This is a genomic window from Pseudomonas fluorescens, assembly GCF_041354075.1.
In the GTDB taxonomy this organism is placed as follows: domain Bacteria; phylum Pseudomonadota; class Gammaproteobacteria; order Pseudomonadales; family Pseudomonadaceae; genus Aquipseudomonas; species Aquipseudomonas fluorescens_CE.
Genome location: NZ_JARZGC010000002.1, coordinates 295,991 through 352,323 on the forward strand (window position 1 = coordinate 295,991; position 56,333 = coordinate 352,323).

The window sequence follows — 56,333 nt, forward strand, 5'->3', positions numbered from 1 at the left end:
CATGGTCCTGCAGGACGATGGCATGACCCTGTTTCTGCGTGACGGTGTTGGCTGGAAGCCTGGCACGGTCGGCCGGGTGCGGGTGCGCGCCGATGCGGGGAGCCCGGAACGCTTCTCGCTGGACACCGGCAACCCGGTGATCTCGACCGACCGAGCCACCGAAAGCCGCTTTCGCTACCACGACTTTCAAATCGACAATGGCGTGCAGGCCTTCGTCAACGTGCTGGTTCATGGCGCCAGCGAAGAGCAGCCGTTCGGCATCTTCGAGGTGGATAGCCGCACGCCTCGCGCGTTCACCGAAGACGACATCGATTTTCTGCGTGGCTACGCCAACCTGCTCGGCGCCGTTCTGCGCCGCTCCATGACCCACAGTGCGATGCGCCTGACCGAGCACAAGCTTCGTGAAAGCGAGCGCCATTACCGGATCGCCGCCGAACTGAATCCTCTTTGGCCCTGGACGGCCGATGATCATGGCGACCTCACGTCGATCGATCAGCGATGGTTTCACTACAGCGGCCTCACTGCGGAACAATCGTTGGGACGACAATGGATCGACGCCGTCCATCCCAGTGACCAGTCCGTGCTGACCACGCCCTGGACCGAGTCACTGCTGACCTTGCAGCCCTTCGACTCGCAGATACGCATCAAATCCCGATCCTCGGAATACCGTTGGTTCAGGGTCCGCGCGTTATGCAGCCTCGACGGCGACGGAAACTGCGAGCAATGGTACGGCACCATCGAAGACATCGACGACCGCGTGCACCTCGAGCGGGCGCTGCGCGACTGGAACGATTTGCTGGAGGATCGGATCGGTCAACGCACGCAGCAACTGGAAACCGAACAGCGCGAGCGCATGACGGCCGAGTCCAAGCTGCGACAGAGTCAGAAAATGGAAGCCGTGGGCCAACTGACCGGCGGGATTGCCCACGACTTCAACAACCTCCTGGCGGGCATCATCGGCAGCCTGGAGCTGATGCAGCGGCGCATGGACAAAGGGCGCTACAACGATCTGTCCCGCTACAACGCCACGGCCATGACTTCGGCGTCCCGCGCCGCCGCCCTGACCCAGCGGCTGCTGGCGTTTTCGCGACAACAGTCACTCAAACCCGAGGTGATCGAACCGCGGCAGGTTATCGCCAACCTGGAAGACATCATCCGCCGCTCGGTAGGCCCCAGCATCGTGGTCGAGTGCGCGTTCAACGCCAATGACCGCATCAAGTGCGACCTCAACCAGCTGGAAAATGCCGTGCTCAACCTGGCCGTCAACGCCCGGGACGCCATGCCCGATGGCGGCAGGCTCAGTCTCAAGGTCGACCGCCACGTCGAGGATGGAACCTCGACGGCGGAAAAGGCCATGCCGCCCGGGGCCTATGTGGCCATTTCGGTGGCTGACACCGGTACCGGGGTCAGCCCGGACATTCTCTCGCGCATCTTCGACCCCTTCTTCACCACCAAGAAAATCGGCGAAGGTACGGGCCTGGGCCTGTCGATGATTTATGGGTTTACCCAGCAGTCGGGCGGACAGGTCAAGGTCAGCAGCACGTTGGATGTCGGGACCACCTTGACCATGTTCTTCCCGATCGACGAATCGCAGCAAGGCGAACTCGACGTCGACGCTGAAGTGCCCGCGCACAACGCGCTGACAGGTCATGGCGAACGTATTCTGGTGGTGGACGATGAGGCGGCGGTCCGCCAGACGGTGTCCGAAGTCCTGGCCGAATCCGGTTACCACGTGACGGAGGCCATCGATTGTGTGTCGGCGCTGAAGCAGGCCGACAAGTTCGACCACCTTGATGTGCTGGTGACCGATATCGGTTTGCCGGGTTTGATGAATGGCATCGGCCTGGCCGTAGAGCTGCGCCGCAAGTACCCGTCGCTCAAGGTGCTGTTCATTACCGGTTTCGCCGGCGGGGCCAGCCTGGTTTCGGTCGACGCGACCACGCAACTGCTGACCAAGCCGTTCCAGATCAATGAACTGAGCGAGCAGGTTCACTCACTGGTACAGGCGAACCCGCCCGTGCTGCCCTGACGCGCCCGTCAGGTCGAATAGATCCCCACCGCCTGACGTGCCGGCGTCTTGAACCGATGCGGCTGCTGCCGCGCCAGTTGCATCTGGACGTCCGCCACGGCATCCAGCACCCGCTGCGCCCAGCGCTGATCATCCGGCTGCACGACCACGACGCGGAAACCGTGGTCGTGGCCTTCCTGGCCCACACCCTCGGAATCATCGACGTGCAGGTCGATATCGAACGCCCTTGGCAGTTTCGAAGGGGCATTGCGCAGACCGCGCTCGGCGATGACACGGTCGTGCCGGGCGCTGTTGACCACACCGTCGACATGGATGCCGTAGAGCATCAGCCAGCGACGGATGTAGGCCGGTGTGCGGCCGGACGAGGTATAGACCCAGACGCTGCAGTCCTGGCGGCGCAGTTCGCGGATCAATTCGCGGGTGCCGGCGCGCAGCGGTTCACCCAGCCAGCGGTGCAGGCAGTCGGGCAAGGTGTTCGGCTCGGCGGCGCTGTGGTGCGGCAGACAGGCCAGGGTGTCATCGATATCGAAGGAGATACGCACGCGCCGACACTCGACCAGCGGAATGAAGGCCTGGGTGGCTTGCCATGCACGATGGGCGCAGACCAGGCTTTTACTTAACAGCGCAGAGCAGCTCATTACGCGCCTCCGTGATGGACGGGCAATTTGGGTTCGTACAGAAAGTACTTGCCCGGGTCCGGTGACTGATCTTCGAGGAAAGCGGCATATTTTTTCTTGATCTTGGGCAATTCATAGAGCGACTTGACGCCATGTTTGGCCGAGTTGCGAATGACCGATGACGGGTTGAAGTAACCCTTGGCGTTGTGCAGGGTGAGCACGAACGGCGGCAACCCGGCGCGCATCAGCAGGTAGCTGACAATCAGCGAGCCGCTGCGGTGGTTGCCTTCGATGAACAGTTGCGGCTTGCTGAGGATGCGCACGTAGACACCGGCGGCACGTTTCCAGATCGACTCGCTGTGATACGCGCAGTACCAGTTGTACAAATCCTTGATGCCGCCTTCGAGGTTGTTGAAAAAGTGCGCTTCGGTGGCCGCCAGGTGCGGCGCGTATTCCAGCCGGCGCGCCGGGTCCTTGCCGCACAGGACGGTGGCGTTGATTTCCAGCATCAGGTTCAGGTTCTGCAGATGAAACAGGTCGACGTCGTTGGCCACGTAATCGTCGATCAGCGCGTAACCGTCCAGCACGTTTTGCAGCACTTCGTCGGTCAAGGGGTCACGCGGCTCGGTGAACTGCGCGCTGAGCTCGACAAAGCGGCTCTGCAACTCGCGCAGTGCACGCTCGATCGCGGGTAGGTCAAGGCGACGCTTGGCAAACATGGACATTCCTGGACGCATGGTGTTTGAGACGCAAAACGGCCGCGTGCCCACCAAAGCCTCTGGCGGCATGCGGCCCCGGCCGGACGCGCTCGATCAGCTGAACTTGCCGCTGATGTAGTCGCTGGTCATCTGTTCGCGCGGGTTATCGAAAATCTGCGTGGTCGGGCCCATCTCCACCAGGTAACCGGTGCGGGTGCCCTGGGAAATGTCCACCGAGAAAAACGCGGTGGTGTCCGCCACGCGGATCGCCTGCTGCATGTTGTGGGTCACCAGGGCGATGGTGTAGTCCTTCTTCAACTCGACCATCAGCTCTTCAACGCGGCGGGTGGCAATCGGGTCCAGCGCCGAGCAGGGTTCGTCGAGCAACAGCACTTCCGGCTCGGTGGCGATGGCGCGAGCAATGCACAGACGTTGCTGCTGGCCACCGGACAGCGACAGGCCACTGACCTTGAGCTTGTCCTTGACTTCATCCCACAGCGCGGCGCCCTGCAGGGCGTGCTTCACACGGTCACCGATGTCGCCTTTGTAGCGGTTCAGGCGCAGGCCGAAGGCGACGTTGTCGAAGATGCTCATCGAGAACGGGTTAGGCTGCTGGAACACCATGCCGATGTAGCGACGCACCACCACCGGGTCAACGCCCTTGCCGTACACGTCCTGGCCAAGGAAATGCACATGACCTTCGAAACGGAAGCCGCGCACCAGATCGTTCATGCGGTTGAGGCTGCGCAGCACGGTACTTTTGCCGCAGCCGGACGGACCGATGAAGCCGGTGATCTTGTTCTTTTCGATCGGCACGTGGCTGTCACGCACGGCCATGAAGTTGCCGTAGAAAATCTTGTCGAGCTTGCAGTCCATGACCACCGGGGCCTGGGTCTCGAACGGGGCAGCTACTTTGAGGGATGTGGCGGTCATAATGGTGGTGCTCCCGTTCTCAATACTTTGGCTTGCCGAAAATTCGGCTCACGACATTCACGACCAGCACGATCATCACCAACACCAGCGAGGCCGCCCAGGCGAGCTCGAGCTGGTTGTCGAACGGCATGCCGGAGAAGTTGTAGATCAATACGGCCAGCGATGCGGTCGGGTTCATCACCGCCAGGCTGCCGTCGTGGACGATCCAGTAGTTGCTGAACAGCGCGGTGAACAGCAGCGGTGCGGTTTCCCCGGCGGCACGGGCCACGGCCAGCATTACGCCGGTCAGGATCGCCGGCAGGCCGGTGGGCAGGATGATTTTCCAGATCACTTGCGAGCGGGTGCAGCCCATGCCGTAGGCGGCGTCCTTCATGATCTTGGGCACCATCTTCATCGACTCTTCAGCCGTGAGCACCACGATCGGCAACATCAGCACGGCCAGGGCGACGCCCCCCGCCGGTGCCGAGTAGGTACCGGTGGTCATCACCACAATGGCGTAGGCAAACACGCCGGCCAGGATCGAAGGCAGACCGGTGAGCATCTTGGCGGCGAAGCGCGCGGCATTGGCCAGCTTGCTGTCCGGGCCCAGTTCGGCCAGGAAGATCGCCGCCATGATGCCGACCGGGACCGCGATGGCGGCCGCGATGCCGACCATCAGGAAGGTACCGGCCATGGCGTTGCCGAAACCACCGCCGGTTTCGAAACCGGTGGGCGGCAGCTCGGTGAACACTTCCAGGCTCAGGCGTGCACCACCACGAGTGATCAGCATGTAGAGCACCGACAGCAGCGGCACGCTGGCAATCACCGCACCCAACCAGACCAGGGTGGTCAGGACCAGGCTGCGCAGGGCGCGACCTTCGAACCGGCGCTGCAGGCTGGGCAGAGCGTTTGTAGGGGTCGTCAGGCTAGTCATTATTTAGTACCACGCTGGGCGTAAACCATGATCATGGAACCGATGACGTTCACCACCAGGGTGATGAACATCAGCACCAGTGCCGCGTACATCAACACCTCGATCTCGGTCGGCCCCGCTTCGGGGAAGTTCAGCGCCAGCAAGGCCGCCAGGGTGTTGGCCGGGGCGAACAGGGACAGGGAAATGTTGTTGGCGTTGCCGACCAGCATCGCCAGGGCCATGGTTTCACCCAGTGCGCGGCCCAGGCCCAGCACCAGGGAACCGAAGATGCCGGTGGCGGCGGATGGCACCATCACCTTGAGAATCGCTTCCCAGTGAGTGGTGCCCATGCCGTAGGCCGCCTGCTTGGTTTTCATCGGAACGGCGGTCAGCGCGTCCTGGGAAACGGCGGCAATGGTCGGCAGAATCATGATGGCCAGTACCAGCGCCGCAGGCAGCAAGCCCGGGCCGCTCAGGGACGTGCCGAAAAAAGGAATCCAGCCAAGCTCGGTGTGCAACCAAGTCGTTAAAGGCCGGATCGCCGGAATCACTACGTAGATGCCCCACAGGCCGTAAACGACGCTGGGGATGGCGGCGAGCAATTCGACGATGGTGCGAAACACGGCGGCCAGCTGGGCGGGCAGAAAATCCTGGGTCAGGAAAATCGCCATGCTGACGCCGAAGAAGCCGGCAATGATCAAGGCAATCAGGGCGCTGTAGAGCGTGCCCCAGATCGCCGGCAAAATGCCGTATTTACCTTGGTTAACGTCCCAGACGCTACCGAACAGGACATCCAGTCCGTGTTTCTCCATACCTGGAAGCGCCTTGACGCCAACCTCGTATACCAGTGCAAACACCACGGCCAGAATCAGTACCACACCGATGCGAGCGAGCGCACGGAAGGTCCGATCAACCAGGAAGTCCTTCGTGGACGGTGGTTTGCAGGCAGAGTCCGGATTGACCGGTACGACAAAAGGTTTGTTCATGGGCTGAATCCGGAACGGTGGGGGAAACTCCCCCGGCGCGGCTGACAGCACACACCGGGAGAGGCCACGCGGGTGTTACTGGATGTTGGCGGAAGCCTTGCGAACTTGATCAACAACCGACTTCGGCAGCGGGATGTAGCCCATCGAGTCAGCGATTTCCTGGCCTTTGGTCAGGCTGTACTCGACCATTTCACGCATGGCCTTGGCCTTTTCCGGGCTGTCGTTCTTCTTGCGGAAGATCATCCAGGTGTAGGAAGTGATCGGGTAAGCCTTGGCGCCATCCGGATCAGGCAGCCAGGACACCAGGTTTTCCGGCATCTTCACCGCCGCCAGGGCTTCGGCACCGCTTTCTGCGTTAGGCACCACGTATTGGCCGGCCTTGTTCTGCAGAACAGCGAAGTCAACCTTGGCCAGTTTGGCGAAGCCGTATTCGATGTAACCGATGGCGCCCGGGGTCTGGCGAACGGTGGCGGTCACGCCATCGTTCTTCGGCGACTTGATGAATTTGTCGCTGGCAGGCCAGTTGACGGTGTTGCCTTCACCCAGATCGGATTTGAAGGTGGTGTTGATGGCCGACAGGTGCTTGGTGAACACAGCGGTGGTACCGCTGGAGTCGGCACGCACGACCACGGTGATCGGCATGTCAGGCAGTTTCAGGTCCGGGTTGGCAGCGGCGATCTGCTTGTCGTTCCAGTTCGTGATCTTGCCCAGGAAGATGTTGGAGTACACATCGCGTGGCAGTTTCAGGCCTTTAGGGCTGCCTGGCAGGTTGTAGGCCAGGACGATTTCACCGGCGGTCATCGGCAGCAGTTGCACGCCTTCGGCAACCTTGGCGATGTCTTCGTCTTTCATGGCCGAGTCACTGGCGGCGAAGTCGACGGTCTTGTTCAGGAAGTCCTGTACACCCGCCCCGCTCCCCTTGGACTGATAGTCCACGGTGACGCCCGCCGTGTTTTTGCTGAAGTCCTTGAACCAGGTAAGGTAGATCGGCGCCGGGAAGCTGGCACCCGAACCGGTCAGACGTACGCTTTCCGCAGCGAAGGACACCGAGGTGGCACACAGGGAAACTGTAACGGCCAGCGCAGCCGACTTAAACAAACTCTTCATCAAAAAAACTCCATGGGTTTGACGGGGCCATGGCACTTTGCACTTCAATTGTTAAAGGTTTATGACAAACGCAAGGCAGGCGATCAGTTGTACGACCTTTCTGTCATCTAACTGGAAAGATCAACGGTCGAGGGCAGTCATCCAATCGACACAAAGCCGCCCTAAGGTGGGGACAGGCGCCGTCCCACGGACGCGCGCTCCAGCCAAAGATCGACCCGGGACAGCGCATGAAGGCAATGGATACCGCTACGGCTAAAAGGAAGGGCATCAAGCTGCGTGCCACGGTGATCTACCGTCGCGATGGCGAAGTGCTGTTTGTGCGCAAGCGCCATTCCAAATGGAACCTGCCGGGTGGCACGGTGGAGCGCGACGAAACGCCCCTGCAGGCGGCTCGCCGGGAGATGGCGGAAGAGACCGGCCTGTCCTTCGAGGAATTGCATTACATCGCCGAATTCCGCGAGAACAAGGTCATCCATTACCTGTTCGAAGCCCGGACCACCGCCTCCAAACCCCGCCCCTGCAATGAAATCGACGCCTGCCGCTGGATCAAGCCCAAGCAAGTATCAAAACGCCGGGTACGGCGACCGATCAAGACCATTCTCAAGCGTTGCGCCTGACACCCAGCGGTGTTGCGAAGTCCATCGCGAGCATGCTCGCTCCTACAGTGGAGCGAGATCAACGGTTCAGGTTGGCCCGGGCGCTGTGCAGCTTTTTATAGCTGTCGATCAGGCGCAGATGGCGGTCGAGCCCTTCGAGCTTCATGCTGGTCGGTGTCAGGCCATGGAAGCGCACGCTGCCGTTCACCGAGCCGATCGCCGCGTCCGTGCGCTCGTCGCCGAACATGCGCCGGAAGTTGGCTTCGTAGTCCGCCAGTTCCAGGTCTTCGTCCAGCTCCATCTCCAGCACCACATTGACCGCCTGGTAGAACAACCCGCGTTCGACCGTGTTGTCGTTGTATTGCAGGAAGGCTTCCACCGCTTCCTTCGCTTCTTCATATTGCTGCAAGGCGAGGTAGATCAGCGCTTTCAGTTCGAGGATCGTCAACTGCCCCCAGGCGGTGTTGTCGTCGAACTCGATGCCGATCAGGGTGGTGATGTCGGTGTAGTCGTCCAGCTCGCTTTCCACCAGGCGCTCGACCAGGTCCTGCAACTGCGCTTCGTCCAGGCGATGCAGGTTGAGGATGTCCTCGCGGAAGAACAGCGCCTTGTTGGTGTTGTCCCAGATCAGGTCATCGACCGGGTAGATTTCCGAGTAATCCGGCACCAGGATGCGGCAGGCCGTGGCGCCGATGTGCTCGTACACCGCCATGTAGGATTGCTTGCCCATGCTCTCGAGAATACCGAACAGCGTCGCGGCCTCCTCGGCGTTGGAGTCTTCACCCTGACCCGAGAAGTCCCATTCCACGAACTCGTATTCCGGCTTGGCACTGAAGAAGCGCCACGACACCACGCCGCTGGAATCGATGAAGTGCTCGACGAAGTTGTTCGGCTCGGTCACCGCGTGGCCTTCGAAGGTCGGCTGCGGCAGGTCGTTGAGGCCTTCGAAGCTGCGGCCCTGCAGCAACTCGGTCAGGCTGCGTTCCAGCGCCACTTCCATGCTCGGGTGTGCGCCGAACGAGGCAAACACGCCGCCCGTGCGCGGGTTCATCAAGGTCACGCACATCACCGGGAATTCGCCGCCGAGCGACGCATCCTTCACCAGCACCGGGAAACCCTGGGCCTCCAGGCCCTGGATCCCCGCCAGAATCCCCGGGTACTTGGCCAGCACCTCGGCCGGCACATCCGGCAGGGCGAATTCGCCTTCGATGATTTCGCGCTTGACCGCGCGTTCGAAGATTTCCGACAGGCATTGCACCTGGGCTTCCGCCAGGGTATTGCCGGCGCTCATGCCGTTGCTCAGGTACAGGTTTTCGATCAGGTTGGACGGGAAGTACACCACCTCGCCGTCGGACTGACGCACGAACGGTAACGACACGATGCCGCGGGCTTCATTGCCGGAGTTGGTGTCGTACAGATGCGAGCCGCGCAGCTCGCCCTCGCGGTTGTAGATCTTCAGGCAATAGGCGTCGAGGATTTCCGCCGGCAGCTCGTCTTTGGGGCCCGGCTGGAACCAGCGCTCATCCGGGTAGTGCACGAACGGCGCGTTGGCGATCTCCTCGCCCCAGAACTGGTCGTTGTAGAAGAAGTTGCAGTTCAGGCGCTCGATGAACTCACCCAGCGCCGAGGCCAGTGCACTTTCCTTGGTCGCGCCCTTGCCGTTGGTAAAGCACATCGGCGACTGCGCATCGCGGATGTGAAGCGACCAGACGTTGGGCACGATATTGCGCCACGACGCAATCTCGATCTTCATGCCCAGGCCGGCGAGGATGCCCGACATGTTGGCGATGGTCTGCTCCAGCGGCAGGTCCTTGCCGGCAATGTAAGTGCTCGCGTCTGCCGCCGAACTCGGCATCAACAGTGCCTGGGCATCGGCGTCGAGGTTCTCGACCTCTTCGATCACGAACTCCGGCCCGGCCTGGACCACCTTCTTCACCGTGCAGCGGTCGATGGAACGCAGAATGCCGAGGCGGTCCTTCTCGGAGATGTCGGCCGGCAGTTCAACCTGGATCTTGAAGATCTGGTTGTAGCGGTTTTCCGGATCGACGATGTTGTTTTGCGACAGGCGAATGTTGTCGGTGGGGATATTGCGGGTCTCGCAGTACAACTTCACGAAGTAGGCCGCACACAACGCCGACGATGCCAGGAAGTAGTCGAACGGCCCCGGAGCCGAACCGTCGCCCTTGTAGCGAATCGGTTGATCGGCGATCACCGTGAAGTCGTCGAACTTGGCCTCAAGCCGGAGGTTGTCGAGAAAGTTGACCTTGATTTCCATAGGGGATTACCAGAATAACGAGCCAAAACGAATTGGCCGCCATTATCCGGCTTTTCCCGCAGAAGTCCTGCGCTTTCATCAGAGGCCGCCGACCGGTCCCGGATACCGCCCGCCGAAGGTTTGTGTATCGCAATGTATCTGGCCGCGTTCTGGATACATGAGTTTTCACCCGGCCGGCAATTGGACATAGCCCGGATACGTCACCGCGCTTCAATGCACCCAAGGTTTCAAGAGGCTCATCCCGACCTCCTGGCCAACGGCTCGCAACGGAGACATCAGCATGAAGATGGCACTGCACAACACCCCCGGCACCCACCGCCGCCGTCTGGTCGGTTCGTCGATCCTCGCCGTCGCCCTGTTCGGCGCGTTGGGCACAGCCCAGGCGCAAACGTCGACCCAGCCCGCCACGGCCCAGGCCAGCGTCAGCTACTCGGCGCCCTCGCCCTTCGGCCCGCTCAAGCACATCAAGGCCGGCCTGCTGGACGTGGCCTACGCCGAAACCGGACCGGCCAATGGCCCGGTGGTGATCCTGCTGCACGGCTGGCCGTATGACATTCACAGCTATGACGACGTCGCGCCGATCCTCGCTGCCAAGGGCTACCGCGTGTTGATGCCCTATGCCCGTGGTTATGGCGACACCCAGTTCCTCTCCAAAAAGACCCTGCGCAACGGCCAGCCAGCCGCACTGGCCAGCGACGTCATCGACTTCATGGACGCGCTGAAGATCAAGCAAGCAGTGCTCGGAGGCTACGACTGGGGCGCACGGACCGCCGACATCGTTTCGGCCCTGTGGCCAGAGCGGGTCAAGGCGCTGGTCTCGGTCAGCGGCTACCTGATCGGCAACCAGGCGGCCGGCCAGAACCCGCTGCCGCCCAAGGCCGAATTGCAATGGTGGTACCAGTTCTACTTCGCCACCGAACGCGGTCGTGCCGGTTACGAGAAAAACACCCATGACTTCGCCAAGCTGATCTGGCAACTGGCTTCGCCACAATGGGCCTTCGACGACGCCACCTTCGACCGCAGCGCCAAGGCACTGGAAAACCCCGATCACGTCGACATCACCGTGTTCAACTACCGCTGGCGCCTGGGCCTGGTCCAGGGCGAAAGCCAGTACGAAGCGCTCGAGCAGAAACTGGCCACCTCGCCGTCCATCGGCGTACCGACCATCACCCTCGAAGGCGACGCCAACGGCGCCCCGCACCCCAAACCCGAGGACTACGCCAAACGCTTCACCGGCAAATACGAGTTCCGCCTGATCAGCGGCGGCATCGGCCATAACCTGCCACAGGAAGATCCGAAGGCGTTCGCCCAGGCCGTGATCGACGCCGATCACCTCTGAGCGCACTCACCGAGTTCGATGGCTGTAAAAAAAGGCTCGTTGCTGCAACGAGCCCTTTTCGTCTTTCGATCATCAGTCGAGTAACGAGATCAGGCGCGGATCGATCACGGTCTCCGACACCTCCAGCACGGCCAGGGTGACCGGTAACTTGAAACGCCGGCGACCCGCGCTGCCGGGGTTGAGATACAAACGCTGGCCGCGCCATTCGATATTCGGTTTGTGCGAGTGGCCGGTTATCACCAGCCTGATGGTCGCGTCCAACTCGGCCGGGACATCGGCAATGTCGTGCACCAGCAGTGTTTCCCAGCCTGCGATATCGAAACGCAGAGCGTCAGCGATGTCTTGCGCCCACTCGGCCTTCAGGTCGTTATTACCGCGCACGACGTACAGCTGCGCGATTGCCCGCAGTTGATCCAGAATGTCCGGATGGCCGATGTCGCCGGCATGGACGATCCGCTCACAGCCCTGCAACGCAGCAAGCGCCTCGGGACGGAGCAGACCGTGGGTGTCCGAGATGACGCCGATTTTCATGCGGTGGTCCCCTGTAGGAGCGAACCTCAGGCTTTGGCGGCCATTGCGGTCACTTCCACGCGCATGCCTTCCACCGCCAGGGCGGCGACGCCGACGGCGGCGCGAACCGGCCACGGTTTGGCGAAGAAGCGTTTGTACACTTCGTTGAACGCGGCACGGTCGGCCATGTCGGTGAGATAGATGGTCAGGTGCAGGACGCGGTCCATGGAACTGCCGGCGCGTTCCAGGGCCACTTTCAGCGCCTGCAACGTGCACTCGCTTTGCAGGGTGATGTCACCCAGTTCCAGGCTGCCATCGGCACGGGTCGGGATCTGGGTCGAAACCAGAATGCCGCCAAAACCGGCCACGTCGGAAGAGATGGAATCCGCATCCGGATCGGGGGTGAAAGCGATGTCTTGGTTGGCCATGGGCGTCTCTTGTGCGAGGGATGAAGGAGGCCGCCAGTCTACAGAACTGCGCTCTGCCTCAGTTATTTATACTCAAATGCCAGCTTAATAATATTTTACCGATACAGGGGTCATCCCTAGTCTTGAGCCCAAGAAATGGCAGGCCGTTCGCGTCCTCACTCCAACTCGAAGGGTACAGAGATGACCACCGAAAAAGTAACGACAGACACGCTGATTGTCGGCGCGGGTCAGGCCGGCGTGGCCATGAGTGAACACCTGAGCAAACTGGGCGTGCCGCACCTTGTGCTGGAGCGCAACCGCATCGCCGAGCGCTGGCGCTCCGGGCGCTGGGATTCGCTGGTGGCGAATGGTCCGGCCTGGCACGACCGTTTTCCGGGCCTGGCCTTTGCCGATCTCAGCCCCGACGCGTTTGCCCCCAAGGAACGGGTGGCCGATTACTTCGAAGCCTATGCCCGCCAGTTCAACGCACCGATCCGCACCGGCGTGGACGTGCTGAAGGTCGAGCGCAATGTCGGCCGCCCGGGGTTCACCATTGAAACCTCCGACGGTGTGATCGAAGCCAACCGCGTGGTGGCCGCCACCGGCCCCTTCCAGCGTCCGGTCATCCCGCCGATCGCCCCGCAGGATCAAGCCTTTTTGCAGATCCACTCCGCCGACTATCGCAACCCGGCGCAACTGCCCGAAGGGGCGGTGCTGGTGGTCGGTGCCGGCTCTTCCGGGGTGCAGATCGCCGATGAATTGCAGCGCTCCGGCAAGCAGGTCTACCTCTCCGTGGGCGCCCACGACCGCCCGCCTCGCGCCTACCGCAACCGCGATTTCTGCTGGTGGCTGGGGGTGCTCGGCGAGTGGGATCAAGCGGCGATGAAGCCGGGTCGCGAGCACGTCACCATCGCCGTGAGCGGTGCCCATGGCGGGCGCACGGTGGACTTCCGTGAACTGGCCCATCGCGGCATGACCCTGGTCGGCCTGACTCAGTCGTTCGAAGGCGGGGTCGCCACGTTTCAGCCCAACCTAGCGGAGAACCTGGCCCGAGGCGACGAGAACTACCTGGCGCTGCTCAACGCCGCCGACGCCTACATCGAGCGCAACGGCCTGGACCTGCCGCCCGAACCGCAAGCGCGCATCACCTTCCCGGACCCGGCCTGCGTCACGCAGCCGATCCTGCAACTCGACCTGGCCAAGGCCGGCGTGACCTCGATCATCTGGGCCACCGGTTTTGCCACCGACTACAGCTGGCTGAAGGTCAACGCCTTCGACGACCAGGGCAAGCCGCAGCATCAACGCGGTGTATCGAGCGAACCGGGCGTGTATTTCCTGGGCTTGCCGTGGCAGTCGCGGCGCGGATCGTCGTTCATCTGGGGCGTCTGGCATGACGCCAAGTACGTGGCCGATCACATCGCGATCCAGCGCTCCTACCTCGACTACCACGATGCCGCGCTACGCGCGACGCAAGTCGTCCCGCCCGCCGCCAAGAAAACCGTCAGCGCTTAATCGTTCAGGAGCTTGAAATGGCCACGCCAACGCACACCCGCATTCGCATGTTCAACACCCGGGAAACCTACCCGAACCAGAGCCTGGACAACGACCTGTGCCAAGCGGTTCGCGCCGGCAACACCGTGTATGTCCGGGGCCAGGTCGGCACCGATTTCGAAGGCCGGCTGGTGGGCCTGGGTGACCCGCGCGAACAGGCCGAACAGGCCATGCGCAACGTCAAGCAGCTGCTCGAAGAGGCCGGCAGCGACCTGAGCCACATCGTCAAAACCACCACTTACCTGATCGACCCGCGCTATCGCGAGCCGGTGTACCAGGAGGTCGGCAAATGGCTCAAGGGCGTGTTCCCGATTTCCACCGGGCTGGTGGTCTCTGCGCTGGGGCAGCCGCAGTGGCTGATGGAGATCGATGTGATTGCGGTGATTCCCGAGTGAGACCGCGTCGCTTCCATCGCTGGCGAGCCAGCTCCCACAGGGGTCATGGGTGTACACAAGATTTTCAAACACCCGCGATACCTGTAGGAGCTGGCTTGCCAGCGATGAGGCCCAAGCAGACACCGCATTTGCCAAGGCAATCCAAGGAGCCATATCCATGACCTTCTCCATCACCGCCCGCTGCCCCGACACCGGCCAGTTCGGCATCGCAATCAGTTCTTCCAGCATCGCCGTCGGTGCCCGCTGCCCGTGGCTGCTGCCGGGCGTCGGTGCCGTGTCCACGCAGAACATCACCCTGCCCTCGCTTGGCCCGGACGTCCTGGCCCTGATGGAGCAAGGCCTCACGCCCGCCGAGGCGCTGGACAAGGTGCTCACGCGCAATGGCTACAGCCAGTACCGGCAAATCACCGCCATCGACCACCACGGGCAAACTGCGCATTTCAGCGGCGCGCAAACCCTGGGCATGCACAACGCCGTGGCCGGAGAACAGTGTGTCGCCGCCGGCAACATGCTCGCCGACCCGTCGGTGATCAACGCCATGGTCCAAACCTTCGAACACGCCGAAGGCCAGCTCGCCGACCGCTTGCTCGCCGCCCTGCAAGCCGCCATCGACGCCGGGGGCGAAGCCGGGTCAGTGCACTCGGCGGCACTGGTGGTGGTCGGCGAACTGACCTGGCCCATCATCAACCTGCGTGTCGACTGGGCCGACGACAACCCCATCGGCGCGCTGGAAAAACTCTGGAACGCCTACCGCCCGCAAGTCCAGGATTACATCGACCGCGCCCTCGCTCCCGACCGTTCCCCCGGCTACGGCGTCGCCGGAGACGATCGATGAGCGCCAGCCGCGACCTGCTGCGAACCCTGGTGGGCTTCGACACCACCAGTCGCGAATCCAACCTGCAACTGATCGAATTCGTCCGCGACTACCTCGCCGGTTTCGACGTGCGCTCTGAACTGATCTACAACGAGACGCGCAGCAAGGCCAACCTGTTCGCCACCGTCGGCCCGGCCCAGGTGCCGGGCATCGTGCTGTCCGGGCACACCGACGTGGTGCCGGTGGACGGTCAGCCCTGGACGGTGTCGCCGTTCGAACTCAGCGAACGCGACGGCAAGCTCTACGGGCGTGGCACCGCCGACATGAAGGGCTACATCGCCTGCGTGCTCGCCCTGGTGCCGGCGCTGGTGAACGCCAACTTGCGCGTGCCGGTGCACATTGCCCTGTCCTACGACGAGGAAGTGGGTTGCCTGGGCGTGCGCTCGTTGCTCGCCGAACTGCAGCAGCGGCCGGTCAAGCCGATGCTGTGCATCATCGGCGAACCGACCGAACTGAAACCGGTGCTGGGGCACAAGGGCAAACTGGCCATGCGTTGCGATGTTCACGGGCAAGCCTGCCATTCGGCGTATGCGCCGCAGGGGGTCAACGCCATCGAGTACGCCGCCGAACTGATCGGCGAACTGGGCCGCATCGGCCAGCGCCTCAAAGCGCCGGCGCTGCATGACGACCGCTTCGACCCACCCTTTTCCACGGTGCAGACCGGCGTGATCTCAGGGGGCAATGCCCTGAACATCGTCCCCGCCGACTGCCGCTTCGACTTCGAAATCCGCGCCCTGCCGGCGCAGGACCCCAGCGAAGTCGCGCAGCAGTTGCAGGCCTACGCCGAGCAGCAGGTGCTGCCGCGCATGCGGGCCGTGAGTGAGCACAGCGACATTCGCTTCAGCGAGTTGTCGGCGTACCCCGGCCTGGCCACCGATGCACAGAGCGAAGCCGCCGAGTTGATCGCCGCGTTCTGCGGCTCCCGCGCCTTCACCACCGTGGCCTTCGGGACCGAAGGCGGGCTGTTCGATGCGGCCGGCATCCCCACCGTCGTCTGCGGCCCCGGCAGCATGGACCAGGGGCACAAGCCGGATGAATTTGTCAGCGTCGAGCAGCTGACGCGGTGTGATGAAATGCTGCAAAGGATGCTGGAGTCGATTACTGCCCCATAAACACCAAAAATCCCCATGCCCCAAAATTTAATGAACCCTACCCACCCCTGCCCGCCTAACGCTAAGACCATCAGGAGGGCACACCATGCACATCGAAACCATCTGGATCCTACTCGCCGCCATTTTGGTGATCATTGAAATCTGGGCCATCAACCGGGTCCGCAAAGCCGAAGGCAAATCCAGCAACAAACTGTTATGGATCGTGTTCATTGTCTTCGTGCCATTGTTTGGCCTGATCGCATGGCTCGTGGCTGGTCCGAAACACACCCAGCACAACCCGCATTCACCGCAAACACGACAGTGAGATGGGAGGCGCTCGGACGACCATTTGGGCTTCCGAAAAACGTGTAGGAATTTACCCTTTGTCACGGGGGTTATTACCCCCGCTTGACCGCGAACCCGCCCCGTTACCTGCCGCCCAATTCCCACCGTACGCCATAACCCCCGCCATAGCGTGAAAGCCGCTAAAACAGTGGCACACAGACTTGCTCCATGCCTTGCAAGCTGGTCCTACAGGTCGGTTGTGAGCGTCAAAAACGGTGCCTATATTCGGGTTGTCGCTGAGCATTGTCAGCGATTGGGTTTCGCAGCCCTTGATTGACTCCTAAATCTCATCAGGCATGATTCAGCCCGCTGCATGATCATGGCGGTTGTGCGTGGGAGACCCTCGGGTCTGCCGGAGTTTGGGGATGTCATCCGGTCTGCGAACTTACGCACAACTGCCACCCATTTGATTCGCAGCAAAGAGGTGGCGATCTGACTTGATTGCGAGGTTTACATGACAACCCAACATCCTCCGCACCGTTTTGTCCCCATGTCCCAATTCGCCACCGATTACCCCGTCCTGGTCATCGACAGCGACGCCCCGCTGCGCGAACTCCACAACTGCATCAGCGAACGCCTCCACGCCGTCCTCCCCTACCTGCAACTCATGGGCTGCACCCACCTCCCCGACTACGCCGAAAACGACATCAACACCGTCGCCAACATCGCCCGGATACTGCTCCAGGACGTGAGCGATGTGTTCAGGGTGGTTGAGCAGAGGGGGTTTGCCAGCACTAAAGGTGAGTGACCCGACTTCAAACGTGAAAAAACCCGCATGGATGCGGGTTTTTTACTGCAGAAAGCATGAAGTCTGGTGACACCGCGCTCATCCCGTCGCAAAGCTGTACCGCAGCGGACGAACGGTAGATTCCCTACTTCGCCCGTTGGCCATGCCACTAGGTCTTGCGAGTTGCAGCGACGCCCACGGGTGGCGGCTGCCAATCATCACCCGGCATGATTCGTTTCATGTACTGATCGAACATCGGCACGGTAAAGGCAGTGTCACCGTGGTTTGGGCTCCAGATCATGCCTTTGTTGATCAGGCTGCTGCGTATGGGCCCAAGCGATTGGCTGGTCCGGCCCAGGCGTGCGGCGATATCACCGGAACGATGCGGGCCCGCCCCCAGATCGGCCATCGCTCTCAGGAAGATCTTTTCAGCGACCGTCATCCGATCGAAGCGAACCCTAAAAAAGCTTTCGTCCAAGGCGGCGATCGCCAGCGGAGAAGCCTCCCGAACGTCTTCGACGGAAATGTGGTCATTACTGGCGACATCCCAGGCACTCTTGCCCCACTCCTGAATGAAGTACGGGTAGCCCTGCGTCATCGCAACCACGAGATCCGCCGCGCCTGGCTCGACAGTCACCCCCTCATCTTCGGAAGGTTTGACGAAAGCCACTCTGGCCTCGGGCGGTTCCAGCGGGCCAATCTCCGGATAGTCGAACAAGCGCTCCGCGTAAGACTTCGCATTTCCAGCGCGCCCCCGCAGTTGAGGTAAACCAGCTCCCACAATGGTGACGGGAAGGCTCAATTGCGAAACGCGATGGAGCGCGGTAATGAGCGCCGCGAACTCCTCCTCCACGACGTATTGAAGTTCGTCGATGAAGATGACCAGTGCTGTCTTGGCATCCCGAGCCGCTTCACCGACCTGGGTCAGCAAAGTGGTGAGATCACCCTCAAGATCCCCGTTATCCGCCAGCCCGGCTTCCGCCTCATAATCGATGCCGACCTCGATGTCCTGGTAGGTCACCTTCAGAGAACGGGCGAAACCTGTCAGTGCTCTCAGCGCTCGGACAGCCTTGTCTTTCGCGGCCTCGACCCTGCTGATGCGAAGCAACGCAGAACGCAACTGTGGAGCCAACAAGGAAGGCAGCGACCTACCCTCAGGTGCTTCCGCATAGACGGTATGGATGCCTGAAGCCTCGGCATCAATGAGCATTCGATTCAACAGAACCGTCTTACCGACACCTCGCAAGCCCACCATCACGATACTTTTGGATGGACGCCCAACCCTGAGGCGCTCGATGGAGACACGAAGTTTCTCGCGGATAGCATCACGCCCGGCTAGCTCGGGGGGACGAGTACCAGCACCGGGAGCGTAAGGGTTACGGATGGCATCCATCAGCTCTACTCAATTTAGGCAAGTTATCAAAAAAGGATAATATCTGTATATTTACCTAGACTCAACGCGTATCAGCTACCAAATCTGTCTGACGGAATGCAGGGCATCCGCATTCCGGGCGCGATTATTTCCGACAAGAAGGAGTGTTGCTCGACTTGACCGTGCTGTGGCACTTGCAGGAGACACTTGGCGCAGTGAACCCCACCGGTTAACGCCGGCGACCTGGTTGCCAGACAAAGTGGCTGAAAATGAATACCACTGTGGCGAAGAAAACGAACAACGCGCTCACGGCCACCCACCGGGGCATCGCATTCAGGAACCCGACATTGTCGATGGCCGGCACGCTTAACACTGTCCCGATCCAGGCACCGACGACGATGGCCACCCGGGCGCCCCAGACACTGGTGTATCGCTCGTTCGGGATTTCATCAAACTCATTGCGTTTCAATTTCGGTGCGAAGTAACACCCGCCCAGCACGCAGAAGACCACGAAAGCGCCAAGCCCTGCCGCCTTGAGGTACACCTCATCCACAGCGAAGATGAGCTTGAGGCCCGCCACCAGCATCACGCTGTAAAAAGCCGATGAGGCGAGGACCATCGGTACTGCCCAAAGACAATGGCGAAACGTTCGGGCATCCATACTCGCACGGTTCCTTAGCGCACGGCCGTCAGGTCAGAAATTCGCCGGGGTGTTGGCGCTGATGATTTCCGCTTCGTCCTGGCCGATGTTGCGAAACTTGTGCGGCAAGGTCGTGGGGAAGTAGTAGCCGTCACCGGCGTTCAACACGCTCACTTGCCCGTCGACGGTCAGTTCGACGGTGCCGCGTGTGACCAGGCCGCACTCCTCGCCTTCGGCGTGCACGATCGGCTCTTCGCCGGAACTGGCACCCGGCGCGTATTGCTCGCGCAGCAGGCGCATCTGGCGGCTGGGCACCGAGGCGCCGATCAGCAGCAGGCGCAGGCCGTGGCGGCCGAGGTCGGGCTGTTCGTTGGCGCGGAACACGTATTGGTGCTCGCGGGGCGGTTGGTCGAAGGTGAAGAAGTCGGCCAGGGACATCGGAATGCCTTCGAGCAGCTTTTTCAGGGAGCTGACCGAGGGGCTGACGCGATTCTGTTCGATCAGGGAGATGGTGGCATTGGTGACGCCACTGCGGCGGGCCAGCTCGCGCTGGGAGAGTTTGTAGCTTTCGCGTACCAGTTTGAGTCGTGAGCCCGTATCCATGACAGCCTTATGCAAAAAGAACTTAAGGGTTATGGGGGTGGATGGCGGGCGACGCTTGGTCGCGAAAGTACCGCTTTCCCTGTCCCGGAAATGTGAAAGGCGGGTATTAAATCACGTTTGGGGGTATTGGCCAGCAGGTTCGATGAGTGGAAGGCTTCAGTTATGAGTCTGAATTCTTTCATCCAATGGGAATCCCATGTGGGAGCGGGCTTGCTCGCGAAGGCGGTGCGTCAGATACATCAACGTTGTCTGACACGCCGCCTTCGCGAGCAAGCCCGCTCCCACACTTGATCTACGGTATCAGCATCAAATTCCAAACCGATCCCGCAGCGCGTAGTACGCCGCGCCCATGGCCGTGAGCGGCGCCTGGAACGTGCGGCCGCCGATCATGGGCATGTGCGGCAGCGAGGCGAAGGCGTTGAAGCGTTCGGCATCGCCACGGATCATTTCCGAAATCAGCTTGCCGGCCAGGTGCGAACAGGTGACGCCGTGGCCGCTGTAGCCCTGCATGTAGTAGGCGTTTTTCTCGATACGGCCGAATTGCGGCATGCGTGACATGGTCAGCAGGAAGTTGCCGGTCCAGCGGTAATCGATCTTCACGTCCTTGAGTTGCGGGAAGGTGTTGAGGATCTTCGGCTTGATCAGTTGCTCGATGTCGTCCGGTTCGCGGGCGCCGTAGACCACGCCACCGCCGTACAGCAAACGGTTGTCGGCCGTGAGGCGATAGTAGTCGAGCAGGTAGTTGCAGTCTTCGACGCAATAGTTGTTCTTGATCAGGCTGCGAGCCTGCTGCTCGGACAACGGTTCGGTGACGACGATCTGCGAACCGCACGGCATGCTCTTGGCCGTGACGCGATTGTCCAGGCCTTGCGGCAGGTAGGCGTTGCCGGCAATCAGCAGGTATTTGGCGCGCACCAGGCCTTTGGCGGTACGCACGGTGATCGGTTCGCCGTAGGTGATTTCCACGGCGGCCGACTGCTCGTAGATCCTGCCGCCCAGGCCGATGATCGCCGAGGCCTCGCCCAAGGCCAGGTTCAGCGGATGGATGTGGCCACCCTGCATGTCCAGCAGGCCGCCCACGTAGTTGTTGCAGCCCACTTCGCCCTTGATGTCCGATGCACTGAGCAACGTCAGGTTCTTGTTGCCGTAACGCTCCCAGCTGCTTTTCTGCTCGACCAGGCCCTTGAGCTGCTTTTTGTTCAGCGCGGCGAAGATCCCACCCGGACGGTAGTCGCACTGAATGTCGTAGTGCTGTATGCGTTGACGGATGATGTCGGCGCCTTCGAAGATCATGCTGCCAAGCACTTCGGCGGTCTTGTCGCCATAGCGCTCTTCGATGACATCGACGTCGCGGCTGTAGGAATTGACCAGTTGACCGCCATTGCGACCGCTGGCACCGAAGCCGACCTTGGCCGCTTCGAGCACGGTGACGCTGTAGCCGGCCTCGGCCAGGAACAGGGCCGAGGACAACCCGGTGTAGCCGGCGCCGATGATGCAGACGTCGCAGTCCACCGCTTGCTCGAGCACCGGAAAGTCTCCGGTAAAGTTACGGGTGGCGGCGTAGTAGCTGTTTACGTGGGCTTGATTCATGGTTTTCTCCGAGGGCCGCCGGAACGTGCCGGCGACCTCGCTTTTGTCATAGGGCTCAGAGCTTGATCCAGGTCGCCTTGAGCTCGGTGTACTTGTCGAATGCGTGCAGCGATTTGTCCCGACCGTTACCCGACTGTTTGTAACCGCCGAACGGCGCGGTCATGTCGCCGCCATCGTACTGGTTGACCCAGACGCTGCCGGCGCGCAGCCCACGGGCGAAGGTGTGGGCCTTGCTCAGGTTGCTGGTCCACACACCCGCGGCCAGGCCGAAGATGCTGTCGTTGGCGATGGCCAGCGCTTCTTCTGCGGTGTCGAAGGTGATCAGCGACAGCACCGGGCCGAAGATTTCCTCGCGGGCGATGGTCATGGCGTTGGTCACGCCGTCGAAGATCGCCGGTTCCACGTACAGGCCGCCGGTGTCTTGCAGGGTGCGCTGGCCGCCGGCGATCAGCTCGGCGCCCTGCTCCCGGCCGAGGTCGATGTAGCGCAGCACGTTGTCCAGTTGACGCTGATCGACCAGGGCTCCGACGGTGGTGGACGGGTCGAGGGCGTGCCCCGGTTTCCAGGCTTGCAAGGCTTCCACCAGCAGCGGGATGAACTGATCGCGAATCGAACGTTCCACCAGCAGGCGCGAGCCGGCGGTGCAGACTTCGCCCTGGTTGAAGGCGATGCCGCTGGCCGCCGCCTGTGCCGCCGCGCGCAAATCCGGCGCATCGGCGAACACCACGTTCGGGCTCTTGCCGCCGGCTTCGAGCCAGACGCGCTTCATGTTGCTTTCGCCGGCGTAGATCAGCAGCTGCTTGGCAATCGCCGTCGAACCGGTGAAGGCCAGCACGTCGACGTCCATGTGCAACGCCAGGGCCTTGCCGACGGTGTGGCCGTAGCCCGGCAGGACGTTGAACACGCCTTTGGGGATACCGGCTTCCAGGGCCAGCTGGGCGATGCGGATCGCGGTCAGCGGCGATTTTTCCGACGGCTTGAGGATGAACGAGTTACCCGCCGCCAACGCCGGGGCGAACTTCCAGCTGGCCATGATCAACGGGAAATTCCACGGCACGATGGCCGCGACCACCCCGGCGGGCTCGCGGGTGATCAGGCCGAGCTGGTCATGGGGCGTGGCGGCGACTTCGTCGTAAAGCTTGTCGATGGCTTCGGCGCTCCAGCGGATCGCGTTGGCGGTCGCCGGGATGTCGATGTTCATCGAGTCGTTGATCGGTTTGCCCATGTCGAGGGTTTCGAGCAGGGCCAATTCTTCACGGTTGGCCAGGATCAGGTCGGCGAAACGGATCAGCGTACGCTTGCGCTCCGCCGGTGCCTGGCTGGCCCAGACGCCGGACTCGAAGGTGCGCCGGGCGACGGCCACCGCTTCGCTGGCATCAGCTTCGTCCGTGCTGGCGACGTTGGCCAGGAAGCGGCCATCGACCGGGCTCAGGCATTCGAAGGTCGCACCGCTGAGGGCCGGACGGTACTCACCGTCGATGAAGGCACGGCTTTCGAGGGTCAAGGACTGGAAGCGTTGCTCCCAGTCGCTGCGGGTCATGGTCATGGGGGTGACTCACAAGGAATTGGTTGGATGCGCCCCCTGTAGGAGCGAGCATGCTCGCGATGGTGGTTCAGGCACCGCAGGCATCCTGACAACCCGCGTCATCGTTGACGACCATCGCGAGCATGCTCGCTCCTAGAGGGGGGCCATGTGTCAGACGGTATGCAAATACCAGTTGTACTCAAGGTCGGAGATCGAGTTCTCGAACTCGGCCAGCTCGCTTTCCTTGCACGCCACAAACACGTCGATGTACAGCGGGTCGATGTACTTGGCCATGACTTCGCTGTCGTCCAGCACGCGCAGGGCGTCGCGCAGGTTGTTCGGCAGGCTTTGCTCGTTCTGCTCGTAGCTGTTGCCTTCCACCGGGGCGCCCGGCTCGATCTGATTGGTCAGGCCGTGGTGAATACCGGCCAGGACCGAAGCCATGAGCAGGTACGGGTTGGCATCGGCGCCGGCAACACGGTGCTCGATGCGCACGGCGTCCGGGGAACCGGTGGGCACGCGCACCGCAACGGTGCGGTTGTCGATGCCCCAGCTCGGCGAGTTCGGCACATAGAACTGGGCGCCGAAACGGCGGTACGAGTTGACGTTCGGGCAGAGAAACGCCATCTGCGCCGGCAGGGTCTCGAGCACGCCGCCGATGGCGTGGCGCAGCGCGCTGTTCTGCTCGGGATCTTCACTGGCAAAGATGTTGTTGCCGGCCTTGTCGAGAATCGAAATGTGCACGTGCAAGCCGTTGCCCGCCTGGCCCGGATACGGCTTGGCCATGAAGGTGGTGTCCATCTCGTGGTCGTAGGCGATGTTCTTCACCAGACGCTTGAGCAACACCGCGTAGTCGCAGGCCTTGATCGGGTCATTGACGTGGTGCAGGTTGACTTCGAACTGCGCCGGAGCGCTTTCCTTGACGATGGCGTCGGCGGGGATGCCCTGCTCTTTCGCGCCTTCGAGGATGTCCTGCAGGCAGTCGACGTATTCGTCGAGGTCGTCGATCAGGTACACCTGGGTCGACATCGGGCGCTTGCCCGACACTGGCGAGCGTGGCGATTGCGGGCGACCGTTCACGTTGTCCTGGTCGATCAGGTAGAACTCCAACTCGAACGCCGCGCAAATGGTCAGGCCCAGGTCGTCGAACTTGCTCACGATCTGGCGCAGCACTTCGCGCGGGTCGGCGAAGAACGGCTGGCCTTCGAGTTCGTGCATGGTCATCAGCAGTTGCGCGGTCGGGCGCTTCTGCCAGGGTTCGATGCTGAGGGTGCCGGGAATGGGGAAACAGATCCGGTCGGAGTCGCCGATGTCCAGCCCCAGGCCGGTGCTTTCCACCGTGGAACCGTTGATGTCCAGGGCAAACAGCGACGCCGGCAGGTTGATGCCTTTTTCGTACACCTTATGAAGACTGGTGCGCTCGATGCGCTTGCCGCGCACCACACCGTTCATATCCGCAATCAGAAGGTCGACGTACAAAACCTCAGGATATTTCTTAAGGAATGCGTTTGCTTCGTTGAGTTGAACGGTACGCAGAGGGACCGACATGATGCACCTATTAGCTGTTAATTATTATGTTCACTGCACTTTCGCCGAGCCAGTCAACCCGAACGGCAAAGTGAAGTCAATAGCGAACACCCGGCCTTTCATCCTTTATTTTCAAGGCTTTTTGGCGGACGAAAGTGCCGGATCAGTCAGACGAACCGCGTAAATCCTGAGGATCGGACGTACGGCGTTTAGAATTTTTTACATGACAGTTGTCAATTAAAATCAACAAGGCTAAGCTCCGGAAAAGCTCGTTCAAGTGTCAAACTTCGAGGTGATAAAAATGGCATTCAAGCCATTGATCGGCGTTACTGCGTGCGTCAAACAGATTGGCCTGCACCCCTACCACATCAGCGGCGACAAGTATCTGCGTGCTGTCAGCGTGGCTGCGCAAGGGCTGCCCGTGGTCATCCCTTCTCTGGGCGAACTGACTGAAATCCCTGAGCTGCTCGCCCACCTCGATGGCCTGTTGCTGACCGGCTCGCCCTCGAATGTGGAACCCTTCCACTATCAAGGCCCGGCCAGCGCGCCCGGCACGGATCACGATCCGGCGCGGGACGCCACCACCCTTCCTTTGTTGCGTGCCGCGATTGCTGCAGGCGTTCCGGTGCTCGGTATATGCCGGGGCTTCCAGGAAATGAACGTCGCGTTCGGCGGCAGCCTGCATCAGAAGGTGCACGAACTGCCCGGCATGCTCGATCACCGCGAAGCGGACAGCCCCGAGCTCGCCGTGCAATACGCCCCCGCGCATGCGGTGACGGTGCAACCGGGCGGCGTGTTCGAAGCGCTGCAATTGCCGGCCGAGTTCAGGGTCAATTCGATTCACAGCCAGGGGGTCGATCGCCTCGCGCCCGGCCTGCGCGTCGAAGCGATCGCGCCGGATGGTTTGATCGAGGCGATCTCGGTGGAGCACAGCCCGACCTTCGCCGTGGGCGTGCAATGGCACCCGGAATGGCAGGTGCTGTCGAACCCGCCTTACCTGAGTCTTTTCCAGGCGTTCGGCGATGCATGCCGGCGACGGGCCGCGCTGCGTAAAACCCGCTGATTTAAACAAAAAACAATGACTGCCCCCGCACCAGGCGGGCGTGCCCTTGCGCGTGCGCCAGTCGCGAAAACAACACGCTGCAATAACAACAAGTACGACCCAGGCAACCCGAACTGAAAGCGCAACCCCCTGTAGGAGCGAGCATGCTCGCGATGGATGCCCAGACACCGCGGGCATTCAGGCAGCCAGCGTTATCGTTGGCGACCATCGCGAGCATGCTCGCTCCTGCAGGGATGGCGTGGACTTCAGGTCCGGGCAATCCACTATTAAGTCAGGCCGCGTTGGCCCGACGACCTGTTGGGAGTTTCACATGGCAAACGCCTCCAGCACTTACAGGAAGGCTCTTGAAGGTCATCAATCACCGAAGAAGGTCTTGGTGAAAGTCGACCGAGTCACCAAGAAATTCGACGAAACCACCGCCGTGGACGATGTCTCGCTTGAGATCCATCAAGGGGAAATCTTCGCCCTGCTGGGCGGTTCCGGCTCCGGCAAGTCGACCCTGCTGCGCATGCTCGCCGGCTTCGAGCGCCCGACCGAAGGGCGGATCCTGCTCGACGGCGTGGACATCACTGACATGCCGCCCTACGAGCGGCCGATCAACATGATGTTCCAGTCCTACGCCCTGTTCCCGCACATGACCGTGGCGCAGAACATCGCCTTCGGCCTCAAGCAGGACCGTTTGCCCGCCAGTGAAATCGACGCCCGCGTACAAGAGATGCTGCGCCTGGTGCACATGACCCAGTACGCCAAGCGCAGGCCCCACCAGTTGTCCGGCGGCCAGCGTCAGCGTGTCGCCCTCGCCCGCTCCCTGGCCAAGCGGCCCAAGCTGTTGCTGCTCGACGAACCCATGGGCGCACTCGACAAGAAACTGCGCTCGCAGATGCAACTGGAACTGGTGGAGATCATCGAACGCGTCGGCGTGACCTGCGTGATGGTGACCCACGACCAGGAAGAAGCCATGACCATGGCCGAACGCATCGCCATCATGCACCTGGGCTGGATCGCCCAGATCGGCAGCCCGGTCGACATCTACGAAGCACCGGTCAGCCGAATGGTCTGTGAGTTCATCGGCAACGTGAACGCCTTCGACGGCACCGTGGTAGAAGACCTGGAAGGTCATGCGATCATCCACAGCCCGGACCTCGAACAGAAGATCTACGTCGGCCACGGCGTCAGCACCTCGGTGCAGGACAAGTCGATCACCTACGCGATCCGTCCGGAAAAACTGCTGGTCAGCACCACACAACCCGAGTTCAGCTACAACTGGTCCCGGGGCAAGGTGCATGACATCGCCTACCTGGGCGGGCACTCGGTGTTTTATGTCGAGCTGCCCGGGGGCAAGATCGTCCAGTCGTTCATGGCCAACGCCGAACGCCGTGGCGCGCGCCCGACCTGGGACGATCAGGTCTACGTCTGGTGGGAAGACGACAGCGGCGTGGTGCTGCGCTCATGAGCACACTCAATCAGCAGTTCATGCGCTTGATCCCCAGCGGCCGCAAGCTCGTCATCGGCATTCCGTTCCTGTGGCTGTGCCTGTTTTTCCTGTTGCCATTCTTCCTGGTGATGAAGATCAGTTTTTCCGAAGCGGCGCTGGCCATTCCGCCCTACTCGGAGATCTACACCTACGCCGAGCAGAAATTCCAGCTGCTCATGAACCTCGGCAACTACCTGTTGCTGACCGAAGACGAGCTGTACATCTCGGCGTACTTCGGTTCGTTGAAGGTGGCGTTTTTCAGCACGCTGATGTGCCTGCTGATCGGCTTTCCGATGGCCTATGCGATCACCAAGACCGGCAAGGAAACGCAAAACGTCCTGCTGTTGTTGATCATGATGCCGACCTGGACCGCGATCCTGATCCGCGTCTACGCCTGGATGGGCATCCTCAGCAACAACGGATTGCTCAACGCGTTCCTGATGTGGACCGGCCTGACCGATCACCCGATCGAGATCCTCAACACCAACACCGCCGTCTACATCGGGGTGGTCTACGCCTACCTGCCGTTCATGGTGCTGCCGCTGTACGCCAACCTGGTCAAGCACGACCAGAGCCTGCTGGAAGCCGCGTCCGACCTGGGTTCGAGCAACTTCAACAACTTCTGGAAGATCACCGTGCCGCTGGCCCGCAACGGCATCATCGCCGGCTGCATGCTGGTGTTCATTCCGGTGGTCGGTGAGTTCGTGATTCCGGAACTGCTGGGCGGCCCCGAAACCCTGATGATCGGCCGCGTGCTGTGGCAGGAATTCTTCAACAACCGCGACTGGCCGGTGGCGTCTGCCCTGGCGGTGGTGATGCTGTTGATCCTGATCGTGCCGATTCTGCTGTTCAACCGTAGCCAGGCCAAAGAGATGGAGGGTCGGGGATGAAACGCTTCGGATTTTCAACGTTCATGCTGGTGTTCGGCCTGTCATTCATCTACCTGCCGATGCTGATCCTGGTGATCTACTCGTTCAACGCCTCGAAACTGGTGACGGTATGGGGCGGCTGGTCGGTGAAGTGGTACGTCGGCCTGCTCGACAATACGCAACTGATGGGCTCGGTGGTGCGCTCGCTGGAGATCGCCTGCTACACGGCGATTGCCGCGGTCGCGCTGGGCACCCTGGCGGCATTCGTGCTGACTCGCGTCACGCGCTTCAAGGGCCGCACGCTGTTCGGTGGCCTGGTCACCGCGCCGCTGGTGATGCCTGAAGTGATCACCGGTCTGTCGCTGTTGCTGCTGTTCGTGGCCATGGCGCAGTTGATCGGCTGGCCGATGGAACGCGGCATCGTCACCATCTGGATCGCCCACACCACGTTCTGTGCGGCCTATGTGGCGGTGGTGGTGTCGGCACGCCTGCGCGAGCTGGACCTGTCCATCGAAGAGGCGGCCATGGACCTGGGGGCCAAGCCGTTCAAGGTGTTTTTCCTGATCACCATCCCGATGATCGCGCCGTCCCTGGCGGCCGGGGGCATGATGTCGTTTGCCCTGTCGCTGGACGATCTGGTGCTGGCCAGCTTCGTCTCCGGCCCGGGTTCGACGACCCTGCCGATGGAGGTGTTCTCGGCGGTGCGCCTGGGGGTGAAGCCTGAAATCAATGCCGTGGCCAGCCTGATTCTGCTCGCCGTTTCGCTGGTGACCTTCCTGGTCTGGTACTTCAGCCGCCGCGCCGAAGCCAGCCGCAAACGGGCGATCCAGGAAGCCATGGACCAGACCGCCAGCGAAGCCTGGCAACCGGCCCAGCCATCAAGAGTCGAAGCGACGGCTTAGGGCCGTCGCTGTTTTGCGTCAACGATAAGAAGAATGGAGTTGTACCGATGAAAATGTTTGGCAGGACTCTGCTGGCACTGTCCTTACTGGGCGCTTTGACCACGGTCGCCCAGGCCAATGACAAGGTGTTGCGGGTGTACAACTGGTCGGACTACATCGCCCCGGACACGGTGAAGAAGTTCGAAGACGAGACCGGTATCCGCGTCACCTACGATGTGTTCGACAGCAACGAAACCCTTGAGGCACGCCTGCTCGCGGGCAAATCCGGCTATGACATCGTCGTGCCGTCCAACAGTTTCCTGGCCAAGCAGATCAAGGCCGGCGTTTACCAGGAACTGGACAAGTCGAAGCTTTCGAACTGGAAAAACCTCAACCCGGTGTTGCTGAAAAACGCCTCGGCCAGCGACCCGGACAACGCGCACGCGTTCCCGTACATGTGGGGCTCGATCGGCATCGGCTTCAACCCCGCCAAGGTCAAGGAAGTGCTGGGGGCCAACGCGCCGACCGACTCCTGGGATTTGCTGTTCAAGCCCGAGAACGCCGAGAAACTCAAAGCCTGCGGCATCAGTTTCCTCGATTCGCCGACCGAGATGCTGCCCGCCGCCCTGCACTACCTGGGCTACCCGGTGAACTCCAGGGACAAGGCGCAAATTGCCGAGGCGCAAGACCTATTCATGAAAATCCGGCCGTCGGTGGCGTACTTCCATTCCTCGAAATACATCTCTGACCTGGCCAACGGCAACATCTGCGTGGCAGTGGGTTATTCCGGCGATGTGCTGCAAGCCAAGGCCCGTGCGCAGGAAGCGGGCAACAACGTGCAGATCGATTACAGCATTCCGCAGGAAGGCGCCGGCAGCTTCTACGACATGGTCGCGATCCCCCGGGATGCGGCGAACGTCGAGAATGCCTACCTGTTCATGAACTTCCTGATGCGCCCGGACATCATCGCCGAAATCACCAACAGCATTGGCTACAGCAATGCCAACGCAGCCGCCACGCCCCTGGTGGACGAGGCGATCCGCGACGATCCGGGCTCGTACCCACCGCAGGCGGTGCTGGCGACCTTGTATGCGATTCCGGACATGCCCATCGCCGTCCAGCGGGTGATGACCCGGGGGTGGACGCGGGTCAAGCTTGGGAAGTAATCGTCGATGCTGAAATCGCCATGGAAGCCCTGAAATCCACCATCAATCACCGTTTTCCGTTCACGCAGCGCCTTACCACCGCTGCATCTTCTTAAGCAGAACGGCCTCACCTGGCTTCCTCGGTCAGGGTGAGCTTGGGCGCCCTCCCCGGGCGCCTTTTTTTTCAGGCGGGGACCAGCGGCCATTCAGCGAGCGCCCGATAGCGGCCCTTGTGGGATTCGAACAGGGTAAATCGATCAGCCCGCAGCACCCACTCCGGTGGCGTCGCCGATTCGGGCACCGGTTCGCGAAAGTCGCGCATCAGGGTCAGGTGCGGCCGAAACTCCTTCGGCACCTCTTCCAGTCCGAACGGCAACATCGCCTGCTCCAGCGCATACACCAGCCGCAACAACGCCGGCGGCGGCTGTTCAGAGGCCAGCACCAGCGCCCCGGCACGACGCCAGACCTCCAGCCGATCCAGCGCCACGCTCAATGCCACGCCTGGCGTGCGAACCTGCGCCGCCGCGCGACAGATCTGGGCGATCTGCGCCACGTCCACCGCGCCCAGGAACAACAGGGTGAGGTGGAAGTTTTCCGCCGGCACCGGCCGCCCACTGCGCAACCGCAGCTCACCGCGCCAGCGGGCGATGGCCTTGCGTTGCTCGGGCGCACAGCCCAATGCGAAGAACAACCGTTTGACCGGCTCGCGGGTTTCGTCGCTCACGCCTGGCACCTCCTGACATGCACGTTATAGTTGAAAACACCGAATGAACGGGACAGGGCCATGCGAGAAATCATCAGCAAAGAGCCATGGTGGGCCAGGCCACCGCAGCCGGGTCAAAACGAGTCCGAGCTGGAATGGGGCTGGCTGGTTCACTATAGCGAAGGTGAACCGCGTTTCGAATTCGTCAGGGAACGCCCCACGGACAGCGAGATCCGTCATCGCAAGAGTTGCAGGATCACTCCGACGGCGGAGTAATCTGCGCGTGCTCAGGGTTGAGGCTCGAAGGACGATTCGGGCGGGCTCCAGTCCACGGTGGGGTTTCCCGAACTGACCGGCGGTACGTCTGCGCTCCCTGCCAGGTTGCCCTCGATCTGTCCTGCCAGGTACAGCGTCCCCGCCATCACTCCGGTGGTCGGGTTCTGCACCAGTTTTATCCAGGCCTTGTCGAAGGTATTGCCCAGACTGCTGCGGATCAGCGCTTCGCTGTCCGGGCGGTCGCTCGCCTGGATCAGCGCACGAATCCCGGCCACGCCCACGGTAATCAGGCCGCCGGCGAGTTTGCCGGCAGCGGCGGCCACCGCACTGGCGGCACCGCGCGGGGCCATTTCCGCTTCCATACGCTGGCTGGCGCGCTTGGCCACCGGCGCCATGGCGGTGTCGGTCGAATCGACACCTTTGTCGCCGCCAGCCTTGTGGATCTTGTCGATCAGCGCCGCGTAGGCCGGCAAGGTGTTCAGCGGCTGGGTGTGCACGACCTGGTACAGCGAAGCGTCGCGGGCCGCCGGTGGGCCCAGGGCGATGGCCGGGATTTTCTGCAGGCGACCGTTGAGCTGGGCCATGGGCACGCCGTAACGCTGCGAGATTTTCTGCAGTTCTTCCTGAAGGATGTCCACGTAAAACGCGGTGGCGAGGCCGAGGATCTGGTCGGGATCGATTTCCACCGCGACCGGGTTCAGCACACGTTCCTGATATTCCTCCAGCAGGTAGGCCGCCAGGCGCTTGGCCGAAGCATCCTGCTCGCCCTTGGCACTGATGGTGTACCAGCTGACTTTCATCGACAGCCATTCCTGGGTCCAGTAGCTGCTGAACCAGGGTATGAAGTTTTCCTCGGTGAGTTGATAGACCCGGGTCCGCCAATAGTCCATGGCGCCACGGGAATAGATTTTCGCTTGCTCGGTGGCGGACCGCGACGCTGCCACGATGTCACGGTCCACCTGCTGCCAGGTGCCCTGGGTGATGATCACCGGCGGCGCTGGCGGCGGCGCACGCGAAGTCGTGGCGCATCCCGCCAGAAGCATCAGCACGGCGACGACCAGCGAACGCAGGATCAAGGCTGCGGTGTCCTACAGGCTTCCCCCGAACGGAGCGTTCAGAAGCATTCCTGGGTTGAAGTATAGCCCCCGGGGTGCTGGGCGGGTCTGGCAAACCGCCATCGCGAGCATGCTCGCTCCTACAGGGGCTCGTCCCTTCCAACAATCCGGTCCGGACCATCATTGGCATCGATATCCATCATCGCCACGAATGCCTTCCGCTTGATGACCAGCCGCGTAGGATCACTCTCAATCCACCACGAAACCCCAGACCGGAGGGGCCACAACATGTTGATTCATCTGCTGACCTGCATGGCCCTGACAGCGCTCACGCTGAGCGTTTTTTCGTGGTATGTCCTGACCGAGGAGTGCTCTTCATGATCCAGATCGTCAACCTTCGCGTGAGCTTCCCCGTATTCGGCAAGAACTACTATTCGCAGCAGGTGGTGTCGCGTAAAACCCATGCCCTGGTGTTCAACGAGAAATTCGACGACTTGCTGATGCCCGCCGCCGCCCATCACTTCAGCAATGAGGTGATCGGCCTCAACGATCAGTTTCGCTTCCTGACCGACGTGCTCGCCGAGCACCTGCTGGATGTCGAGGCGGCTCGCCAGGGCTCACGTTCCTTCACGTTCTGACGGCGACTGCCCGCAGACCTCACGCATGCACCCTCTCAACCAGCGGTGCACCGGGTCGGCGTCCATGCGCGGATGCCAGAGCATCGCGACCGTGAACGCCGGCAAGGAGAATGGCAGGACAAAGCTGTGCATCCCCGTGCGCAGGCTCTCGGTGTAGTGCGCGGGAATCGTCGCCACCAGATCGGTAACGCGAGCGAGCGCCAGCGCCGTGGAGAAGCCCGCCACGGAGGTCACGATCTGCCGCTGCAGGTCCAGCCGCGCCAACGCTTCGTCCACCGGCCCCTTGTCCAGCCCCCGCCGGGAGACGGCGACATGCCCGCAGGCGGCAAAACGCTCGGCGCTGATCTCGCCCCGGCTCAGCGGATGGCCCTTGCGCACCACACCGATGAAATGATCGCGAAACAAACCCTGGGTGCGCAGCTCGGGGCTGGCTGAATCCCCTACCACACCGGTTTCCAGATCGACGCTGCCCTCACGCAACGCGGTGCTGTCCTTGTCCGGCTTGCCGATAAAGCGCAGGCGTACGCCCGGAGCCTGTCTGGCGACCCGGGCAATCAACGCCGCGCCGAAGCTGTCGACGAACCCCTCACGCGTGCGCAGCGTGAACGTGCGCATCAATTGGCTCAGGTCCGGCGGCTGCACCGGGCGCAGCATGGCTTCGGCCTCCTGCACCAGCGGGCCAATCCGCTCGCGCAACTCCAGCGCCCGGGGCGTCGCCACCAGCCCCCTTCCCGCCCGTACCAGCAACGGATCACCGGTGGTTTCACGCAGCCGTGCCAACGCCCGGCTCATGGCCGAGGGGCTCAGGCGCAAGCGCTTGGCCGCGCGGGCCACGCTGCCCTCGGTGAGCAGCACGTCCAGGGTCACCAACAGATTGAAATCGGGAGTGGACATGATTCGCCCCATGACAGTGAGATGGCGTTGTATGCATCAGTAAAGTGCAACGGGTGCGTCTTCCGCCATGTTAGTCGTCGGCGTAGATTTCTGATAGCCGCACACGGCCGCTCAGGAGGAACCCATGAAACCGACGATTGCCACCGTGGACGACGCGTCAGCCGCACCTTCGGTGCGTTGGGCGCTGGTCAGCCTTTCGCTGTCGATCTTGCTGTCGTCCCTGGGCACCAGCATCGCCAACATTGGTCTGCCGACGCTGGCACAGGTGTTCGACGCAAGCTTTCAACAGGTGCAATGGGTGGTGCTGGCCTACCTGCTGGCCATCACCACGCTGATCGTCAGCGCCGGCCGGCTCGGCGACCTGATCGGTCGGCGGCGTCTGCTGCTGGCCGGCATCGGCCTGTTTGCCCTCGCTTCGTTCCTGTGCAGCCTGGCCCCGACACTGGGGTGGCTGGTGGGCGCCCGGGCGCTGCAAGGGCTGGGCGCGGCGGCGATGATGGCGCTGACCATGGCCTTCGTCGGCGCGGCGGTGCCCAAGGAAAAGACCGGCAGCGCCATGGGCCTGCTGGGTACCATGTCGGCGATCGGCACCGCCACCGGGCCTTCGCTGGGCGGCCTGCTGATCACCGGGTTCGGCTGGCAGGCGCTGTTCCTGGCCAGCGTGCCGCTGGGCCTGCTGGCGCTGTATCTGGCGCATCGCTTTCTGCCGGCTGATCGCCCACAGCCGGTCAATGGCCGCAGTGGCTTTGACGCCCTGGGCACCCTGCTGCTGGCGCTGACGCTGGCGGCCTACTCGTTGGCGATGACCCTCGGGCGCGGGCATTTCACGGCGCTCAACCTGGGCTTGCTGCTGGCGGCCGGCATCGGCCTGGGGCTGTTCGTGTTCACCGAGCGGCGCGTCGCTTCGCCGCTGATTCGCCTGACGCTGTTCCGTAACCGCGTGCTGAGCAGCAGCCTGGCCATGAGCACGCTGGTGGCGACGGTGATCATGACCATGCTGGTGGTCGGGCCCTTCTACCTCACCCACGGACTCGGGCTGAACCCGATGGCCGCCGGCCTGGTGCTGGCGGTCGGCCCCGGCGTCGCGGCGCTCACCGGCGTGCCCGCCGGCCGCGTCGCCGACCGTTTTGGCGCGCAACGGATGACCGTCGTCGGGCTGCTCGGCATGGCACTCGGCTGCCTGGCCCTGGCGCTGCTGCCACACACGGTCGGTGTTGCAGGCTACGTCGTCTCGGTGGTGGTGCTGACGCTTGGCTATGGCGTGTTCCAGACCGCCAACAACACCACGGTCATGAGCGATGTCGCGTCCGAGCAGCGCGGTGTCATCTCGGGCATGCTCAACCTGTCGCGCAACCTCGGGCTGATCACCGGCGCCTCGCTGATGGGCGCGGTGTTCGCCTTTGCCTCGCCGTCGGTTGAGCCGGAGGGGGTGGCGCAGGGGATGCGGGTGACGTTTGGGGTGGCGTTAGGATTGATTCTCCTGGCCATCGCAGTTTCCTGTAGGAGCGAGCATGCTCGCGATGGTCGTTAACGATGACGCGGGGTGTCAGGTTGCCAGCGTTATCGTTCACCTCCATCGCGAGCATGCTCGCTCCGACAGGGGATGGGGAAATCGGTGGACGGGGTGACCGTTGGCCGCGCCGGGTTGCGAGGGGCTGCATCGCGGCCTATGGTCCAAGCAAGACATCTGCGCTGGTCCAACATGAGGTGACCCCATGCCGAATGACTCCCGCCCTGCCGTCCTCGAGCTAATCGGCAACACGCCGCTGGTGCGTGTCAGCCGCTTCGACACCGGCCCCTGCACGCTGTTTCTCAAGCTTGAATCGCAAAACCCCGGTGGCTCGATCAAGGACCGGATCGGCCTGGCGATGATCGATGCCGCCGAGCGTGACGGCTCGCTGAAACCCGGCGGCACCATCGTCGAAGCCACCGCCGGCAACACCGGACTGGGCCTGGCCCTGGTCGGTCGGGCCAAGGGCTATCGGGTGGTGCTGGTGGTGCCGGACAAGATGTCCACCGAGAAAGTCCTGCACCTGAAGGCCATGGGCGCCGAGGTGCACATCACCCGATCCGACGTCGGCAAGGGCCACCCCGATTATTACCAGGACGTCGCCGCACGCCTGGCGCTGGAAATACCCGACGCATTCTTCGCCGACCAGTTCAACAACCCCGCCAACCCGCTGGCCCACGAGTGCAGCACCGCACCCGAGATCTGGGCGCAAACCCAGCATGACGTGGACGCCATTGTCGTCGGCGTCGGCTCGGCCGGCACGCTGACAGGGCTGACCCGTTTCTTCAAGCGGGTCCAGCCCGACCTGGCCATGGTGCTAGCCGATCCGGTCGGTTCGGTGATGGCCGAATACAGCCGCAGCGGCACCATGACCACCCCCGGTTCCTGGGCGGTGGAAGGCATTGGCGAAGATTTCATTCCGTCGATTGCCGACCTGTCCAGCGTGCGCCACGCCTACTCGATCAGCGACGAGGAAAGTTTCGATCACGCCCGCCAGTTGCTGCGCGCCGAAGGCATTCTCGGCGGCTCCTCCACCGGCACCCTGCTGGCCGCCGCGTTGCGTTATTGCCGCGAACAGACCGAGCCCAAGCGCGTGGTCAGCTTCGTCTGCGACACCGGCACTCGTTACCTGTCGAAGGTCTACAACGACCAATGGATGAACGATCAGGGCCTGCTGGCGCGCAAACCCTATGGCGACCTGCGCGACGTGATTGCCCGGCGTTTCGAGGACGGCCGGGTGATCAGCGTCAGCCCCGACGATACCCTGCTCACCGCCTTCCAGCGCATGCGCCTGGCGGATGTGTCGCAATTGCCGGTGTTGAGCAATGGCCGGCAACTGGTCGGCGTGATCGACGAATCCGACATCCTGCTGGGCATGCAGGCAGATCCTTCACACTTTCGCTTGACCGTGGCCAGCGCAATGACCGACAAAGTGGAAACCCTGCCTGCCAGCGCCAGCCTCGCCGAGTTGCAGGTGGAACTCGATCGCGGCCTGGTGGCAATCATTGCCGACGCCTCGGGCTTTCACGGGCTGATCACCCGCGTCGACCTGCTCAATCATCTACGGAGATCCCTTGCATGAGTCAACACGATGAAAACGCCGCACCACGTGCCTTCGCCACTCGGGTGATCCACGCCGGGCAAGCGCCGGACCCCACCACCGGGGCGTTGATGCCACCGATTTATGCCAACTCCACCTACCTGCAACAAAGCCCCGGCGTGCACAAGGGCTTCGACTACGGGCGCTCGCACAACCCGACGCGCTTTGCCCTGGAGCGCTGCGTCGCCGACCTCGAGGGCGGCACCCAGGCCTTTGCCTTCGCCTCCGGGCTGGCGGCGATATCCACGGTGCTGGAACTGCTGGACGCCGGCTCGCACATTGTCTCCGGCAACGACCTGTACGGCGGCACCTTCCGGCTGTTCGACAAGGTGCGCAAACGCAGCGCCGGGCACCGTTTCAGCTTCGTCGACCTGACCGACCTGTCGGCCTTCGAAGCGGCGCTGGAAGACGACACCCGGATGGTGTGGGTCGAGACGCCGAGCAACCCCTTGTTGAGCCTGACCGACCTCGCGGCCGTTGCGCGTATCTGCCGCGCCCGCGGCATTATCTGCGTCGCCGACAACACCTTTGCCAGCCCGTGGATCCAGCGTCCGCTGGAACTGGGGTTCGACGTCGTGCTGCACTCCACCACCAAATACCTCAATGGCCACTCGGACGTGATCGGCGGCATTGCGGTGGTCGGGCAAAACCCGGAACTGGCCGAACGCCTGGGCTTCCTGCAGAACTCGATTGGCGCGATCTCCGGGCCTTTCGACGCGTTCCTGACCCTGCGCGGGGTGAAGACCCTGGCGCTGCGCATGGAACGTCATTGCAGCAACGCCCTGGAACTGGCGCAGTGGCTGGAGCGTCAGCCGCAGGTTGCACGCGTCTATTATCCGGGCCTGCCTTCACACCCTCAGCATGAGCTGGCCAAGCGGCAGATGCGCGGGTTTGGCGGGATGATTTCCATCGACCTCAACACCGACCTGGCGGGCGCCCGGCGCTTCCTCGAGAACGTGCAGATCTTCGCCCTGGCCGAAAGTCTGGGCGGTGTGGAAAGCCTGATCGAACACCCGGCCATCATGACCCACGCCACCATCCCGGCCGCGACCCGGGCCCAGTTGGGCATTGGTGACGGGTTGGTGCGGATGTCGGTGGGGGTCGAGGATGTGGAAGACCTGCGCGCGGACCTGGCGCAGGCGTTGGCAAGGATCTGAGGCTGAGGCCTTAAACTGTAGGAGCGAGCATGCTCGCGATGGTGGTGAACGATAACGCTGGCAACCTGACACCCATCGTCATCGTTAACGACCATCGCGCGCATGCTCGCTCCTACAGTAGACGCGATTTCCTATTTATCGGACTTGATACTGGTCCACGCCCGCGTACGCACCCGCTCCAGTTTCTGCGGCAGCGGTTGCACCACGTACAGGGTTTTCAATGCTTCTGGCGTAGGCGTCAGGTTCGGGTTGCCGGTGATTTCCTTGTTGATCAGCGGCAGCGAGTCCTTGTTGGCGTTGGGGTAGCCGAGGAAATCACTGATCGGGGCGATGACTTTCGGGTCCAGCAAGGTGTTGAGAAACGCGTGGGCTTCCTCGACATTTTTCGAGCTTTTCGGGATGGCGAAGGTGTCGAACCAGATGGGTGCGCCCTCCTTCGGCAGACGCCAGTCGACGACCACACCGTTACCCGCTTCCTTGGCCCGGTTGCCGAACTGGTAGAAGCTGCCCGAATAACCGATGGCGACGCAGATGTCCCCGTTGGCAATGTCGGTCATGTACTTGGCGGAGTTGAAGTAGGTGACGTACGGACGCACCTTCATCATCAGCGCCTTGGCTTTCTCGTAGTCGTCCGGGTTCTGGCTGTTGGGGTCCAGGCCCAGGTAGTGCAAGGCGATCGGCAGGATTTCCGACGGTGAATCAAGCATGGCCACGCCGCAGGATTTCAGCTTTTCCATGTATTCGGGCTTGAACACCAGGTCCCAGCTGTCCACCGGCGCATTGTCGCCCAGCGCCGCCTTGACCTTGGCCGGGTTGAAGCCGATCAGCACCGTGCCGTACATGTAGGGCACGCCGTACTGGTTGCCGGGGTCGTTCTTGTCCAGCAGCTTGAGCAGCGCCGGGTCCTGGTGCGACCAGTTGGGCAGCTTGGACTTGTCCAGTTTCTGGAACACGCCGGCCTTGATCTGGGTTTCAATGAACTGGTTGGACGGCACCACCAGGTCGTAGCCCGAGTTGCCGGTCAACAGTTTGGCTTCCAGCGCCTCGTTGGTATCGAAGGTGTCCCAGGTCACTTTGATCCCGGTTTTCTGGGCGAAATCCTTGGGCACGGACGGCAGGATGTAATCCGCCCAGTTGTACACCCGCAGTTCCTGATCTTTGGCCTGCACGGCGCTGGCCAGCAGCGTCAGCCCACAAACGGTGGCGCCCAGTATGCGTTTCATCATGACCATGAAGAATTCCCCAAGTGTGTCGCGTGGTTTTTATGTTCTGTACACGGCAGGCCTTGAAATTGCCTGAGGCAAGGAAAACAGGATTCTAGTTGTGGTTTGGCGGACGTGCTGCGACAGCCGTCCTGACTCGATTTTTGCTGACAGGGTGGTCGGTTCATAGTGCGAGGTCGGCCAAAAGGGGATCGAAATGGCCAATATGAATGTCCCGGAGGATGCGGCACGGGTGCGCCAACTGTAGGAGCGAGCATGCTCCGGGCGGCGTTCCGACGATGGTCGTGAACGAATACGCGGGGTGTCAGGCTGCCAACGTTATCGTTGACGTCCATCGCGAGCATGCTCGCTCCTACAACAGTTGGGGGTTCAGAAACGTCAAAGCCCGCACTAGGCGGGCTTTGGTGTTTGAGTAGGTGGCCGGTGCTGGTCTCCGGCTTACAAGGTTTATCAGGCCTCTCACACAAGAGTTTTGTGCTCTTGTGCTTCACACGGCATAAGGGCTGGATCTCAGCGCGGAGATCTTTCTAACCGTGTACCCTTCGGCACGCGCCCCACGTGTCCTTGCCATCCGCTTGCGCATCAGTCTGCGTCTTCACCTACCTGTACAAGAATAGCCCGCTGCCGGCGACTCGGACGGCTGTTTTTAGATCGATTTCGTCCGCTGCGAAGCCCTGCACAAAGCAAAGAAAATAACCGCCGGCCACGACCACCACGGATTCTTGCGCAATTCGGCAACAGTGTTTGTCTTTGCGCCTGCTATTTGAGCCCGCCACAAATCCCTAGCATTCACCTCAACCCGGCAGTCAACCCAACGCCGGGCGACAACCCCAATCAAGATGAGGTGAATCCCATGAAAGCATTGAAAATCGCGCTGTTGGTTGCCCTGACCGGCGTCGCCGCCCAGGCGTTCTCCGACGACACGCCGGCCCCCGCAGCAGCCAGCCAGATTCCGGTCGAGCGCTACCAGTACGGCATGCAGCTCGATATCCAGAAGGTCATCACCGTGTCGGAGATCGCCAACGAGTGCGCCCCCGTACCGGCACAAATGACCTATGAAGACTCGCAGGGCAAGCGCCACATCCTGCAGTACCAGGTCATGGGCACAGGCTGTTCAGCCGGTTGATCACCGTGCGGACGCTGGAGGGTCGACACTCCATGCCTGCCGCTCACGCTTCAGGGTTTCCCGGCGGAACCGGCAACCTGCTCATCGGCGGCCAGCAACACCGGCATGTAATCTTTCAGAAACTCCACCCAGGTTCTTGTCTTCGCGTCGACGAACTTTCGTGACGGGTAAATCGCATACAAGTTGAACTCCTCGAAGTGGTAGTCCGGCAACACTCGCACCAGGGTGCCCGCCTTCAAACCCGCAACCGCCGAAGCAATCGGCTGAATCCCGATTCCCATCCCCTTGTTGATGGCGACCGTCATCGCGTCGGCGGTATTGACGTGAAATGGCGACAGCGGAAGGTCCACCGTTTCCATACCGTCAGGCCCCTCGAAGACCCAGCTTTCCACCGGCATGACCGTGTTCACGATCCGCAGGCAGTCATGTTCGGCCAGCGCTTGCGGCGAGTCGGGGTAGCCGCGCTTGTGCAGGTAGTGGGGTGATGCGCAGAGAATGCTGTAGGTGATGCCCAGCCGTTGCGCCACGAACCCCGAATCGGGCAGGTCCCGCGCCAGCACGATCGACATGTCGTAGCCCTCCTCCAGCAAATCGGGCAACCGGTTGGTCAGGGCCAGGTCAAACATCACCGACGGGTGCATCTCACGGTATCTGGCAATGGCGTCGATCACGTAATGATTGCCGATGGCCGACATGGCATGAATCTTCAGCCGGCCCACCGGCGTGGTGAGAGCGGTGCCCGCTTCCTCATCGGCCTCCCGCACTTGGTCAAGAATGCTCTCGCAGCGTTGCAGGTAACGCACCCCGGCTTCGGTCAACGCCTGGCGTCGGGTGGTGCGGTTGATCAGGCGCGTCTGCAACCTGGCTTCCAGGCCGGTGATTGCCTTGGACACGTTGGTCGTGGTGGTGTCGAGGGTGTGGGCCGCCGCCGTGAAGCTGCCGCTTTGCGCGACGGCAACGAAAAAACGCATGGTCTGGAACAGGTCCATCGCGAGCCTCGCAAGGGAATCAAAAGGGCGACCTTACACAAGGCCGCCCTCCTCGTCGTCGGTTATTTCTTGCGTGGAATGAACCCCGGCACACCGGTTTCCACCACCGAATTGAAGCGGATCCGCGTCGTGATCTCCTCCCGGATTTCCAGCATCGCCCGCTGCGGCAAGGTGGACAGATCGAAGTTCTCGCGGATGTGAGCCGGTGTCGCCGAGGTGGTCAGAAACGCCGAGCCGCGCTGCACCGCCCAGGCCAGCGCAACCTGCGCCGGGGTTTTCTGCACGCGTCGGGCGATCCCGGTGATCACCGCGTCTTCCAGGACGTTGGGCTGCATGCCATGGCCCAGCGGAGCGAACGCCAGCACGATGATGCCCTGTGCCTTGCAGAACTCGAGCAGCTCCCATTCCGGCAGGTAAGGATGAGCTTCGACCTGCACCACCGCAGGCTTGATCCGCGCCTGCGCGACAATCGCCTGCAAAGCCGGCAAGGTGATATCCGACAGCCCAATGGCTTTGCATCGTCCTTCATCCACCAGGCGCTCCAATGCCCGCCAGGTTTCGATCAGGGTCACGCCGGCGTCGTAAATGACGTTACCGTGTTCATCCCGTGGGTCCTGGTTGTCACCGGGTTGAAAGGCAAAAGGCGTGTGGATCAGGTAGCAGTCGATGTAGTCGAGCTGCAGGCGGCGACAACTGGCTTCGAACGCCGGCAGAACCCGTTCGGGACGATGGTTGGTGTTCCACAATTTGCTGGTGACGAACAGGTCTTCGCGGCGCACCGCCCCGCTGTCCAGCGCTTGCCTGAACGCAACGCCGACCGCTTCTTCATTGCGATAACGCTCGGCGCAATCGAAATGCCGGAATCCTGCCTCCAGCGCGTCGGTGACGGCCTGGGTGGTGACGCTCAGATCGCGGAACAAAGTGCCAAAGCCAACGGCCGGCATCTCGCCCGCCCCATTGACCAGGGGATACCGGGTATCGCGAAGTCCATCGTGAAACGCTTCATATGACATGTCGTTACTCCACTGCTGGCGGCCGAAGCCGTTACTGATAGAAAGATCCTGAGTGTTCGCGAGCGGCCAACCGCTGTTCGGAAGCACCGACGGCATTGCCTCCGAGCGCCACGTACAGCTGGACCGTGTCGAGGTACTGCGCGGTCTTCGCGCGGAGTTGCCCGAGCAGCGCCTGCTGATAGGCGCGTTCCGCTTCCAGCACCTGGAGAATGCTGGTCTCGCCCTGGGCATAGGCTTGCCGGTTCAACTGCACACTGGTTTGCGCCGCCCGCAACGCCTGTTCCTGCGCCTGATATTCCTCGGCGTCGTGGTTGATCGCTTGCAACGTGTCGGCGACCTGGCCGAACGAACTGATCACGGTCTGCCGGTACCCGGCGAGTGCCGCTTTGTAGCCATCGACCGCTGCCTGACGTTCAGCCTCCAGGGTGCCTCCATCGAACAACGGACCGGCCAATCCGGCGGCGAAGCCCCAAAGTGCGGCCCCGCCATTGCCAGAGGCGGCCTGGGCCAATGAGGCGGAAAGCGTGACGCGCGGATACAGATTGGCGGTCGCGACGCCGATGGCTGCACTGGCCATGTGCAACTGGGCCTCGGCTTGCAGGACGTCCGGGCGGTCGTGGGCCATTTCAGAGGGCAGGCTGACCGGGACGCTGGCCGGCAAGACAAACTCGTCGAGGTCGAAGTCCGGCGCGATCCAGTCACCCGGCCCCTTCCCCGCCAGGATCGACAACGCGTGGCGTGCCGCATCGCGCTGCTGCGCCAGGGCAGGCAACAGCGTGCGGTCCTGGGCCAGCCGGGTTTCGGCCAGCGAGACGTCGATCTGTGTGGTGCTGCCATTGGCGTGGGCCATGCGCACCAGTTCGAGGTTGCGCATGTCATTGGCCAGCAGCGTGTGCACGGCTCGCATCTGCGCGTTGGCCGAAGCCACCAGCAGCGCCTGGCTGGCGACGTTGCCGGTCAAGGCCAGGTACGCCGCGTCATAGCGATGTTTGTGCAGATCGCTGAAGGCTTGCTGCTGCTCGACCCGGCGCTGGTTGCCAGCAAAAACGTCAAGGTCGAAACCGACCCGTGGGCCGATGGCATAGACGTTCGAAATCGACGGTTCTTTCGCGTTATGCACCCGTTGGCGGCCGGCCTGGGCGCCCAGGTCAACCTGCGGATACAGCGCGCCTTGCGCCGCCGCCACCGAGGAAGCGGCCTGGCGCAGGGTGGCGTCGGCCGCGACCAGTTCGAGGTTGCCATCAATGGCGCGACGAACCACACGATCCAGTGTTGGCGACTGGAACGCCGCCCACCAATCGCCCTTGATCGTGCGGCCAAGGGCGATGCGCTGCTGGCCAGCGCCGCCGAGGCGCAGTTCGGCCTGTCGGTCGTAATGCTGCGACGGGCTCGGCGGCGGCCCCTGATAATCGGGGCCGACGGTGCAGGCACTGAGGAACGCCAGCGCCGCCAGGGCGCCGAAGCTGTTGTTGAACCGGTTGAAGCGTGCAGGGGATGTCATGGGATGATCTCCACGGGAACTAGTGAGCCGCAGCAGGCCTGCGCAGAAAGACAACCAGCGGGCTGACCAGAAGCATCGCCACCAGCAAAATCCTGAACTGGCCGACCACGGCGATAAAAGCGGCCTGGTGGGTGATCAGGTGGTTAAGTCCCTCCAGCGTTTGCAGCGAGCTGGACGCCAGGGCGTGGTACGGCGTCAGGTGGCTGGCCAGCGCCTGGTGCATCGCCTGGGTGTTGTTGAAGAAAAACAGCTGCACAATCGCCACCCCGAGGGTGCTGCCATAGACCCGCGACAAGTTGAACAGCCCCGTGCCCTCCTGGCGCAACGCCGGGTCGAGGGTGCTGAACGCCACCTGCGTCAGCGCCGGCATCAGGATGCCGATACCGATGCCCTGGATCGCGCCCGCCACGGCCACCGGCGATGCGTCCATCAGCGGCGAATAGCCGAGCATCAGCCAGTTGGCGTAGATCACCAGTGCCACCCCGGTCGCGACGAACAGGCGGCGGTCGAAACGCTCGGGCACCCGCCCCATCAACAGAAACGCGCCCACCAGCCCGATGCCGCGGGGAATTGTCAGCACGCCGGTGGTGTCCGGCGGGTAGCCGAGGATCTCGTCGAGCATCGGCGAGGTCAGCGCCATGGTCGACAACAGCACGAAACCGACAGCGAAGAAGATGATTGTCGACAGCACGAAATTGCGATCGGCAAACAAGCGTTTGTTGAGGAAATGCACCTTTCGCGTCAGCAGGTGCACCGCAAACAGGTACGCCCCCAGCGCACACCCCAGGGCCTCCAGCCAGATTTCGGTCGAGGCGAACCAGTCCAGGCGTTCGCCACGGTCGAGGAGCATTTGCAGGCTGATCAGCGCCAGGGTGAAGGTGCCGAAACCGAAGAAATCGAACGCCGGCACCTGCGCCGCCGGTTTCTCTTTCAGCCACAGCGCCATCACCATGAAGAGACAGGCCGCCAATGGCACACTGATGTAGAAGATCGGCCGCCAGTCATGGTGCTCGCCGATCCAACCGCCCAGGCTTGGGCCGCTGACGATGCCGAACAGCACGATGGCGGTCCAGGTCGCGCCAAACTTCGCGCGTTGTTCCGCTGCCAGGGTATCCAGGGCAATCGCCATCGACAGTGGCGCGAGCACTCCGCTCGCCAGCCCCTGCAGAATCCGCGCACCGATGAACTGAAGCGAAGTGCTGCTCAGCGTGCCGAGGATCAAGCCGAGCGCGAAGCACAGCAGTGCCGTCAGGTACACCCGTTTAACGCCAAAGCGTGCCGCCAGCCACGACGCCATCGGCAAGGTAATGGCGCTCGCGGCGAGGTACGCGGTGAAAATCCAGCCGGCCTGGTCGTCGGTCATCGACAGGCTGCCCTGGATCAACCGCAGTACCGCATTCGGCAGCGGCAGGTTCGCCGACTGCATGTAGGTCGCCAGCAGCGCGGCCAGCCTCAACGTTCGCCCGTTCATGACTCGGTCCCTGCGGACAACAGCGCCTTGAGCGGATGCCACCAGGGCCTGCGATAGCCGGTGTCGACCTTGACCGTGGCGCTGGTTCCGGAATACAGCGGCAGTGCCGGATTCGCTTCATCCAGTTCGAGACGCACCGGCACCCGCTGCACCACCTTGACCCAGTTGCCGGTGGCGTTTTCCGGCGGCAGCAAGGCGAAGTCCGAACCGGCTCCCGGGCTCAGGCTGGTTACGTGGGCCTTGAACAGGTGATCGGGGTAGGTGTCGATGCGAATGGTCGCTTCCTGGCCGGGGCGCATGTGCGTGACGTCGGTTTCGCGGAAGTTGGCCTCGATCCAGAGGTCCCGGGCGGACAGCAGCGCGAAGGCCGGCGTACCGTTGCTGACGTAATTGCCCACCTGCAAATCGTCGACCTTGGCCACGATACCGTCGGCAGGCGCAGACACCGTCGAATACGACAGATACAGCTGCGCCTCGTCGAGCTGTGCCCGGGCTTCGCGAACGCTCGGATGGCTGTCGGCGTCGATTGCCGGATTGCCGTTCAGGGCAACCACGGTGTTGGCGAGCTGTTGCTCGACAGCGGCGATACGTTGCCGTGCAACCTTGACGTCGGTGTCGGCACGCTCATACACCGCACGGGAGACAAACTCCGTCGCCACCAGGGCTTTTTTGCGCGTCAGTTCCTTCTGGTCGAACGCTGCCGACTCCCTGGCCGATTGCAGCTCAGCCTGTTGCTGGCGATAACTGGCTTTGAGCCCGTCGATGCGCAGGCGCGCCACGCTCAGTTGCGCTTCGGCGCGGTCGACCGCGATCTGCAAGGGTTTGGGGTCGATGCGAAACAGCACCTGGCCCTTGTGCACGAGCTGGTTGTCCTGCACGGCGATCTCGATCACCTGACCGGAAACGCGCGCGTTGATCGCTGCCTTCGCCACCCGGGCGTAAGCATTGTCGGTGGACACAAAGGGCTCGCCGGCCAGGTAATACGCGTAGCCGACGGCGGCAACGATGGCCGGAACCCCCACCATCAGCAGTGGCCGCATCCTTTCCTTGAGTGGTTTGCTGCCAGGCGCGTCGGTCGGGTGCGGCCCCGGAGTAGCGATCTGTGTAGCTGGAATCTCGAACTGTCTGGTCATGATCGAATGCACCTATAACCGGGAAATCGGGCTGGCGCCCACTAGAAAACAGCCTCGCCGTGCGCCAACGGAGGATCGCTCCGCCGCGCCTGTTTCGTAGCGGCGCGACCCGGTTCGAGCGGCGCTTCAACAAACCTGCAACCAAGGAATTTCTGATTCCTTAATTTTGTGCGATGGTGTAAGAATATCCACAGAACGATCCCCCACTCAAGGATTTTGTACGATATGGCACAAAATAAACCCACCGAGGGCAAAGGACGCGGCCGTCCTCGCGCCTATGACCCGCAGACCGCCTTGCAGCAGGCGCTGGGGGTGTTCTGGAGCACCGGCTATTCCGGCGCGTCTCTGGACAGCATCGCCACGGCAGCGGGCATGAACCGTCCGAGCCTGTACGCCGCGTTCGGCGACAAACACGCCCTCTACATCAAGGCACTGGAGCAGTACTGGGAAACTGCCGCGGCGGCCATGCACGCAGCGCTGACGGACACCGGGCTGACGCTGCGCCAGGCGTTGACGCAGTTTTACGAGGGGCAACTGTCGATTTACTTTTCCGGGGAAGGCCAGCCCCGAGGCTGCTTTGCCATCGGTACGGCAACCACTGAAGCCGTGGAGGATGGGCAAATACGCGAGGTGTTGTCGGACCGCCTGAGTCGCCTCGATGCCGACCTGGAAAGCCGCCTGCGCACGGCCATCGAGCAGGGCGAGTTAGCCGCCGCTGTCGACCCGGCCGCCCTTGCCGTCCTGGCGTCGTCCTTGCTGCACAGCATTTCGATCCGCGCCCGGGCCGGCAAATCCCGGGCTGAATTGACCGAACTGGTGCGCAACGCGATCAACGTGATATGCGCGTGAAGGGGGCCTGCCGTGGCACTTGAAGACATCCTGGCGGAGCATCTGGCGGTGGTTTTTTGCGGAATCAATCCGGGCCTGCTGGCCGCCGCCCAGGGGCATCACTTCGCCGGCAGAAGCAATCGGTTCTGGCGCACCTTGCACCTTGCCGGGTTTACCCCCCACGAACTTCGGGCGCAGGATGACCGCACAATCGTGCAACACCAATGTGGCTTGACTGCCGTGGTGGAGAGACCCACGGCAAGGGCTGATCAGTTGTCGGTCGAGGAATTCCATACGGCCGCGGCGGACTTCGAGCGCAAGATCGCCCGACATGCGCCGCGCTTTGTCGCGTTTCTCGGTAAGGCGGCGTATTGCGCATTGTCCGGGCAGCGAGACGTGGCGTGGGGGCGACAAACCCAACCTTTTGCCCAGTCTTCAGTGTGGGTGCTGCCCAACCCGAGCGGGCGCAATCGCGCGTTCAGCCAGGCGCAACTGGTGGATGCGTATCGCCAGCTCTATCTGGCGGCCATCGAGCGCTTGAATACAGCGCCATAAGCAGGCGGTCAGCGCCGTTGCGCTAAAGTCCTGGCAACTGGCAGCACAACAAAAACAGGAGCTGAAGATGTCCGAGCTGAAACTGCACCCCAATGCCGCCGCGTCCCTGGACCACTGGCACGCCATGATCGGCCGGCGTGACCTGCAAGACCTGCCCACACTGCTGGCCCCGGGGGTGGTGTTCCGCTCGCCGATGGCGCACACGCCCTACTCCGGCGCGCCGGTGGTGACGATGATCCTGAGCACGGTTTGCCAGGTCTTTGAAGACTTCACCTATCACCGTGAACTGGCGACGGCCGACGGCCTGAACGTCGTGCTGGAATTCAGTGCCAAGGTCGGCGGCAAAGAGCTCAAGGGCATCGACATGATTCGTTTCGACGAGCAGGGCAACATCACCGACTTCGAAGTCATGGTCCGGCCAATGAGCGGCCTGCAGGCCCTGGGTGAGGAAATGGGCCGGCGTCTGGGCGCCTACCTCGCCGCCGCCAAAATCTGAGCCGATGCTGTCTTCGTGGGAGCGAGCCTGCTCGCGATGAACCCGAGAGCACTGCAGGGTGTCAGGCTTCCCGTGCCTTCGTGACGACCATCGCGAGCAGGCTCGCTCCCACAGGGGAGATGCGGTTCCTGCTCGCGCCTACAGGGTTCGCTGGCCATTGCCGACGTCTCTGGCCTGTTCGATGCCCCACTCCATCGCCGCTTCCATGTCGAGAAAATGCAGCGAGGGGTGGTCGTTTTCCTCGATCGCCCCGCCATCAGGTCGGTAGACGCCGATGAACATGCCCAAAGAGCCGTCGCGCAGGATCTCGGCCTTGACCTTGATGCTGCAGCCGTTCGACAGGGTTTCGGTGTGAAGCAAATGGCGTTCAGTCATCGTTGCGTTCCTCCGGCAGTGAATTCGGTCAGCTCGAACAACCCGCTGAAAAACCGCGATTGACGCCGCACAGGACAGCGGCGCAATGCCACCTATACTACAAGCCACCGCCCCCTCAGGGGTCTGCAAACCCGACAATAAAAAAGCAGAGGTGAGCATGGTCTGGCAGCAGATTTACGATCCGTTCGGCAACCCGGTCATTTCAACCCTCATGGCAGCCGTGCCCGTTGTGGTGATGTTGGCAGCCCTGGCCTTCTTTCACATCAAAGCACATCTGGCGGCGTTGCTCGCCCTCGGCTCGGCGCTGATCATCGCGATCTTCGCCTTCGGCATGCCGGCCAACATGGCGGGCTCGGCGGCGCTATACGGTGCGGCCAACGGTTTGCTGCCGATTGGCTGGATCGTGCTCAACATCATTTTTCTGCACCGGCTAACCACCGAGAACGGCTCGTTCAAAGTGCTGCAGGATTCGCTGGCACGCATCACCGACGACAGGCGCCTGCAATTGCTGCTGATTGCCTTCTGTTTCGGCGCTTTTTTCGAAGGGGCGGCCGGTTTCGGCACGCCGGTGGCGGTGACCGGCGCGATTTTGATCGGGTTGGGTTTCTCGCCGCTGGCCGCCTCCGGCCTGGCGTTGATCGCCAACACCGCGCCCGTGGCCTTTGGTGCCCTGGGCACGCCGATCATCACCCTGGCCAAGGTCACAGGGCTGGATGAGATGGAGTTGTCGATGATGGTCGGTCGCCAACTGCCGTTCTTTTCGGTGCTGGTGCCCTTCTGGCTGATCTGGGCCTTTGCCGGCTGGCGCAAGATGATCGAGGTCTGGCCGGCCATCGTGGTGACGGGGATCAGTTTTGCCGTGCCGCAATTCATCGTGTCCAACTACCACGGGCCGATGCTGGTCGACGTGATCGCCGCGCTGATCTCCATGGCCTGCCTGACCGGTTTCCTCAAGGTGTGGAAGCCGGCCAGCGTGCACACCTCGGCGGCGCTGACCGGGCGCGTGGACAACTCGAAGATCGACGAAGAGCATGCGGCCAAGCCCGAACCCACCGCGACCTTCGCCAGTGACGCCAAGCCCGCAGTCATGCGCGCATGGATGCCGTGGATCATCCTCACGGTGTTCGTGTTTGCCTGGGGCACCCAGGGCTTCAAGAACCTGTTCGACACCCGCCCGGCCATCGACCCGGTCACGCACTCGGCCAAGCTCGACCCACAAGGCAAACCCGTGCGCGAAGCCAACCCGATCTTCGCCCCCGTCCTGACCTTCACCACCCTGCACCAGCAGGTCGAGAAGGTGCCGCCGGTGGTGCCCACGCCGAAAACCGAAGAAGCCATCTACAAGTTCACCTGGTTCACCAGCACCGGCAGCGGCATTCTCCTGGCGGCCATCGTCGGCGGTTTGCTGATGGGCTATTCGATCCCGCAATTGATCCGCCAATACCTGCGCACGATCTGGGTGGTGCGTTATTCGCTGATCACCATCGCGGCGATGCTCGCCCTGGGCTTCCTCACGCGCTATTCGGGATTGGACGCCACCATGGGCCTGGCCTTTGCCGCGACGGGGATTTTCTACCCCATGTTCGGCACCTTGCTCGGCTGGCTCGGTGTCGCGCTGACCGGCTCGGACACGGCGTCCAACGTGCTGTTTGGCGGCCTGCAACGGGTCACCGCCGAACAACTGGGCCTGAGCCCGGTGTTGATGGCCGCCGCCAACAGTTCCGGCGGGGTCATGGGCAAGATGGTCGACGCCCAGTCAATCGTGGTGGCCTCCACCGCGACACGCTGGTACGGCCATGAAGGGGAAATCCTGCGTTATGTGTTCTTCCACTCCATCGTCCTGGCGATCCTGGTCGGCGGGTTGGTGACGTTGCAGGCGTATGTATCGCCATTCACGTCGATGGTGGTGGGCGGGCATTAAATCAGCCGCCCCACCTCCCCCTGTAGGAGCGAGCATGCTCGCGATGGTCGCTAACGATGACGTTGACTGTCTGACACCTCGCGGTGTTCTTGCATTCTTCGCGAGCATGCTCGCTCCTACAGGGATGCGGTGATTTCCAGCAAGGAGGTTTATGAACATTCTGTACGATGAACGCATCGACGGTGCACTGCCCGACGTCGACAAGGCCGCCCTGCTCCAGGCCCTGCAAAGCCGCTTGCCGAAACTGGAAGTGCTGCATCTGCAAGAAGAGCTCAAGCCGTATGAATGCGACGGTCTCTCGGCCTACCGCACCACGCCGCTGCTGGTGGTCCTGCCGCGTCACCTGGACGAAGTGCAAGGCGTGCTGAGGCTGTGTCACGAGATGCGCGTCCCGGTGGTGGCCCGGGGCGCCGGCACCGGCCTGTCCGGCGGCGCGTTACCGCTGGAAAAAGGCGTGCTGCTGGTGATGGCGCGCTTCAACCACATCCTGCACATCGACCCTGCCGCCCGCACCGCACGGGTCCAGCCGGGTGTGCGCAACCTGGCGATTTCCCAGGCGGCGGCACCGTTCGGCCTGTACTACGCGCCGGACCCTTCCTCGCAAATCGCTTGTTCCATTGGTGGCAACGTCGCGGAAAATGCCGGTGGCGTGCATTGCCTGAAATACGGCCTGACCGTGCACAACCTGCTTAAGCTGGAGATCCTGACGGTTGAAGGCGAACACCTGACCCTCGGCTCCGACGCCCTCGATTCCCCTGGCTTCGACCTGCTGGCGCTGTTTACCGGCTCCGAAGGCATGCTCGGGGTCATCACCGAAGTCACGGTCAAACTGCTGCCCAAGCCGCAGACCGCCAAAGTGCTGCTGGCGGCGTTCGACTCCGTGGAAAAGGCCGGTCGCGCCGTCGCCGACATCATCGCCGCCGGCATCATTCCCGGCGGGCTGGAGATGATGGACAACCTGGCGATTCGCGCCGCCGAAGACTTTATCCACGCCGGTTATCCGGTGGACGCCGAAGCCATTCTGCTGTGCGAACTCGACGGCGTCGAAGCCGACGTGCATGACGATTGCGAGCGCGTGCGCCAGGTACTGGAGCAGGCCGGCGCCACCGAGTTGCGCCAGGCCCGGGATGAAGCCGAACGCGTGCGTTTCTGGGCCGGACGCAAGAATGCCTTCCCCGCCGTGGGCCGTCTCTCGCCGGATTACTACTGCATGGACGGCACCATCCCGCGCCGTGAATTGCCCGGGGTGCTGCAGGCGATCGCCGCGCTGTCCGCCGAGTATGACTTGCGCGTGGCCAACGTTTTCCACGCCGGTGACGGCAACATGCACCCGTTGATCCTGTTCGACGCCAACCAGCCGGGTGAACTCGAACGAGCGGAAACCCTGGGCGGCAAGATCCTCGAATTGTGCGTGCGGGTCGGCGGCAGCATTACCGGCGAACACGGGGTGGGCCGGGAGAAAATCAACCAAATGTGCGCGCAGTTCAACAGTGATGAGCTGACCCTGTTCCACGGGGTCAAGGCCGCGTTCGACCCGGGCGGTTTGCTCAACCCCGGCAAGAACATTCCGACCCTGCACCGCTGCGCCGAGTTTGGCGCCCTGCACGTGCACGCAGGGCAGTTGCCCTTCCCTGAGCTGGAGCGTTTCTGATGTACCGTGAACAGGCATTCGACGACAGCGCCACCTTGCTCGAACAGGTCAACCGGGCGCTGGACAACGCCACCCCGCTGCGCATTCAAGGCTCCAACAGTAAGGCGTTCCTGGGGCGCATCGTCGCCGGGGAAGTGCTCGACACCCGCGCTCATCGGGGTGTCGTCAGCTACGATCCGACCGAGCTGGTGATCACCGCCCGCTGCGGCACGCCCCTGTCCGAACTGACGTATATCCTCGACGGCTCGCAGCAGATGCTGCCCTGTGAACCGCCTGCCTTCGGCGACGACGCCACCGTCGGCGGGATGATTGCCAGCGGCCTGTCGGGGCCGCGGCGACCCTGGGCAGGCTCGGTGCGTGACTTCGTGCTCGGCACCCGGGTCATCACCGGGCACGGCAAGCACCTGCGGTTCGGTGGCGAGGTGATGAAGAACGTCGCCGGCTACGACCTGTCGCGCCTGATGGCCGGCAGCTTCGGCAGCCTGGGCGTAATCACCGAAGTCTCACTCAAAGTCCTGCCCAAACCACGGCAAACCCTGAGCATCAGCTTGGACATGGACACTGACCGCGCCCTGCTGCGCCTGGCGGAATGGGGCCAGCAACCGCTGCCGATCAGCGCGGCGTGCCACGACGGGCAGCAGTTGCACCTGCGCCTCGAGGGGGGCGAAGGCTCGGTGACGGCCGCCCATGAGCGATTGGGGGGCGAGCGGCTGAACCCGGACTTCTGGGCCGATCTCAACGAACATCGACTGCGTTTCTTCGACGAGGATCAACCGCTGTGGCGTCTGTCGGTGCCGCACAACACCCCGCGACTGTCCTTGCCGGGCCGGCAATTGATCGATTGGGGCGGCGCCCAGCGCTGGCTCAAGTCGGACGCCGAGGCGGGGTTCATTCGCAAAGTCGTCGAGGAGGTCGGCGGTCACGTCACCTGCTACAGTCATGGCCTGATCGATAGCCCCTTCCAGCCTTTGCCGGCGGCACTCATGCGCTATCACCGCAGTCTGAAACAACAACTCGATCCACGGGGCATTTTCAACCCCGCACGCCTGTACGCGGAGCTCTGAGCCATGCAGACCACCCTGAGCGACAGCGCTCGTCGACTGCCACGCGCCGAAGAAGCCGAAAGCATCCTGCGCACCTGCGTGCACTGCGGCTTCTGCAACGCCACCTGCCCGACCTATCAACTGCTCGGCGATGAACTCGATGGCCCCCGGGGCCGCATCTACCTGATCAAGCAAGTGCTGGAAGGCAACGAGGTCACCCAGAAAACCCAGGAACACCTGGACCGCTGCCTGTCGTGCCGCAACTGCGAAACCACCTGCCCTTCCGGGGTCGATTACCACAACCTGCTGGACATTGGTCGCGCGGTGGTCGATGCCGCCGTGCCCCGGCCGCTCGGCCAACGCTTGCTGCGTGAAGGCTTGCGCAACATCGTGCCCAATCCGGGCCTGTTCAAGCGCCTGGTCGGCAGCGGCCAGGTGTTCCGGGCCTGGTTGCCCGACACGCTGCAAGCGAAGTTGCCGCGCAGTACGCCGCCGGTCAAACCGGTGCCGCGCACGCAGCATGCCCGCCAGGTATTGATCCTCGAAGGCTGCGTGCAACCAGGGTTGTCACCCAACACCAATGCCGCGACGGCGCGAGTGCTCGACCGCCTGGGCATCAGTGCGGTCACGGCCCGGGAAGCGGGCTGCTGCGGCGCCGTGGACTATCACCTCGACGCGCAGGCGGCCGGACTGCAACGCGCCCGCCGCAACATCGACGCCTGGTGGCCGCACCTGGAACGCGGCGTCGAAGCCATCGTGCAGACTGCCAGCGGTTGCGGGGCCTTCGTCAAGGATTACGGCCATCTGCTGGAACGCGACCCGGCCTATGCCGACAAGGCGAAAAAGGTCAGCGCCCTGGCCCGAGACCTGGTTGAAGTGCTGCGCGAGGAACCGCTGGAACAGCTCGGTGTGCACAGCGACCAGCGCCTGGCGTTCCACTGCCCCTGCACCTTGCAGCACGCGCAGAAACTCGGCGGCGCGGTGGAAGCGACCCTGACCCGGCTCGGCTTCAACCTCACCGCCGTGCCCGACAGCCACCTGTGCTGCGGGTCGGCGGGCACCTATTCGATTACCCAACCCGTGCTGTCCCGGCAGTTGCGCGACAACAAACTCAATGCGCTGGAAAGTGGCCAGCCAGATGTTATCGTCACGGCCAACATTGGCTGCCAGTCACACCTCGACGGGGCGAACCGCACCCCGGTCCGTCACTGGATCGAACTGGTCGACGCCGCCCTGCCCCCACCCCTTACCGGAGCCTCTTCATGAAAAGCAAAGCCATCCTCGGCCAGACCGAAGTCAGCCAGATCCTCGCCGCCGCCCGCAGCGAAGCCCAGGCCAATCAATGGGCGGTGTCCATCGTGATCGTCGACGACGGCGGCCATCCGCTGGCCCTGGAGCGACTTGATGGCGCCACGCCAAGCAGCGCCTACATCGCCACCGAAAAGGCTCGCACCTCGGCCCTGGGCCGGCGTGAGTCCAAGGGTTTCGAGGACATGGTCAACGGCGGCCGCACCGCATTTTTGTCCGCGCCACTGCTGACCTCCCTGGAAGGCGGCGTACCGGTCGTAGTCGATGGCCAGGTGATCGGCGCGGTGGGCGTGTCCGGGGTCAAGGCCGAACAGGACGCGCAGGTGGCCAGGGCCGGGGCGCAGTGCTTGCAAGGCTGATCATTTCATCCAGGCTCACGAATCGAAGGAATCGCATCCATGACCCGCCTCACCGCCGAGGACTTTTCCCCGCAATTGCTCGAGCTCTACGACTACTACGCCCACGGCAAGATCAACCGCCGGGAGTTTCTCGACCGGGCGGCGTTGTTCACCTTTGGCGGATTGACCGCCAGCGCCCTGCTCGCCTCGCTGAGCCCGAACTATGCCTTGGCCGAGCAGGTCGAGTTCACGGACCCGGACATCGTCGCCGAGTACATCACCTACCCCTCGCCGAAAGGCAACGGGTCGGTTCGCGGTTATCTGGTGCGCCCGGCCAAAACGACGGGCAAGGTGGCGGCCATCGTGGTCGTGCACGAGAACCGTGGGCTCAACCCGTACATCGAAGACGTGGCACGACGCGTGGCCAAGGCTGGGTTCATCGCCCTCGCCCCGGATGGGCTGACGTCGGTAGGCGGTTATCCGGGCAACGACGACAAGGGGCGCGAGTTGCAGGCGACCGTTGACCCGCAAAAGCTGATGAACGATTTCTTCGCCGCCATCGAGTGGCTGATGAAGCACGATGCAACCACCGGCAAAGTGGGGATCACCGGGTTCTGCTACGGCGGTGGCGTCGCCAACGCGGCGGCTGTGGCGTATCCGGAATTGGGGGCTGCGGTGTCGTTTTATGGTCGCCAGGCGGATGCGAAGGATGTCCCGCAGATCAAGGCGCCGCTGATGCTGCATTACGGCGAGCTGGACACACGGATCAACGAAGGTTGGCCTGCCTATGAACAGGCGCTGAAGGCGGCGGGCAAGACGTACGAGGCCCATATCTACCCCGGCGCCAACCACGGCTTTCACAACGACTCGACGCCACGCTACGACGAAGCGGCGGCGAAACTGGCCTGGGACCGGACGCTGGGGTGGTTTCGGCGGTATCTGGCCTGATTCATCACACTGGCCCTGTAGGAGCGAGCATGCTCGCGTTGGTCGTGAACGATTGCGTGGGCTGTCTGAAACCAGCGGTGCCTGGACGTTCTTCGCGAGCATGCTCGCTCCTACAGGGTCGGGGGTCGTCCAGTTCATGCGGAGCACTAGCTCACCACATCAATCAACTGCTCGCGCTGCGCGCCGGTCAGCATCGGCCCGAACCCGGCGCCCGCGTTGTCTGCCATGTAGCGCGGGTTGCCGGTGCCGGGGATGACGCAGGTCACCGCCGAATGCGCCAGCAGGTACTTGAGCGCCAGTTGCGCCCAACTGCTGACACCCACCTGCGAAGCCCAGCCTGGCAGCGGCTTGCCCTTGAGCCGGGCGAGCAGGTCGCCGCCGCCAAACGGCCGGTTGCAGATCACCGCCACGCCGCGCTCGCGACACAGCGGCAGGATGCGTTTTTCGACACCTCGGTCATCCAGCGCATAGTTGATCTGCAGAAAATCCAGCGGCTCGGCCTTGAGCACGGCCTCCACTT

The 56,333-nt window shown here is 62.6% G+C and carries 55 protein-coding genes (2 of these 55 running past the window's edge); 29 read left to right on the forward strand and 26 right to left on the reverse strand.

Annotated features, from left to right (window positions below; genetic code table 11):
* Positions 1-2,029, forward strand: the 3' portion of a protein-coding gene (locus QIW53_RS03630) for an ATP-binding protein (RefSeq protein WP_371048322.1). 146 nt of this gene lie to the left of the window's left edge; the window shows 2,029 of its 2,175 coding nt (coding positions 147-2,175); its start codon lies off the left edge, out of view; its stop codon occupies positions 2,027-2,029.
* Positions 2,030-2,037: 8 nt separating this feature from the next.
* Here the strand turns inward: QIW53_RS03630 and QIW53_RS03635 are convergent, their stop codons facing one another.
* The 6 genes from QIW53_RS03635 to pstS all read right to left on the reverse strand — a co-directional run bounded on the left by QIW53_RS03635 (position 2,038) and on the right by pstS (position 7,262).
* Positions 2,038-2,667 (reverse strand): hypothetical protein, encoded by a 630-nt coding sequence (locus QIW53_RS03635; RefSeq protein WP_371048323.1) that lies wholly within the window; start codon positions 2,665-2,667, stop codon positions 2,038-2,040.
* A complete protein-coding gene (locus tag QIW53_RS03640) occupies positions 2,667-3,365 on the reverse strand; it encodes a hypothetical protein (protein WP_371048324.1) in 699 nt (232 codons plus the stop codon). The genes QIW53_RS03635 and QIW53_RS03640 overlap by 1 nt, the downstream gene beginning before the upstream one ends.
* A 93-nt stretch (positions 3,366-3,458) precedes the next feature.
* Positions 3,459-4,220, reverse strand: a complete 762-nt coding sequence (gene pstB, locus QIW53_RS03645; RefSeq protein WP_368554561.1) for a phosphate ABC transporter ATP-binding protein PstB — start codon at positions 4,218-4,220, stop codon at positions 3,459-3,461.
* 76 nt (positions 4,221-4,296) lie between these two features.
* On the reverse strand, positions 4,297-5,190 hold the full coding sequence (gene pstA, locus QIW53_RS03650) for a phosphate ABC transporter permease PstA (protein ID WP_371048325.1): 894 nt from the start codon (positions 5,188-5,190) through the stop codon (positions 4,297-4,299).
* Positions 5,190-6,155, reverse strand: coding sequence for a phosphate ABC transporter permease subunit PstC (pstC, locus tag QIW53_RS03655; protein ID WP_371048326.1), 966 nt, complete (start codon positions 6,153-6,155; stop codon positions 5,190-5,192). The genes pstA and pstC overlap by 1 nt, the downstream gene beginning before the upstream one ends.
* 75 nt (positions 6,156-6,230) lie before the next feature.
* A complete protein-coding gene (gene pstS / locus QIW53_RS03660) occupies positions 6,231-7,262 on the reverse strand; it encodes a phosphate ABC transporter substrate-binding protein PstS (protein WP_371048327.1) in 1,032 nt (343 codons plus the stop codon).
* Positions 7,263-7,489: 227 nt separating this feature from the next.
* Here pstS and QIW53_RS03665 point away from each other — a divergent pair, with 227 nt between their 5' ends.
* The gene (locus QIW53_RS03665; protein WP_371048328.1) at positions 7,490-7,879 is read left to right on the forward strand and encodes an NUDIX hydrolase; all 390 of its coding nucleotides are present in this window, start codon (positions 7,490-7,492) and stop codon (positions 7,877-7,879) included.
* Between the two features lie 58 nt (positions 7,880-7,937).
* Here the strand turns inward: QIW53_RS03665 and QIW53_RS03670 are convergent, their stop codons facing one another.
* On the reverse strand, positions 7,938-10,133 hold the full coding sequence (locus tag QIW53_RS03670; RefSeq protein ID WP_371048329.1) for an OsmC domain/YcaO domain-containing protein: 2,196 nt from the start codon (positions 10,131-10,133) through the stop codon (positions 7,938-7,940).
* A 280-nt stretch (positions 10,134-10,413) separates the two neighbouring features.
* Between QIW53_RS03670 and QIW53_RS03675 the strand changes: the two genes are divergently transcribed.
* Positions 10,414-11,472, forward strand: coding sequence for an alpha/beta fold hydrolase (locus QIW53_RS03675; RefSeq protein ID WP_371048330.1), 1,059 nt, complete (start codon positions 10,414-10,416; stop codon positions 11,470-11,472).
* 72 nt (positions 11,473-11,544) lie between these two features.
* Here the strand turns inward: QIW53_RS03675 and QIW53_RS03680 are convergent, their stop codons facing one another.
* A complete protein-coding gene (locus QIW53_RS03680) occupies positions 11,545-12,003 on the reverse strand; it encodes a metallophosphoesterase family protein (RefSeq protein WP_371048331.1) in 459 nt (152 codons plus the stop codon).
* A gap of 26 nt (positions 12,004-12,029) precedes the next feature.
* A complete protein-coding gene (locus tag QIW53_RS03685; RefSeq protein WP_192303617.1) occupies positions 12,030-12,410 on the reverse strand; it encodes a RidA family protein in 381 nt (126 codons plus the stop codon).
* Positions 12,411-12,545: 135 nt separating this feature from the next.
* Between QIW53_RS03685 and QIW53_RS03690 the strand changes: the two genes are divergently transcribed.
* The 6 genes from QIW53_RS03690 (at position 12,546) to QIW53_RS03715 (ending at position 17,393) form a co-directional block, all read left to right on the forward strand.
* Complete coding sequence (locus tag QIW53_RS03690; RefSeq protein ID WP_371048332.1) at positions 12,546-13,901, forward strand: flavin-containing monooxygenase; 1,356 nt, start codon at positions 12,546-12,548, stop codon at positions 13,899-13,901.
* Between the two features lie 17 nt (positions 13,902-13,918).
* Positions 13,919-14,335, forward strand: a complete 417-nt coding sequence (locus QIW53_RS03695) for a RidA family protein (RefSeq protein WP_371048333.1) — start codon at positions 13,919-13,921, stop codon at positions 14,333-14,335.
* 157 nt (positions 14,336-14,492) lie between these two features.
* Entirely contained in the window at positions 14,493-15,170 is a 678-nt protein-coding gene (locus QIW53_RS03700; protein ID WP_371048334.1) for a DUF1028 domain-containing protein, read from the forward strand.
* The gene (gene argE / locus QIW53_RS03705) at positions 15,167-16,321 is read left to right on the forward strand and encodes an acetylornithine deacetylase (protein WP_371048335.1); all 1,155 of its coding nucleotides are present in this window, start codon (positions 15,167-15,169) and stop codon (positions 16,319-16,321) included. Before QIW53_RS03700 ends, argE begins: the two co-directional genes overlap by 4 nt.
* Positions 16,322-16,406: 85 nt before the next feature.
* Positions 16,407-16,625 (forward strand): PLD nuclease N-terminal domain-containing protein, encoded by a 219-nt coding sequence (locus QIW53_RS03710; protein WP_371048336.1) that lies wholly within the window; start codon positions 16,407-16,409, stop codon positions 16,623-16,625.
* Positions 16,626-17,099: 474 nt separating this feature from the next.
* Entirely contained in the window at positions 17,100-17,393 is a 294-nt protein-coding gene (locus tag QIW53_RS03715; protein ID WP_371048337.1) for a fructose-bisphosphate aldolase, read from the forward strand.
* A 148-nt stretch (positions 17,394-17,541) separates the two neighbouring features.
* Here the strand turns inward: QIW53_RS03715 and QIW53_RS03720 are convergent, their stop codons facing one another.
* The 6 genes from QIW53_RS03720 to QIW53_RS03745 all read right to left on the reverse strand — a co-directional run bounded on the left by QIW53_RS03720 (position 17,542) and on the right by QIW53_RS03745 (position 24,650).
* The gene (locus QIW53_RS03720) at positions 17,542-18,765 is read right to left on the reverse strand and encodes an ATP-binding protein (protein ID WP_371048338.1); all 1,224 of its coding nucleotides are present in this window, start codon (positions 18,763-18,765) and stop codon (positions 17,542-17,544) included.
* Positions 18,766-18,973: 208 nt separating this feature from the next.
* Positions 18,974-19,405: a hypothetical protein gene (locus QIW53_RS03725; protein ID WP_371048339.1), complete on the reverse strand. Its 432-nt coding sequence runs from the start codon at positions 19,403-19,405 to the stop codon at positions 18,974-18,976.
* A 33-nt stretch (positions 19,406-19,438) separates the two neighbouring features.
* Entirely contained in the window at positions 19,439-19,987 is a 549-nt protein-coding gene (locus tag QIW53_RS03730; RefSeq protein WP_192303637.1) for a cupin domain-containing protein, read from the reverse strand.
* Between the two features lie 306 nt (positions 19,988-20,293).
* The gene (locus tag QIW53_RS03735) at positions 20,294-21,577 is read right to left on the reverse strand and encodes an NAD(P)/FAD-dependent oxidoreductase (RefSeq protein ID WP_371048340.1); all 1,284 of its coding nucleotides are present in this window, start codon (positions 21,575-21,577) and stop codon (positions 20,294-20,296) included.
* Between the two features lie 55 nt (positions 21,578-21,632).
* Positions 21,633-23,123, reverse strand: coding sequence for an aldehyde dehydrogenase (locus tag QIW53_RS03740; RefSeq protein WP_371048341.1), 1,491 nt, complete (start codon positions 23,121-23,123; stop codon positions 21,633-21,635).
* A 150-nt stretch (positions 23,124-23,273) separates the two neighbouring features.
* A complete protein-coding gene (locus QIW53_RS03745; protein ID WP_371048342.1) occupies positions 23,274-24,650 on the reverse strand; it encodes a glutamine synthetase family protein in 1,377 nt (458 codons plus the stop codon).
* A 280-nt stretch (positions 24,651-24,930) separates the two neighbouring features.
* Between QIW53_RS03745 and QIW53_RS03750 the strand changes: the two genes are divergently transcribed.
* From QIW53_RS03750 to QIW53_RS03770, 5 genes are all read left to right on the forward strand, one after another.
* On the forward strand, positions 24,931-25,692 hold the full coding sequence (locus QIW53_RS03750; RefSeq protein WP_371048343.1) for a gamma-glutamyl-gamma-aminobutyrate hydrolase family protein: 762 nt from the start codon (positions 24,931-24,933) through the stop codon (positions 25,690-25,692).
* Between the two features lie 310 nt (positions 25,693-26,002).
* The gene (potA, locus tag QIW53_RS03755) at positions 26,003-27,145 is read left to right on the forward strand and encodes a polyamine ABC transporter ATP-binding protein (protein ID WP_371048344.1); all 1,143 of its coding nucleotides are present in this window, start codon (positions 26,003-26,005) and stop codon (positions 27,143-27,145) included.
* Between the two features lie 29 nt (positions 27,146-27,174).
* Positions 27,175-28,056, forward strand: a complete 882-nt coding sequence (locus QIW53_RS03760) for an ABC transporter permease subunit (protein WP_371048438.1) — start codon at positions 27,175-27,177, stop codon at positions 28,054-28,056.
* Positions 28,053-28,937: an ABC transporter permease subunit gene (locus tag QIW53_RS03765; RefSeq protein ID WP_371048345.1), complete on the forward strand. Its 885-nt coding sequence runs from the start codon at positions 28,053-28,055 to the stop codon at positions 28,935-28,937. The genes QIW53_RS03760 and QIW53_RS03765 overlap by 4 nt, the downstream gene beginning before the upstream one ends.
* A 47-nt stretch (positions 28,938-28,984) precedes the next feature.
* Positions 28,985-30,082, forward strand: a complete 1,098-nt coding sequence (locus QIW53_RS03770) for a polyamine ABC transporter substrate-binding protein (RefSeq protein WP_371048346.1) — start codon at positions 28,985-28,987, stop codon at positions 30,080-30,082.
* Between the two features lie 163 nt (positions 30,083-30,245).
* Here the strand turns inward: QIW53_RS03770 and thpR are convergent, their stop codons facing one another.
* On the reverse strand, positions 30,246-30,785 hold the full coding sequence (thpR, locus tag QIW53_RS03775; protein WP_371048347.1) for an RNA 2',3'-cyclic phosphodiesterase: 540 nt from the start codon (positions 30,783-30,785) through the stop codon (positions 30,246-30,248).
* 60 nt (positions 30,786-30,845) lie between these two features.
* Here thpR and QIW53_RS03780 point away from each other — a divergent pair, with 60 nt between their 5' ends.
* Positions 30,846-31,040, forward strand: a complete 195-nt coding sequence (locus tag QIW53_RS03780) for a hypothetical protein (protein ID WP_192303655.1) — start codon at positions 30,846-30,848, stop codon at positions 31,038-31,040.
* An 11-nt stretch (positions 31,041-31,051) separates the two neighbouring features.
* On the opposite strand, the gene QIW53_RS03785 is transcribed toward QIW53_RS03780, so the two are convergent.
* On the reverse strand, positions 31,052-32,116 hold the full coding sequence (locus tag QIW53_RS03785) for a hypothetical protein (protein WP_371048348.1): 1,065 nt from the start codon (positions 32,114-32,116) through the stop codon (positions 31,052-31,054).
* 356 nt (positions 32,117-32,472) lie between these two features.
* Between QIW53_RS03785 and QIW53_RS03790 the strand changes: the two genes are divergently transcribed.
* Positions 32,473-32,733 carry a hypothetical protein gene (locus tag QIW53_RS03790; protein ID WP_371048349.1) on the forward strand — a complete coding sequence of 87 codons (261 nt, stop codon included), beginning with the start codon at positions 32,473-32,475 and terminating at the stop codon, positions 32,731-32,733.
* Here the strand turns inward: QIW53_RS03790 and QIW53_RS03795 are convergent.
* Positions 32,713-33,627 carry a LysR family transcriptional regulator gene (locus QIW53_RS03795; RefSeq protein WP_371048350.1) on the reverse strand — a complete coding sequence of 305 codons (915 nt, stop codon included), beginning with the start codon at positions 33,625-33,627 and terminating at the stop codon, positions 32,713-32,715. The two genes, QIW53_RS03790 and QIW53_RS03795, sit on opposite strands and share 21 nt — an antisense overlap.
* Positions 33,628-33,751: 124 nt before the next feature.
* Between QIW53_RS03795 and QIW53_RS03800 the strand changes: the two genes are divergently transcribed.
* From QIW53_RS03800 to QIW53_RS03810, 3 genes are all read left to right on the forward strand, one after another.
* The gene (locus tag QIW53_RS03800) at positions 33,752-35,158 is read left to right on the forward strand and encodes an MFS transporter (RefSeq protein ID WP_371048351.1); all 1,407 of its coding nucleotides are present in this window, start codon (positions 33,752-33,754) and stop codon (positions 35,156-35,158) included.
* A 184-nt stretch (positions 35,159-35,342) separates the two neighbouring features.
* Complete coding sequence (locus tag QIW53_RS03805) at positions 35,343-36,719, forward strand: pyridoxal-phosphate dependent enzyme (RefSeq protein ID WP_371048352.1); 1,377 nt, start codon at positions 35,343-35,345, stop codon at positions 36,717-36,719.
* Entirely contained in the window at positions 36,716-37,894 is a 1,179-nt protein-coding gene (locus QIW53_RS03810) for a cystathionine gamma-synthase (RefSeq protein ID WP_371048353.1), read from the forward strand. Before QIW53_RS03805 ends, QIW53_RS03810 begins: the two co-directional genes overlap by 4 nt.
* A gap of 131 nt (positions 37,895-38,025) precedes the next feature.
* On the opposite strand, the gene QIW53_RS03815 is transcribed toward QIW53_RS03810, so the two are convergent.
* Entirely contained in the window at positions 38,026-39,126 is a 1,101-nt protein-coding gene (locus QIW53_RS03815; RefSeq protein ID WP_371048354.1) for a polyamine ABC transporter substrate-binding protein, read from the reverse strand.
* Positions 39,127-39,970: 844 nt separating this feature from the next.
* Here QIW53_RS03815 and QIW53_RS03820 point away from each other — a divergent pair.
* Entirely contained in the window at positions 39,971-40,243 is a 273-nt protein-coding gene (locus QIW53_RS03820) for a DUF2790 domain-containing protein (RefSeq protein ID WP_192303672.1), read from the forward strand.
* A gap of 50 nt (positions 40,244-40,293) precedes the next feature.
* Here the strand turns inward: QIW53_RS03820 and QIW53_RS03825 are convergent, their stop codons facing one another.
* From QIW53_RS03825 to QIW53_RS03845, 5 genes are all read right to left on the reverse strand, one after another.
* Positions 40,294-41,232, reverse strand: coding sequence for a LysR family transcriptional regulator (locus QIW53_RS03825; RefSeq protein WP_192303674.1), 939 nt, complete (start codon positions 41,230-41,232; stop codon positions 40,294-40,296).
* Between the two features lie 62 nt (positions 41,233-41,294).
* The gene (locus tag QIW53_RS03830; protein WP_371048355.1) at positions 41,295-42,245 is read right to left on the reverse strand and encodes an aldo/keto reductase; all 951 of its coding nucleotides are present in this window, start codon (positions 42,243-42,245) and stop codon (positions 41,295-41,297) included.
* 31 nt (positions 42,246-42,276) lie between these two features.
* Complete coding sequence (locus QIW53_RS03835; RefSeq protein WP_371048356.1) at positions 42,277-43,746, reverse strand: efflux transporter outer membrane subunit; 1,470 nt, start codon at positions 43,744-43,746, stop codon at positions 42,277-42,279.
* 19 nt (positions 43,747-43,765) lie between these two features.
* Positions 43,766-45,217, reverse strand: a complete 1,452-nt coding sequence (locus QIW53_RS03840; RefSeq protein ID WP_192303680.1) for a DHA2 family efflux MFS transporter permease subunit — start codon at positions 45,215-45,217, stop codon at positions 43,766-43,768.
* Positions 45,214-46,350, reverse strand: a complete 1,137-nt coding sequence (locus QIW53_RS03845) for an HlyD family secretion protein (RefSeq protein ID WP_371048357.1) — start codon at positions 46,348-46,350, stop codon at positions 45,214-45,216. The genes QIW53_RS03840 and QIW53_RS03845 overlap by 4 nt, the downstream gene beginning before the upstream one ends.
* A 225-nt stretch (positions 46,351-46,575) precedes the next feature.
* On the opposite strand from QIW53_RS03845, the gene QIW53_RS03850 reads away from it, so the two are divergent.
* The 3 genes from QIW53_RS03850 to QIW53_RS03860 all read left to right on the forward strand — a co-directional run bounded on the left by QIW53_RS03850 (position 46,576) and on the right by QIW53_RS03860 (position 48,229).
* Positions 46,576-47,199: a TetR/AcrR family transcriptional regulator gene (locus QIW53_RS03850; protein WP_371048358.1), complete on the forward strand. Its 624-nt coding sequence runs from the start codon at positions 46,576-46,578 to the stop codon at positions 47,197-47,199.
* A 12-nt stretch (positions 47,200-47,211) separates the two neighbouring features.
* A complete protein-coding gene (gene mug / locus QIW53_RS03855) occupies positions 47,212-47,733 on the forward strand; it encodes a G/U mismatch-specific DNA glycosylase (RefSeq protein ID WP_371048359.1) in 522 nt (173 codons plus the stop codon).
* Positions 47,734-47,800: 67 nt separating this feature from the next.
* The gene (locus QIW53_RS03860; RefSeq protein WP_371048360.1) at positions 47,801-48,229 is read left to right on the forward strand and encodes a nuclear transport factor 2 family protein; all 429 of its coding nucleotides are present in this window, start codon (positions 47,801-47,803) and stop codon (positions 48,227-48,229) included.
* A 138-nt stretch (positions 48,230-48,367) separates the two neighbouring features.
* On the opposite strand, the gene QIW53_RS03865 is transcribed toward QIW53_RS03860, so the two are convergent.
* Positions 48,368-48,604, reverse strand: a complete 237-nt coding sequence (locus tag QIW53_RS03865; protein WP_201190354.1) for a hypothetical protein — start codon at positions 48,602-48,604, stop codon at positions 48,368-48,370.
* Positions 48,605-48,761: 157 nt separating this feature from the next.
* Here QIW53_RS03865 and QIW53_RS03870 point away from each other — a divergent pair, with 157 nt between their 5' ends.
* The 6 genes from QIW53_RS03870 to yghX all read left to right on the forward strand — a co-directional run bounded on the left by QIW53_RS03870 (position 48,762) and on the right by yghX (position 55,813).
* Positions 48,762-50,525, forward strand: coding sequence for an L-lactate permease (locus QIW53_RS03870; protein WP_371048361.1), 1,764 nt, complete (start codon positions 48,762-48,764; stop codon positions 50,523-50,525).
* 151 nt (positions 50,526-50,676) lie between these two features.
* Positions 50,677-52,176 (forward strand): glycolate oxidase subunit GlcD, encoded by a 1,500-nt coding sequence (gene glcD / locus QIW53_RS03875; RefSeq protein ID WP_371048362.1) that lies wholly within the window; start codon positions 50,677-50,679, stop codon positions 52,174-52,176.
* Positions 52,176-53,240: a glycolate oxidase subunit GlcE gene (gene glcE / locus QIW53_RS03880; RefSeq protein ID WP_371048363.1), complete on the forward strand. Its 1,065-nt coding sequence runs from the start codon at positions 52,176-52,178 to the stop codon at positions 53,238-53,240. The genes glcD and glcE overlap by 1 nt, the downstream gene beginning before the upstream one ends.
* A gap of 3 nt (positions 53,241-53,243) precedes the next feature.
* On the forward strand, positions 53,244-54,485 hold the full coding sequence (gene glcF / locus QIW53_RS03885) for a glycolate oxidase subunit GlcF (RefSeq protein ID WP_371048364.1): 1,242 nt from the start codon (positions 53,244-53,246) through the stop codon (positions 54,483-54,485).
* Positions 54,482-54,886, forward strand: a complete 405-nt coding sequence (locus QIW53_RS03890; RefSeq protein WP_371048365.1) for a heme-binding protein — start codon at positions 54,482-54,484, stop codon at positions 54,884-54,886. The genes glcF and QIW53_RS03890 overlap by 4 nt, the downstream gene beginning before the upstream one ends.
* A gap of 39 nt (positions 54,887-54,925) precedes the next feature.
* Entirely contained in the window at positions 54,926-55,813 is an 888-nt protein-coding gene (yghX, locus tag QIW53_RS03895) for a YghX family hydrolase (RefSeq protein WP_371048366.1), read from the forward strand.
* A gap of 146 nt (positions 55,814-55,959) precedes the next feature.
* On the opposite strand, the gene QIW53_RS03900 is transcribed toward yghX, so the two are convergent.
* Positions 55,960-56,333, reverse strand: the 3' end of a protein-coding gene (locus QIW53_RS03900; RefSeq protein ID WP_371048367.1) for an aldo/keto reductase. The gene runs 571 nt beyond the window's last position; only the last 374 of its 945 coding nucleotides appear in the window; the start codon falls outside the window, past its right edge; the stop codon is at positions 55,960-55,962.

Coding starts and splice junctions, on each gene's coding strand:
- potA (WP_371048344.1), top strand. CDS start 26,003: ATGGCAAACGCCTCCAGCACTTACAGGAAGGCTCTTGAAGGTCATCAA.
- QIW53_RS03840 (WP_192303680.1), bottom strand. CDS start 45,217: ATGAACGGGCGAACGTTGAGGCTGGCCGCGCTGCTGGCGACCTACATG.
- QIW53_RS03750 (WP_371048343.1), top strand. CDS start 24,931: ATGGCATTCAAGCCATTGATCGGCGTTACTGCGTGCGTCAAACAGATT.
- QIW53_RS03765 (WP_371048345.1), top strand. CDS start 28,053: ATGAAACGCTTCGGATTTTCAACGTTCATGCTGGTGTTCGGCCTGTCA.
- glcD (WP_371048362.1), top strand. CDS start 50,677: ATGAACATTCTGTACGATGAACGCATCGACGGTGCACTGCCCGACGTC.
- QIW53_RS03745 (WP_371048342.1), bottom strand. CDS start 24,650: ATGTCGGTCCCTCTGCGTACCGTTCAACTCAACGAAGCAAACGCATTC.
- argE (WP_371048335.1), top strand. CDS start 15,167: ATGAGCGCCAGCCGCGACCTGCTGCGAACCCTGGTGGGCTTCGACACC.
- pstC (WP_371048326.1), bottom strand. CDS start 6,155: ATGAACAAACCTTTTGTCGTACCGGTCAATCCGGACTCTGCCTGCAAA.
- yghX (WP_371048366.1), top strand. CDS start 54,926: ATGACCCGCCTCACCGCCGAGGACTTTTCCCCGCAATTGCTCGAGCTC.
- QIW53_RS03715 (WP_371048337.1), top strand. CDS start 17,100: ATGACAACCCAACATCCTCCGCACCGTTTTGTCCCCATGTCCCAATTC.
- QIW53_RS03710 (WP_371048336.1), top strand. CDS start 16,407: ATGCACATCGAAACCATCTGGATCCTACTCGCCGCCATTTTGGTGATC.
- QIW53_RS03795 (WP_371048350.1), bottom strand. CDS start 33,627: ATGTCCACTCCCGATTTCAATCTGTTGGTGACCCTGGACGTGCTGCTC.
- QIW53_RS03825 (WP_192303674.1), bottom strand. CDS start 41,232: ATGGACCTGTTCCAGACCATGCGTTTTTTCGTTGCCGTCGCGCAAAGC.
- QIW53_RS03675 (WP_371048330.1), top strand. CDS start 10,414: ATGAAGATGGCACTGCACAACACCCCCGGCACCCACCGCCGCCGTCTG.
- QIW53_RS03790 (WP_371048349.1), top strand. CDS start 32,473: ATGATCCAGATCGTCAACCTTCGCGTGAGCTTCCCCGTATTCGGCAAG.
- QIW53_RS03725 (WP_371048339.1), bottom strand. CDS start 19,405: ATGGATGCCCGAACGTTTCGCCATTGTCTTTGGGCAGTACCGATGGTC.
- QIW53_RS03680 (WP_371048331.1), bottom strand. CDS start 12,003: ATGAAAATCGGCGTCATCTCGGACACCCACGGTCTGCTCCGTCCCGAG.
- pstS (WP_371048327.1), bottom strand. CDS start 7,262: ATGAAGAGTTTGTTTAAGTCGGCTGCGCTGGCCGTTACAGTTTCCCTG.
- QIW53_RS03690 (WP_371048332.1), top strand. CDS start 12,546: ATGGCAGGCCGTTCGCGTCCTCACTCCAACTCGAAGGGTACAGAGATG.
- QIW53_RS03820 (WP_192303672.1), top strand. CDS start 39,971: ATGAAAGCATTGAAAATCGCGCTGTTGGTTGCCCTGACCGGCGTCGCC.
- QIW53_RS03830 (WP_371048355.1), bottom strand. CDS start 42,245: ATGTCATATGAAGCGTTTCACGATGGACTTCGCGATACCCGGTATCCC.
- QIW53_RS03850 (WP_371048358.1), top strand. CDS start 46,576: ATGGCACAAAATAAACCCACCGAGGGCAAAGGACGCGGCCGTCCTCGC.
- QIW53_RS03810 (WP_371048353.1), top strand. CDS start 36,716: ATGAGTCAACACGATGAAAACGCCGCACCACGTGCCTTCGCCACTCGG.
- glcF (WP_371048364.1), top strand. CDS start 53,244: ATGCAGACCACCCTGAGCGACAGCGCTCGTCGACTGCCACGCGCCGAA.
- QIW53_RS03670 (WP_371048329.1), bottom strand. CDS start 10,133: ATGGAAATCAAGGTCAACTTTCTCGACAACCTCCGGCTTGAGGCCAAG.
- QIW53_RS03735 (WP_371048340.1), bottom strand. CDS start 21,577: ATGAATCAAGCCCACGTAAACAGCTACTACGCCGCCACCCGTAACTTT.
- QIW53_RS03685 (WP_192303617.1), bottom strand. CDS start 12,410: ATGGCCAACCAAGACATCGCTTTCACCCCCGATCCGGATGCGGATTCC.
- QIW53_RS03815 (WP_371048354.1), bottom strand. CDS start 39,126: ATGGTCATGATGAAACGCATACTGGGCGCCACCGTTTGTGGGCTGACG.
- pstA (WP_371048325.1), bottom strand. CDS start 5,190: ATGACTAGCCTGACGACCCCTACAAACGCTCTGCCCAGCCTGCAGCGC.
- QIW53_RS03870 (WP_371048361.1), top strand. CDS start 48,762: ATGGTCTGGCAGCAGATTTACGATCCGTTCGGCAACCCGGTCATTTCA.
- QIW53_RS03720 (WP_371048338.1), bottom strand. CDS start 18,765: ATGGATGCCATCCGTAACCCTTACGCTCCCGGTGCTGGTACTCGTCCC.
- QIW53_RS03695 (WP_371048333.1), top strand. CDS start 13,919: ATGGCCACGCCAACGCACACCCGCATTCGCATGTTCAACACCCGGGAA.
- pstB (WP_368554561.1), bottom strand. CDS start 4,220: ATGGACTGCAAGCTCGACAAGATTTTCTACGGCAACTTCATGGCCGTG.
- QIW53_RS03845 (WP_371048357.1), bottom strand. CDS start 46,350: ATGACCAGACAGTTCGAGATTCCAGCTACACAGATCGCTACTCCGGGG.
- QIW53_RS03860 (WP_371048360.1), top strand. CDS start 47,801: ATGTCCGAGCTGAAACTGCACCCCAATGCCGCCGCGTCCCTGGACCAC.
- QIW53_RS03835 (WP_371048356.1), bottom strand. CDS start 43,746: ATGACATCCCCTGCACGCTTCAACCGGTTCAACAACAGCTTCGGCGCC.
- QIW53_RS03700 (WP_371048334.1), top strand. CDS start 14,493: ATGACCTTCTCCATCACCGCCCGCTGCCCCGACACCGGCCAGTTCGGC.
- QIW53_RS03730 (WP_192303637.1), bottom strand. CDS start 19,987: ATGGATACGGGCTCACGACTCAAACTGGTACGCGAAAGCTACAAACTC.
- QIW53_RS03640 (WP_371048324.1), bottom strand. CDS start 3,365: ATGTTTGCCAAGCGTCGCCTTGACCTACCCGCGATCGAGCGTGCACTG.
- QIW53_RS03740 (WP_371048341.1), bottom strand. CDS start 23,123: ATGACCATGACCCGCAGCGACTGGGAGCAACGCTTCCAGTCCTTGACC.
- QIW53_RS03865 (WP_201190354.1), bottom strand. CDS start 48,604: ATGACTGAACGCCATTTGCTTCACACCGAAACCCTGTCGAACGGCTGC.
- QIW53_RS03770 (WP_371048346.1), top strand. CDS start 28,985: ATGAAAATGTTTGGCAGGACTCTGCTGGCACTGTCCTTACTGGGCGCT.
- QIW53_RS03800 (WP_371048351.1), top strand. CDS start 33,752: ATGAAACCGACGATTGCCACCGTGGACGACGCGTCAGCCGCACCTTCG.
- QIW53_RS03805 (WP_371048352.1), top strand. CDS start 35,343: ATGCCGAATGACTCCCGCCCTGCCGTCCTCGAGCTAATCGGCAACACG.
- QIW53_RS03665 (WP_371048328.1), top strand. CDS start 7,490: ATGAAGGCAATGGATACCGCTACGGCTAAAAGGAAGGGCATCAAGCTG.
- QIW53_RS03780 (WP_192303655.1), top strand. CDS start 30,846: ATGCGAGAAATCATCAGCAAAGAGCCATGGTGGGCCAGGCCACCGCAG.
- QIW53_RS03635 (WP_371048323.1), bottom strand. CDS start 2,667: ATGAGCTGCTCTGCGCTGTTAAGTAAAAGCCTGGTCTGCGCCCATCGT.
- QIW53_RS03890 (WP_371048365.1), top strand. CDS start 54,482: ATGAAAAGCAAAGCCATCCTCGGCCAGACCGAAGTCAGCCAGATCCTC.
- glcE (WP_371048363.1), top strand. CDS start 52,176: ATGTACCGTGAACAGGCATTCGACGACAGCGCCACCTTGCTCGAACAG.